At 68.9% G+C, this 55,956-nt stretch carries 52 protein-coding genes and 3 tRNA genes (1 of these 55 only partly in view); 29 read left to right on the top strand and 26 right to left on the bottom strand.

Features of this window, described 5'->3' with window-relative positions; translation table 11 throughout:
- Positions 1 to 4: 4 nt before the first annotated feature.
- From Q0833_RS10160 to Q0833_RS10170, 3 genes are all read right to left on the bottom strand, one after another.
- Positions 5 to 80 (bottom strand) — tRNA-Val (locus Q0833_RS10160).
- Positions 81 to 121: 41 nt separating this feature from the next.
- Positions 122 to 700: a histidine phosphatase family protein gene (locus tag Q0833_RS10165; protein WP_367274947.1), complete on the bottom strand. Its 579-nt coding sequence runs from the start codon at positions 698 to 700 to the stop codon at positions 122 to 124.
- Positions 701 to 726: 26 nt separating this feature from the next.
- A tRNA-Val gene (locus Q0833_RS10170) sits at positions 727 to 801 on the bottom strand.
- A gap of 159 nt (positions 802 to 960) precedes the next feature.
- Here Q0833_RS10170 and Q0833_RS10175 point away from each other — a divergent pair.
- Both Q0833_RS10175 and Q0833_RS10180 read left to right on the top strand, forming a co-directional pair.
- Positions 961 to 3,165, top strand: coding sequence for a fused MFS/spermidine synthase (locus Q0833_RS10175; protein ID WP_298433561.1), 2,205 nt, complete (start codon positions 961 to 963; stop codon positions 3,163 to 3,165).
- A 160-nt stretch (positions 3,166 to 3,325) separates the two neighbouring features.
- Positions 3,326 to 3,505: a hypothetical protein gene (locus Q0833_RS10180; RefSeq protein ID WP_298433564.1), complete on the top strand. Its 180-nt coding sequence runs from the start codon at positions 3,326 to 3,328 to the stop codon at positions 3,503 to 3,505.
- Between the two features lie 91 nt (positions 3,506 to 3,596).
- Here Q0833_RS10180 and lon read toward each other — a convergent pair whose 3' ends face one another.
- From lon to tgt, 3 genes are all read right to left on the bottom strand, one after another.
- Entirely contained in the window at positions 3,597 to 5,993 is a 2,397-nt protein-coding gene (lon, locus tag Q0833_RS10185) for an endopeptidase La (protein ID WP_298433567.1), read from the bottom strand.
- Positions 5,994 to 6,327: 334 nt separating this feature from the next.
- Entirely contained in the window at positions 6,328 to 6,984 is a 657-nt protein-coding gene (locus Q0833_RS10190) for a hypothetical protein (RefSeq protein WP_298433570.1), read from the bottom strand.
- 112 nt (positions 6,985 to 7,096) lie between these two features.
- Positions 7,097 to 8,230 carry a tRNA guanosine(34) transglycosylase Tgt gene (tgt, locus tag Q0833_RS10195; RefSeq protein ID WP_298433573.1) on the bottom strand — a complete coding sequence of 378 codons (1,134 nt, stop codon included), beginning with the start codon at positions 8,228 to 8,230 and terminating at the stop codon, positions 7,097 to 7,099.
- A gap of 203 nt (positions 8,231 to 8,433) precedes the next feature.
- Here tgt and Q0833_RS10200 point away from each other — a divergent pair, with 203 nt between their 5' ends.
- From Q0833_RS10200 to Q0833_RS10210, 3 genes are all read left to right on the top strand, one after another.
- Positions 8,434 to 9,183, top strand: coding sequence for a LuxR family transcriptional regulator (locus tag Q0833_RS10200; protein WP_298433576.1), 750 nt, complete (start codon positions 8,434 to 8,436; stop codon positions 9,181 to 9,183).
- A 201-nt stretch (positions 9,184 to 9,384) separates the two neighbouring features.
- A complete protein-coding gene (locus tag Q0833_RS10205; RefSeq protein ID WP_298433581.1) occupies positions 9,385 to 9,972 on the top strand; it encodes an outer membrane beta-barrel protein in 588 nt (195 codons plus the stop codon).
- Between the two features lie 78 nt (positions 9,973 to 10,050).
- Positions 10,051 to 10,416 (top strand): SUF system Fe-S cluster assembly protein, encoded by a 366-nt coding sequence (locus tag Q0833_RS10210; RefSeq protein ID WP_298433585.1) that lies wholly within the window; start codon positions 10,051 to 10,053, stop codon positions 10,414 to 10,416.
- A gap of 17 nt (positions 10,417 to 10,433) precedes the next feature.
- Here the strand turns inward: Q0833_RS10210 and Q0833_RS10215 are convergent, their stop codons facing one another.
- Positions 10,434 to 10,613 (bottom strand): hypothetical protein, encoded by a 180-nt coding sequence (locus Q0833_RS10215; RefSeq protein WP_298433588.1) that lies wholly within the window; start codon positions 10,611 to 10,613, stop codon positions 10,434 to 10,436.
- An 85-nt stretch (positions 10,614 to 10,698) separates the two neighbouring features.
- Between Q0833_RS10215 and Q0833_RS10220 the strand changes: the two genes are divergently transcribed.
- From Q0833_RS10220 to tpiA, 5 genes are all read left to right on the top strand, one after another.
- On the top strand, positions 10,699 to 11,532 hold the full coding sequence (locus Q0833_RS10220; RefSeq protein ID WP_298433592.1) for a LysR family transcriptional regulator: 834 nt from the start codon (positions 10,699 to 10,701) through the stop codon (positions 11,530 to 11,532).
- A gap of 44 nt (positions 11,533 to 11,576) precedes the next feature.
- Positions 11,577 to 13,247, top strand: coding sequence for a mechanosensitive ion channel domain-containing protein (locus Q0833_RS10225; protein WP_298433596.1), 1,671 nt, complete (start codon positions 11,577 to 11,579; stop codon positions 13,245 to 13,247).
- 111 nt (positions 13,248 to 13,358) lie between these two features.
- Positions 13,359 to 14,576 carry a glycerophosphodiester phosphodiesterase family protein gene (locus Q0833_RS10230; protein WP_298433599.1) on the top strand — a complete coding sequence of 406 codons (1,218 nt, stop codon included), beginning with the start codon at positions 13,359 to 13,361 and terminating at the stop codon, positions 14,574 to 14,576.
- A 152-nt stretch (positions 14,577 to 14,728) separates the two neighbouring features.
- Positions 14,729 to 15,109: an iron-sulfur cluster assembly accessory protein gene (locus Q0833_RS10235; RefSeq protein WP_298433602.1), complete on the top strand. Its 381-nt coding sequence runs from the start codon at positions 14,729 to 14,731 to the stop codon at positions 15,107 to 15,109.
- Positions 15,110 to 15,142: 33 nt separating this feature from the next.
- Entirely contained in the window at positions 15,143 to 15,868 is a 726-nt protein-coding gene (tpiA, locus tag Q0833_RS10240) for a triose-phosphate isomerase (RefSeq protein WP_298433605.1), read from the top strand.
- Between the two features lie 86 nt (positions 15,869 to 15,954).
- Here the strand turns inward: tpiA and Q0833_RS10245 are convergent, their stop codons facing one another.
- From Q0833_RS10245 to Q0833_RS10265, 5 genes are all read right to left on the bottom strand, one after another.
- Positions 15,955 to 17,385: a TRAP transporter large permease gene (locus Q0833_RS10245; protein ID WP_298433608.1), complete on the bottom strand. Its 1,431-nt coding sequence runs from the start codon at positions 17,383 to 17,385 to the stop codon at positions 15,955 to 15,957.
- A gap of 4 nt (positions 17,386 to 17,389) precedes the next feature.
- Positions 17,390 to 18,124, bottom strand: a complete 735-nt coding sequence (locus tag Q0833_RS10250) for a TRAP transporter small permease (protein WP_298433611.1) — start codon at positions 18,122 to 18,124, stop codon at positions 17,390 to 17,392.
- 63 nt (positions 18,125 to 18,187) lie between these two features.
- Positions 18,188 to 19,192, bottom strand: a complete 1,005-nt coding sequence (locus tag Q0833_RS10255) for a DctP family TRAP transporter solute-binding subunit (RefSeq protein WP_298433613.1) — start codon at positions 19,190 to 19,192, stop codon at positions 18,188 to 18,190.
- 216 nt (positions 19,193 to 19,408) lie between these two features.
- Positions 19,409 to 20,617: a sigma-54 dependent transcriptional regulator gene (locus Q0833_RS10260; protein ID WP_298433616.1), complete on the bottom strand. Its 1,209-nt coding sequence runs from the start codon at positions 20,615 to 20,617 to the stop codon at positions 19,409 to 19,411.
- The gene (locus Q0833_RS10265) at positions 20,614 to 22,254 is read right to left on the bottom strand and encodes an ATP-binding protein (protein WP_298433619.1); all 1,641 of its coding nucleotides are present in this window, start codon (positions 22,252 to 22,254) and stop codon (positions 20,614 to 20,616) included. Before Q0833_RS10265 ends, Q0833_RS10260 begins: the two co-directional genes overlap by 4 nt.
- A gap of 76 nt (positions 22,255 to 22,330) precedes the next feature.
- Here Q0833_RS10265 and Q0833_RS10270 point away from each other — a divergent pair, with 76 nt between their 5' ends.
- The 3 genes from Q0833_RS10270 (at position 22,331) to Q0833_RS10280 (ending at position 24,261) form a co-directional block, all read left to right on the top strand.
- Positions 22,331 to 23,488, top strand: coding sequence for a cytochrome P450 (locus Q0833_RS10270; protein WP_298433622.1), 1,158 nt, complete (start codon positions 22,331 to 22,333; stop codon positions 23,486 to 23,488).
- 107 nt (positions 23,489 to 23,595) lie between these two features.
- Complete coding sequence (locus Q0833_RS10275) at positions 23,596 to 23,964, top strand: hypothetical protein (protein WP_298433625.1); 369 nt, start codon at positions 23,596 to 23,598, stop codon at positions 23,962 to 23,964.
- Positions 23,965 to 24,054: 90 nt separating this feature from the next.
- Positions 24,055 to 24,261 (top strand): DUF2892 domain-containing protein, encoded by a 207-nt coding sequence (locus tag Q0833_RS10280; protein ID WP_298433629.1) that lies wholly within the window; start codon positions 24,055 to 24,057, stop codon positions 24,259 to 24,261.
- 21 nt (positions 24,262 to 24,282) lie between these two features.
- On the opposite strand, the gene uvrA is transcribed toward Q0833_RS10280, so the two are convergent.
- Together uvrA and Q0833_RS10290 are read right to left on the bottom strand one after the other, a co-directional pair.
- Complete coding sequence (uvrA, locus tag Q0833_RS10285; protein WP_298433634.1) at positions 24,283 to 27,153, bottom strand: excinuclease ABC subunit UvrA; 2,871 nt, start codon at positions 27,151 to 27,153, stop codon at positions 24,283 to 24,285.
- Between the two features lie 84 nt (positions 27,154 to 27,237).
- Complete coding sequence (locus tag Q0833_RS10290; protein WP_298433637.1) at positions 27,238 to 28,386, bottom strand: MFS transporter; 1,149 nt, start codon at positions 28,384 to 28,386, stop codon at positions 27,238 to 27,240.
- Positions 28,387 to 28,509: 123 nt separating this feature from the next.
- Between Q0833_RS10290 and Q0833_RS10295 the strand changes: the two genes are divergently transcribed.
- On the top strand, positions 28,510 to 29,370 hold the full coding sequence (locus tag Q0833_RS10295; RefSeq protein ID WP_298433640.1) for a sterol desaturase family protein: 861 nt from the start codon (positions 28,510 to 28,512) through the stop codon (positions 29,368 to 29,370).
- 223 nt (positions 29,371 to 29,593) lie between these two features.
- Positions 29,594 to 29,854: a hypothetical protein gene (locus Q0833_RS10300; RefSeq protein ID WP_298433643.1), complete on the top strand. Its 261-nt coding sequence runs from the start codon at positions 29,594 to 29,596 to the stop codon at positions 29,852 to 29,854.
- 42 nt (positions 29,855 to 29,896) lie between these two features.
- Here the strand turns inward: Q0833_RS10300 and lpdA are convergent, their stop codons facing one another.
- The 5 genes from lpdA to Q0833_RS10325 all read right to left on the bottom strand — a co-directional run bounded on the left by lpdA (position 29,897) and on the right by Q0833_RS10325 (position 37,739).
- Positions 29,897 to 31,291 carry a dihydrolipoyl dehydrogenase gene (gene lpdA / locus Q0833_RS10305; RefSeq protein WP_298433646.1) on the bottom strand — a complete coding sequence of 465 codons (1,395 nt, stop codon included), beginning with the start codon at positions 31,289 to 31,291 and terminating at the stop codon, positions 29,897 to 29,899.
- A 115-nt stretch (positions 31,292 to 31,406) separates the two neighbouring features.
- Positions 31,407 to 31,976: a DUF924 family protein gene (locus tag Q0833_RS10310; RefSeq protein ID WP_298433649.1), complete on the bottom strand. Its 570-nt coding sequence runs from the start codon at positions 31,974 to 31,976 to the stop codon at positions 31,407 to 31,409.
- Between the two features lie 50 nt (positions 31,977 to 32,026).
- Complete coding sequence (locus Q0833_RS10315; protein WP_298433653.1) at positions 32,027 to 33,301, bottom strand: MFS transporter; 1,275 nt, start codon at positions 33,299 to 33,301, stop codon at positions 32,027 to 32,029.
- A gap of 100 nt (positions 33,302 to 33,401) precedes the next feature.
- Positions 33,402 to 34,442, bottom strand: a complete 1,041-nt coding sequence (gene queA / locus Q0833_RS10320; RefSeq protein WP_298433656.1) for a tRNA preQ1(34) S-adenosylmethionine ribosyltransferase-isomerase QueA — start codon at positions 34,440 to 34,442, stop codon at positions 33,402 to 33,404.
- 12 nt (positions 34,443 to 34,454) lie between these two features.
- Positions 34,455 to 37,739 (bottom strand): AsmA-like C-terminal region-containing protein, encoded by a 3,285-nt coding sequence (locus Q0833_RS10325; RefSeq protein WP_298433659.1) that lies wholly within the window; start codon positions 37,737 to 37,739, stop codon positions 34,455 to 34,457.
- A 92-nt stretch (positions 37,740 to 37,831) separates the two neighbouring features.
- Here Q0833_RS10325 and bcp point away from each other — a divergent pair, with 92 nt between their 5' ends.
- The 5 genes from bcp (at position 37,832) to Q0833_RS10350 (ending at position 42,575) form a co-directional block, all read left to right on the top strand.
- Positions 37,832 to 38,293, top strand: a complete 462-nt coding sequence (bcp, locus tag Q0833_RS10330) for a thioredoxin-dependent thiol peroxidase (protein ID WP_298433662.1) — start codon at positions 37,832 to 37,834, stop codon at positions 38,291 to 38,293.
- A 28-nt stretch (positions 38,294 to 38,321) separates the two neighbouring features.
- Positions 38,322 to 39,131 (top strand): ferritin-like domain-containing protein, encoded by an 810-nt coding sequence (locus Q0833_RS10335; RefSeq protein ID WP_298433665.1) that lies wholly within the window; start codon positions 38,322 to 38,324, stop codon positions 39,129 to 39,131.
- Positions 39,132 to 39,315: 184 nt separating this feature from the next.
- Complete coding sequence (locus tag Q0833_RS10340; protein ID WP_298433668.1) at positions 39,316 to 40,644, top strand: M23 family metallopeptidase; 1,329 nt, start codon at positions 39,316 to 39,318, stop codon at positions 40,642 to 40,644.
- Complete coding sequence (locus tag Q0833_RS10345) at positions 40,634 to 41,182, top strand: polymer-forming cytoskeletal protein (protein WP_298433671.1); 549 nt, start codon at positions 40,634 to 40,636, stop codon at positions 41,180 to 41,182. The genes Q0833_RS10340 and Q0833_RS10345 overlap by 11 nt, the downstream gene beginning before the upstream one ends.
- 109 nt (positions 41,183 to 41,291) lie before the next feature.
- On the top strand, positions 41,292 to 42,575 hold the full coding sequence (locus tag Q0833_RS10350; protein WP_298433674.1) for a glycosyltransferase: 1,284 nt from the start codon (positions 41,292 to 41,294) through the stop codon (positions 42,573 to 42,575).
- Between the two features lie 3 nt (positions 42,576 to 42,578).
- Here Q0833_RS10350 and prfB read toward each other — a convergent pair whose 3' ends face one another.
- The 4 genes from prfB to Q0833_RS10370 all read right to left on the bottom strand — a co-directional run bounded on the left by prfB (position 42,579) and on the right by Q0833_RS10370 (position 47,467).
- The gene (prfB, locus tag Q0833_RS10355; RefSeq protein WP_298433677.1) at positions 42,579 to 43,697 is read right to left on the bottom strand and encodes a peptide chain release factor 2; all 1,119 of its coding nucleotides are present in this window, start codon (positions 43,695 to 43,697) and stop codon (positions 42,579 to 42,581) included.
- A gap of 97 nt (positions 43,698 to 43,794) precedes the next feature.
- Complete coding sequence (locus Q0833_RS10360) at positions 43,795 to 46,326, bottom strand: penicillin-binding protein 1A (RefSeq protein WP_298435088.1); 2,532 nt, start codon at positions 46,324 to 46,326, stop codon at positions 43,795 to 43,797.
- 197 nt (positions 46,327 to 46,523) lie between these two features.
- The gene (locus tag Q0833_RS10365) at positions 46,524 to 47,015 is read right to left on the bottom strand and encodes a cupin domain-containing protein (RefSeq protein ID WP_298433680.1); all 492 of its coding nucleotides are present in this window, start codon (positions 47,013 to 47,015) and stop codon (positions 46,524 to 46,526) included.
- Positions 47,012 to 47,467 carry an outer membrane protein assembly factor BamE gene (locus Q0833_RS10370; protein ID WP_367274948.1) on the bottom strand — a complete coding sequence of 152 codons (456 nt, stop codon included), beginning with the start codon at positions 47,465 to 47,467 and terminating at the stop codon, positions 47,012 to 47,014. Before Q0833_RS10370 ends, Q0833_RS10365 begins: the two co-directional genes overlap by 4 nt.
- A gap of 108 nt (positions 47,468 to 47,575) precedes the next feature.
- Between Q0833_RS10370 and Q0833_RS10375 the strand changes: the two genes are divergently transcribed.
- On the top strand, positions 47,576 to 48,124 hold the full coding sequence (locus tag Q0833_RS10375) for a DUF177 domain-containing protein (protein ID WP_298433687.1): 549 nt from the start codon (positions 47,576 to 47,578) through the stop codon (positions 48,122 to 48,124).
- Positions 48,125 to 48,128: 4 nt separating this feature from the next.
- Here Q0833_RS10375 and Q0833_RS10380 read toward each other — a convergent pair whose 3' ends face one another.
- Positions 48,129 to 48,275 carry a hypothetical protein gene (locus tag Q0833_RS10380; protein ID WP_298433690.1) on the bottom strand — a complete coding sequence of 49 codons (147 nt, stop codon included), beginning with the start codon at positions 48,273 to 48,275 and terminating at the stop codon, positions 48,129 to 48,131.
- Positions 48,276 to 48,545: 270 nt separating this feature from the next.
- On the opposite strand from Q0833_RS10380, the gene rpmF reads away from it, so the two are divergent.
- The 7 genes from rpmF to Q0833_RS10415 all read left to right on the top strand — a co-directional run bounded on the left by rpmF (position 48,546) and on the right by Q0833_RS10415 (position 53,520).
- Entirely contained in the window at positions 48,546 to 48,749 is a 204-nt protein-coding gene (gene rpmF / locus Q0833_RS10385) for a 50S ribosomal protein L32 (protein ID WP_298433693.1), read from the top strand.
- A 32-nt stretch (positions 48,750 to 48,781) separates the two neighbouring features.
- Positions 48,782 to 49,888, top strand: coding sequence for a phosphate acyltransferase PlsX (gene plsX, locus Q0833_RS10390; protein ID WP_298433696.1), 1,107 nt, complete (start codon positions 48,782 to 48,784; stop codon positions 49,886 to 49,888).
- Positions 49,885 to 50,868, top strand: a complete 984-nt coding sequence (locus Q0833_RS10395) for a beta-ketoacyl-ACP synthase III (RefSeq protein ID WP_298433699.1) — start codon at positions 49,885 to 49,887, stop codon at positions 50,866 to 50,868. The genes plsX and Q0833_RS10395 overlap by 4 nt, the downstream gene beginning before the upstream one ends.
- A 112-nt stretch (positions 50,869 to 50,980) precedes the next feature.
- The gene (gene ihfA / locus Q0833_RS10400; RefSeq protein ID WP_298435091.1) at positions 50,981 to 51,337 is read left to right on the top strand and encodes an integration host factor subunit alpha; all 357 of its coding nucleotides are present in this window, start codon (positions 50,981 to 50,983) and stop codon (positions 51,335 to 51,337) included.
- A 2-nt stretch (positions 51,338 to 51,339) separates the two neighbouring features.
- Positions 51,340 to 52,242 carry a MerR family transcriptional regulator gene (locus Q0833_RS10405; protein WP_298433702.1) on the top strand — a complete coding sequence of 301 codons (903 nt, stop codon included), beginning with the start codon at positions 51,340 to 51,342 and terminating at the stop codon, positions 52,240 to 52,242.
- Positions 52,243 to 52,299: 57 nt separating this feature from the next.
- Positions 52,300 to 52,376: transfer RNA gene (locus Q0833_RS10410), tRNA-Pro, on the top strand.
- Positions 52,377 to 52,449: 73 nt separating this feature from the next.
- Positions 52,450 to 53,520 carry a 2'-deoxycytidine 5'-triphosphate deaminase gene (locus Q0833_RS10415; protein ID WP_298433705.1) on the top strand — a complete coding sequence of 357 codons (1,071 nt, stop codon included), beginning with the start codon at positions 52,450 to 52,452 and terminating at the stop codon, positions 53,518 to 53,520.
- Between the two features lie 45 nt (positions 53,521 to 53,565).
- On the opposite strand, the gene Q0833_RS10420 is transcribed toward Q0833_RS10415, so the two are convergent.
- Positions 53,566 to 54,102, bottom strand: coding sequence for an Lrp/AsnC family transcriptional regulator (locus Q0833_RS10420; RefSeq protein ID WP_298433709.1), 537 nt, complete (start codon positions 54,100 to 54,102; stop codon positions 53,566 to 53,568).
- Between the two features lie 68 nt (positions 54,103 to 54,170).
- Here Q0833_RS10420 and Q0833_RS10425 point away from each other — a divergent pair, with 68 nt between their 5' ends.
- On the top strand, positions 54,171 to 55,298 hold the full coding sequence (locus Q0833_RS10425) for an MFS transporter (protein WP_298433712.1): 1,128 nt from the start codon (positions 54,171 to 54,173) through the stop codon (positions 55,296 to 55,298).
- Here the strand turns inward: Q0833_RS10425 and Q0833_RS10430 are convergent.
- A protein-coding gene (locus Q0833_RS10430) for a DUF3445 domain-containing protein (RefSeq protein WP_298433715.1) crosses the window boundary here: on the bottom strand, positions 55,261 to 55,956 show its 3' portion. It continues 111 nt past the right edge of the window; only the last 696 of its 807 coding nucleotides appear in the window; its start codon lies beyond the right edge, outside the window — the gene reads right to left on this strand; it ends in the stop codon at positions 55,261 to 55,263. The genes Q0833_RS10425 and Q0833_RS10430 overlap by 38 nt on opposite strands.

Here is a 55,956-nt window from a genome sequence, read left to right on the forward strand (position 1 = left end):
ATGATGGTGGGTGGTGAGGGGCTCGAACCCCCGACATTCTCGGTGTAAACGAGACGCTCTACCAACTGAGCTAACCACCCGCAGGCGCGGATCTAGACCGCGGCGCGCGGGCCCGCAAGCGTCAGGTCAACACGGTCTCGCGCCCTTCGGCCACGCGGATGACCACGCCCTGAGGGTCGTCGATCCGGTCCCAGTCGGGAATGCCGCGCCCCGCAAGCCGCGCGCGGAGCGCGATGGCCACGACGCCGTGGGTCACGAGGATCGTCGGCCCCCGCCCCCGCAGATCGTCCAGAAGGCCCGTCACGCGACGCATCAGCGCGTCCGGCGATTCCGCGGCCGGGGCCGCGAATTTCCACAAGACACCCGCGCCGCCGCCGACGTCCCGCGCAAGACGGCCCTGCCACGCGCCCATGTCGATCTCGGCCAGGCGCGCGTCCTCGGACGCATCCAACCCCGCCAGCCGTGCGGTCGCGACGGCCCGCCCGCGCGGGCTGACCCGCGCCACGCTGCCGGACGGTGCCGCACGGCGCAGGATCGCGCCCTGCCGCGCGGCCTGCACGCGACCAAGCGCCGTCAGATCGGAATCGAGTGTGCCCTGCATGCGCCCCGCGACGTTCCACACGGTTTGGCCGTGTCGCAGGATGTAGAGGGGCGGCAGATCGGCCATCGGCACCCCGCGCGGGACGCGGCGGCGTCGCATCCGTCGGGGGGTGACGCGGCCGGGAATGGTGGGTGATGAGGGATTTGAACCCCCGACATCTTCGATGTGAACGAAGCGCTCTACCACTGAGCTAATCACCCGTCCGGCGGCGGTTTAGCCGGGGTTCGGGGGGCCTGCAAGGGTCTTGGGATGCCGAGGCTTTCGGTCGGCATTCCGCCGGATTTCCGCGCTTCGGCCACAAACACGTCCGATTGTTCCTGCAATGGCAACGGTAACCCAGTCCATTCGAGGCCGAACCGATGACCGACGCGACCCAGCCCGCCCCGCTTTCCCGACCCGGCACCCGGCGCGTTCCGATCGCCGCGATCTTCACGCTGACGATCTTCCTCAGCGCCAGCCTCCTGTTTCTCGTCCAGCCGCTCTTCGCCAAGCTCGTCCTGCCGCTTCTCGGCGGCGCGCCGGCGGTCTGGACCACGGCCATGCTGTTCTTCCAGACGGTGCTGATCGGCGGCTATCTCTATGCCCATCTGCTCGTCCGCTACGTGCCGCAGCGCGGTCAGATCGCGATCCATCTTGGGGTCTGGGCACTGGCGCTGACCTTCCTGCCGCTGGCCGTGCCGGCCGGCTGGACGCCCGAGCCGGGCGGGTCGCTGCCGTGGCAGACGCTGATGCTTTTTGCCGCCGGCGTCGGCGTGCCCTTCGCGATGCTCTCGGCCAACGCGCCGCTCATTCAGGCGTGGTACGCGCGCACGGATGGGCCCTCGTCGCAGGACCCGTATTTCCTCTATGCCGCGTCGAACTCCGGCTCGCTCATCTCGCTCCTGGCCTTCCCGCTCCTGGCCGAGCCGTTCCTCGGTGGGTCGGCGACCGGCCTCGTCTGGGCCGTTGGCTTTGTCGCACTCGGCGGCATGGTGCTCGTCTCGGGACTGAGCGCGCGGCGCGGACCCGCCTCCGCCGCCATCGCCGAGGCCGCCGCCCCCGCCGCCCCTATCGACCTTCGGCGGATCGCACTGTGGCTGGGCCTCGCCTTCGTCCCCTCCTCGACCATGCTGGTCGTGACCACAAAGATCAGCATCGACCTCGGGTCGATCCCGCTGGTCTGGGCGGTGCCGCTGTCGCTCTATATCCTGACCTTCGTTCTGACCTTCACAAACCGGCCGCTTATTTCGGACCGGGCCATCGACGCGCTTTTCGTGGTGGGCCTGGCGATCGTGGTGTTCCTGACCAACCGCCTGATGGTCCAGAGCTTCTCGCCCACGGGGGCCGCGATGCTCTGCCTCGGCCTCTTCCTCGTGGCGCTGAAGGGTCACCGCGCGCTTTATCTCGCGCGCCCCGAGGCGGCGCGACTGACTGTGTTCTACGTGGTGATGTCCGTGGGCGGGGCGCTGGGCGGGCTCTTCAATTCGCTGCTGGCACCCGCCGTGTTCGACACGCTGCTGGAGATCCCGCTGACCGTGGTCGCGGCCTCGCTTCTGTTGCTGGGCGTCCCGATCGCGCGCATCCCGCGCGCCGCCGCCTGGGGCCTCGCGGTCGCGACCGTGGCGATCATGCTCGCCACGTCGGGGGCCGATCTGGGGCTGGACGGGCGCCTGCTGGACATCCTGCTCGCCGCGACGGTCTTCGCGGGCCTCTGGATCGGGCGGCGCCTTCCGCTGGCGATTCCGGTCACGGTCGCGGCCCTGGCCGTCGGCACCGCCATCATCGGCAACGGCAGCCCGCCGCTTCTGCAGGATCGCAGCTTCTTCGGGGCCCATGTCGTGCGCGATGCGGGCGGGCTGCGGCTCTATACCAACGGGACGACGATCCACGGGATGCAGTGGACCGGCGACGAAGGCCGCCTGATCCCCCGCTCCTACTACCATCCGCGCAGCCCGATGGCCGAAATGGTCACCGACCCCGCCCTGCCCGCCGATGCGCGGATCGGGGTGGTCGGCCTCGGGATCGGCGCGCTGGCCTGCTACGCGCAGCCGGGCCAGGCCTGGGACTTCTACGAGATCGACGCCGAGGTCATCCGCATCGCGACGGATCGCTCGCTCTTCACCTTCGTACCCGATTGCGCGCCCGACGCACCGATCCATCTGGGCGACGCGCGGCTGGTGCTCGAAGGACAGGACATGGCGTTCGACGTGCTGGTCCTCGACGCCTACAGCTCGGATTCGGTGCCGGTGCACCTGCTGACCGCCGAGGCGATGGCGATCTATCTCGACCGTCTCGCGCCCGACGGCCGTCTCGTGTTCCACATCTCGAACCGCTACTACGACCTGCTGCCGCCGCTCACCCGGCTGGCGCGGGACGCGGGCCTGTCCGTCGCCTACCGATCGGCCAAGGTCGATCCGGCCGTCGATGTCGCCGGGGCGAATGGCAGCCAGGTGGCCGTGATGTCGCGCAGCGCCGCGTCCATCGCCGCGCTGACCGATGACGCGCGCTGGAACGCGATCACGCCTGCCGAGGGCACCGCCTGGACCGACGATCATGCCAACCTGATCGGCGCGATCGCCCGCTGACGGGGGCGATCGGCCGCGCGAAGACACAGGTTTCGGCCGGATCGGGCGAATTCTCCGCAAGGGCTTTTCCGACAATGGGAATTGGGCAATTCTGTGGCAAGAGCGCCGAATCAGCAGAAATTGCCCGCCTGCCCCATCAGAGAAGCCCGGAGATAGCAGCATGAGATCCATTCTGACCGCCGCCGCGATCGCGACGACGCTTGCGACACCCTCCGCTGCAGGCAACCTCGCCCCGGCCCCGGTCGACCCGGTCGTGATCGTCGAGGATACAAGCTCCAGTTCGCAGGCGATCCTGGTGAACGTCCTGACGATCATCCTGTTCGCCGCGATGCTCGACTGAACCGCTGACCGCGCCCGCGCGACGCGGGCGGATGAAAAGGGGCGCGACCTGCCGGTCGCGCCCCTTCGTCGTTCAGGTCAGGCGTGTCGCCTCAATGGGCGGTCGCCCCCGGTCCGGTCTGGGCCGCCCGCGCGGCCAGCGCCGCGGCCTCCTCGGCGGCCTCGTCCCAATCCACCGGCTCCGGCGTCTCGGTCAGCGCGAGCTTGAGCACTTCGGACACGTGGCCCACGGGCACGATCTCGAGCCCGTTCTTCACGCTGTCGGGCAGATCGACCAGGTCCTTCTCGTTCTCCTTGGGGATCAGAACGGTCGTGATCCCGCCGCGGAGCGCCGCGAGGAGCTTCTCCTTGAGGCCGCCGATAGGCATGGCATTGCCGCGCAGCGACACCTCGCCCGTCATGGCGATGTCGCGCCGCACCGGAATCTGCGTCAGCGACGACACGATCGAGGTGACCATGGCCAGACCCGCGCTGGGCCCGTCCTTGGGCGTCGCGCCGTCGGGCACGTGGACGTGGATGTCCATCGTGTCGAACTTCGGCGGCTTCACCCCGATCTCGGGTGCGATCGAACGGACGTAGCTCGACGCCGCGTCGATCGACTCCTTCATCACGTCGCCCAGCTTGCCGGTGGTCTTCATCCGACCCTTGCCCGGCAGGCGCAGCGCCTCGATCTGCAGAAGGTCGCCGCCCACGGACGTATAGGCCAGCCCGGTGACGACACCGATCTGATCTTCGGCCTCGGCCAGCCCGTAGCGGTACTTCTTGACCCCGAGATAGTCGTCGAGATTGTCCGGCGTGATCTTGATCGCCGTCTCGCCCCGGCCGACGATCTTGGTGACCGCCTTCCGCGCCAGCTTGGCGATCTCGCGCTCGAGGTTCCGCACGCCCGCCTCGCGGGTATAGGTGCGCACCATCTCCTGCAGGGCCTCGTCGGTGACCTCGAACTCGCCCTTGCGGAGCCCGTGATTCTTGACCTGCTTGTCCACGAGGTGCCGCTTGGCAATCTCGACCTTCTCTTCCTCGGTGTATCCGGCCAACGGGATGATCTCCATCCGGTCCATCAGCGGGCCCGGCATGTTGTAGGAGTTCGAGGTGGTCAGGAACATCACGTTCGAGAGATCGTATTCCACCTCGAGATAGTGATCGACGAAGGTGCCGTTCTGCTCGGGGTCGAGAACCTCGAGCATGGCCGACGCCGGGTCGCCCCGGAAGTCCTGGCCCATCTTGTCGATCTCATCGAGCAGGATCAGCGGGTTCGTGGTCTTGGCCTTCTTCAGCGCCTGGATGATCTTGCCCGGCATCGAGCCGATATAGGTCCGGCGGTGGCCACGGATCTCGGATTCGTCGCGCACGCCGCCCAGCGAGATGCGGATGAACTCGCGCCCCGTGGCCTTGGCGACCGACTTGCCCAGCGACGTCTTGCCCACGCCCGGCGGGCCGACGAGGCACAGGATCGGGCCGCGCAGCTTGGTCGAACGGGCCTGGACGGCGAGATACTCGACGATCCGCTCCTTGACCTTCTCGAGACCATAGTGATCGCGGTCGAGCACGTCCTGCGCCTTGACGATGTCCTTCTTGACGCGGGACTTCTTGCCCCACGGGATCGACAGCATCCAATCGAGGTAGTTGCGCACGACGGTCGCCTCGGCGCTCATCGGGCTCATGTTGCGGAGCTTCTTCAGCTCGCCCTCGGCCTTCTCGCGCGCTTCCTTCGACAGCTTCGTCGCGGCAATCCGCTCCTCCAGCTCTGCGACCTCGTTCTGGCCGTCCTCGCCGTCGCCCAGCTCCTTCTGGATCGCCTTCATCTGTTCGTTGAGGTAGTATTCGCGCTGCGTCCGCTCCATCTGGGACTTCACGCGGGACTTGATGCGCTTCTCGACCTGCAGGACGGACATTTCGCCCTGCATCATGCCGTAGACCTTCTCCAGCCGCTCGCTGACGGTCAGCATCTCCAGAAGCTCCTGCTTCTGGGCGACCTCGATCCCGAGATGGCCGGACACGAGATCCACGAGTTTGGCGGCATCCTGGCTTTCGGCCACGGCGCCCATCGCCTCCTCGGGGATGTTCTTCTTGACCTTGGCGTAGCGCTCGAACTCCTCGCCGACGGAGCGCATCAGCGCGTCGATCGTGGCGCTGTCACCCATCTCCTCGGTCAGGCCCTGGGCCTCGGCCTCGAAGAACTCGTCATTGGCGATGAATTTGGTGATCTTCACGCGGCGGCGGCCTTCGACCAGCACCTTCACGGTGCCGTCGGGCAGCTTGAGCAGCTGCAACACGTTGGCCAGCACGCCGACGCGGTAGATGCCGTCGGCATCGGGTTCGTCGGTGGCGGGGTCGATCTGGCTGGACAGCAGGATCTGCTTGTCGTCGGCCATCACCTGTTCGAGGGCGCGCACACTCTTGTCGCGGCCCACGAAGAGCGGGACGATCATGTGCGGAAACACGACGATGTCGCGCAATGGCAGGACCGGATGGGTCGAGAGGGTCATGTCTGTTCTATCCTTTCGCAAAGGTCCCCGGCCCCGGATCGGCAGCCATGGAGACCTTCCGTCTTCGGGTCCAAACGTGGGGACGCCTGGTCTTCGCGTCAATGTCGCGGGTGTTCCCGTCTTGTTTCCCTCACTCTGACCGTGGCCCCGCGAAGGCGCAAGGGGGCGTGGGCGTCAGGGGCACTGACGCGGCGTGAGCGCTGCAGGGCTGCATGCCCGGCGATCCGGGGGCATTCGACGGGGCTTGGCCCGTCGAGGGCGGCATCGGGGCCGTCGCGTCAGTGTTTCGCCGGAGCGATGGGTCGGGGGCGCAGGTCCGCCCCCGTGCGCGGTTTCAGCGCTTCTCGAAGGTCACGAACCGGAGGATGGAGATCGGCTGGCCATTGGCCTGGATCAGCTCCATCTGGTGCGCGCCATAGGCTTCCTCGGTGCTCAGCACATAGAGCCAGAGGTCGAATTCACCCACGCCCTCGGGCAGGTTGATCGGGCCCTTGGCCTGCAGGCGCGGCAGATCGCCCGCCTCGCAGTCGAGCGGCATGGTGTTGAGCGGGGCGACCAGCACGTCGCCCGCCGCGAAGGTCACGCTGCCGTCGGCGTTGAAAGGCCAGGATTCGCCCTTGTGGAACTGGAGCGGGACGACTTCCGGCAGCGGCGCGCCGTTGATGACGATGCCCTGCCCGGTCTGACGCGATACCACGATCTCGGTGACGATCTCGTCGGTGAGGTCGGTCTGGACCGCGCCCACGGTCGAGATGCCGTAGCCGTTGGTCATGTCCCAGTCGCCCGTCAGGAGGTCACCCAGCGTGTCGTCCCAATCGCTCTTGGCGACGTCGCAGAGGTCGAGCCCCTTGGGCGGCAGGCGGTTGTCGAGCGTGTCCTCGATGGCGGTGATCGTGGCGAGGTCGAGATTGGTGAGCTGGGCCGCGGCCGGTTGGGTGGCAACGGCGGCGCCAGCGGCGACGAGGAAGGTCAAGGCACGGAACGGCAGCACGGGCAGGTCCTTTCTGGACGGACTACGAATCAGGTCTGGGACCGACCGTAGGACCGTGCCAGGGCTCGAATGTGGCCAAGCGTGGCCCATTTCGGGTCGGCCGCCGGGAACGTCAGAGGAGCGGGATGTCGCCTTCAGCCCGGTCCGCGTGGAACCGCGCCTGCCAGGACGCGAAGGTGCCGCCCGCGATCGCGTCGCGCATCCCCGTCATCAGGTCCTGATAATAGTGCAGATTGTGCCAGGTCATCAGCATCGAGCCGATGATCTCCTTGGCGCGGCTGACATGATGCAGGTAGGCCCGGCTGTAGCCCCGGCAGGCCGGACAGCCGCATTGTTCGTCCAGCGGGCGCGGATCGTCGGCATGGCGCGCGTTGCGGATGTTGACGACGCCGGTGCGCGTGAAGGCCTGCCCCGTGCGCCCCGACCGAGATGGCAGCACGCAGTCCATCATGTCGACGCCCCGCGCGACCGCGCCGACGATGTCGTCCGGCTTACCGACCCCCATCAGGTAGCGGGGCCGGTCCTCGGGCAATTGATCGGGCGCGTAGTCGAGGCAGGCGAACATCGCCTCCTGCCCCTCGCCCACCGCGAGGCCGCCGATAGCGTAGCCGTCGAAGCCGATATCCCGCAGGGCGGCGGCACTCTCCTCGCGCAGGTCCGGCTCCAGCCCGCCTTGCTGGATCCCGAAGAGCGCATGGCCCGGCCGGTCGCCGAACGCGTCGCGCGAACGCTGAGCCCAGTCCATCGAAAGCCGCATCGAGGCCGCGATGCGGTCGCGGTCGGCGGGGAGCGCGGGGCATTCGTCGAAGGCCATCACGATGTCCGAACCCAGGAGCGCCTGTATCTCCATCGAGCGGGCGGGCGTCAGACGGTGCTTCGAGCCGTCGATATGGCTGCGGAAGGTCACGCCGTCGGGGTCGAGCTTGCGGAGCGCGCCGAGGCTCATGACCTGGAACCCGCCGCTATCCGTCAGGATCGGACGATCCCAGTTCATGAAGCGGTGGAGCCCGCCCAGCGCCGCGATGCGCTCGGCCGTCGGGCGCAGCATCAGGTGATAGGTATTGCCCAGAAGGATATCCGCCCCTGTCTCGCGCACCGAGCCGGGCAGCATCGCCTTTACCGTCGCCGCCGTCCCCACGGGCATGAAGGCGGGCGTGCGGATGTCGCCCCGAGGCGTGCGAATCGTGCCGAGGCGGGCGCGGCCGTCCGTGGCATGCAGATCGAAGGTCAGATGGGTCCGGGTCATCGGCGGCGCCTAGCACGCACCCTGGAGGCCGAAAAGCGGTCCCTCAAACGCGAAACGGCACCGACGGTCTGACGTCGATGCCGTTCGCGGGGGCAAAGGCCCTCGAATAATCAGGAACTTGTAACGAACCGCTGCGTGTCTATCTTGAAGGACTGGAATGGTCAGTCCCCCCGAACGAAGGGGGCGACCCCGGGGAGACTGGAATGCTGATCGACGACGCGCGCCGGATCGAGGCGCTCGATACGCCGCGCGCCGTGTGGGATGCGACCGTGGAGACGCTGGCGACCGAAGGCGTCGGGACCGTCCTTTACCTCATCTCCGACAAGGAGCGCCGTGACGTCCGCGTCATGACGACCGCGCCCGAGATCCATGCCGACGATCAGCCCGAGAAGGATCCGTTCCTCGACCACTGCTGCGACAGCTACGCGATCACCCGCACCGGGGCCGCCTTCATCGACGAGCACGAATATCTCTGCGCGACGGACCGCGCCTTCATCCTGCGCGCGCAGGACCACGGGTTCGTCAGCGGGTTGGGCATACCGACGCGCCTGCAGGGGTCGCTGCATTACGGCGGTTTCAACCTCGGCACCCCGCTGGACCGCGCCGCCTTCGAAGAGGAGATTGCGCCCCGTCAGGAGGAGTTCCGCCTCTTCTGCCTTCTGGTGCATCGCCGGTTCGAGGAGCTGGGCATCCTGACCGCCCCCTGTGGCGTGCTGCCCGCGCCCCTGCCGCCCCGCGCCCGGATGGTGGCCCCCGAAACCGAACGGCTCGCCGCGCTGTCGCCGCGCGAACGCGAGGTGATCTGGCTTCAGTCGCAGGGCCTCCCCCGCAAGGAGGTGGCGCGGCTCTGCGGCATCTCTCCCAACACGGTCGCGGAATACGCCTCCAAGGCCTATCGCAAGCTCGGCGTGCGCAATCGCACGGAAGCGGCCCGTATGGTGTTCGAGGCCTGAACGTTCCGCCTCGCCTCACGAAATTCGCGGCGAGCGCCTGGCATCTGTAACCTCGACCGGCAGACTTGCGCCGATCCCCGGCCATGCGCCGCCATCGCTCGCACGCTGCCGTGATCCATCTTTTGCCCAGCGCGCGGCGGCCTACATGAAGGATCGACGGACCCGCACGGTTCGCCGATTCCGACAACCCGAGAGGCACCCATGCAGACCAAACTCATCCTCCCCGCCCTGGCCCTCGCCTTCGGCGTCCCGGTCGCCGCGACCGCGGGCAACCTCGAGCCCGTGGCCCCGATCGCCACGCCCGTCCCGGCCACCGTGGTGGCGACGCCGGTCTATGACTGGTCGGGCTTCTATATCGGTGGCGCCGCCACCTATGCCGATGTCGATACCAGCGTGGCCGGTATCGGCGGCGATGGCGCGCTGGCCGGTCTCCGGTTGGGCTTCGACTACGATTTCGGCTCCTACGTTCTGGGTGCCCGCCTCGACTACGACGGCGGCAGCATCGACCTGGGCGGCGGTAACGAGATCGAAAGCATCACCCGCCTCGGCGTTCGGGCGGGTCTCGATAGCGGTCGGAACCTCTATTACGGCATTCTCGGCTATGCCGACGCCGACACTAACCTCCTCGGCTCCGGCGACGGTGCCTTCGGCGGTCTGGGTTACGAGGTCTTCGTGACCGACGCGATCACGATCGGCACCGAGGTGCTCTATCACGATCTCGACGGGTTCACCGGCGGCGCCGATGCCGACGCGACCACGGCGTCCCTTTCGGTCAACTGGCGGTTCTGACGACCGCGGACCGGGCGGCCTTTACCCCGCCCGGTCCAATCCCTATTGTTTCGGTCGACAACTCGCTCCGGAGCAGACATGACCGCCGAGACGCCCGAACGCCTGGAAGGCGCGCCCCTGATCGCGCCCTCGACCACGGACCATCCGCTGCACGAGGCGGTGGTCGATGCGTGCCGCTCGGTCTTCGATCCCGAGATCCCGGTGAACATCTTCGATCTCGGGCTGGTCTACACCATCGACATCAACGCCGAGAACGAGACGAAGGTCATCATGACCCTCACCGCGCCTGGTTGCCCCGTGGCGGGCGAGATGCCCGGCTGGGTCGCCGATGCCGTCTCCTCGGTGCCGGGGGTCAAGACGGTCGATGTCGACCTGACCTGGGAGCCGCCTTGGGGCATGGAGATGATGTCCGACGAAGCCCGGCTGGAGCTCGGCTTCATGTGATTGCCATGCGCCCGGTGTCACACCAGGCGCAGCGCCCGCCCGACCGCGAACCAACGCCGCAGCCGCTTGCGCCGCTGCAGCCGCATTTTCATTTCCGAGAATAGCGCCTGTTCCGCCGCATAGCCCGTCGCGGGCTGGCGTACGGCGCCGCGCATCACGTCCGTGCTGTGTATGGTGTATCCGTTGAGTTCCTGCATGGTCGATCCTCCGTCTGGATGGTCCGGATCTAGACGATGCGGCGGGACTTGTTCAGCCGCCAGGACCGAGCCTAGACTTCCATCCATGAAAGACGCCGCCGCAGACTGGTCCGATCTCGCCCTCTTCTCCGCCGTGGCGCGGGCCGGTGCGCTGGCGCCCGCCGCGCGGACCACGGGCGTCTCCGTCCCGACGCTCTCGCGGCGCATGAAGGCGCTGGAGGCGCGGATGGGTCGCCGCCTGTTCCTGCACGGCGCGCAAGGCTACGCGCCCACGACCGAGGGGCGCGACCTGCTGGAGCGAACCGCGCGGATGGAAGCCGCCGCCGCCGACATCGCCGCATGGCAGGCCGCCGGGCGTGGCCCCGCGCGCATCCGCGTCACGGCCGGCACCTGGACCGCGCGCCACCTCGCCGCGAACCTGCCCGCCTTCTGGACGCCGGACGCGCCTTGGCTGCCGGAATTCGTACATTGCAACATCGACATGGATATCGCCCGCCGCGAGGTCGATATCGGCATCCGCAATCGCCGTCCGTCCCAGCCCTGGCTGGCCGGACGCCGCACCGGAACGACGACCCATGCGGCCTATGCAACCGAGGCGGGCGTCACCGCGTGGATCGGGGCCAGCCACGAGACACGCGCCCTGCCCTCCGAGACCTGGGTCGCCGAGACTCATGGCGACAGGATCGTGACGACCGCCAACGACCCCGCGCTGCGCCTGATCCTGGCGCAGGCGGGGATCGGACGCGTCGTGCTGCCGACCTTCGTGGGCGACACCGCCCCCGGCCTTGTCCGCGTGTCGGACATCATCGCCGAGCTGACACGCGAGGTCTGGCTGGTCTGCCATCACGAGGCGCGCCACGACGCCCCCATACGTGCCGCGCTCGACGCGATCGGCGGGTTTCTCGATCGAGACGGCTGAGCGACAGGTTGGAACATCCCCGCGCATCGAGGCGTTCGAAATCCATGCACCGCCTCCACCGGCTGTTCGCGCCGTTTCTCATCCTCGTCGTCCTGTTGGCGACTCCTGCCCGCGCCGAAGATCCGTGGTATATGGTGGACACGTTGAATCCGGGCCTCGGGACGGTTCCCGCTGATGTCGACCGGCGCACACCGCGCGCCGCGATATCGACCTTTCTCGTAGCCGCGGAAGAAGGTGATTGGGCCCGCGCGGCCCATGTGCTCGACCTGTCCGACCTGCCCGAAGCCGAACAGCGCGCGCAATCCGAGATCCTCGCGCGGCAGCTTCATTCCGTGCTCGACCGGAAAGCCGTGTTCGACTGGTCTGCGATCAACGACCGGCCCGACGCGCTCCAGACCGTCGGTGGACAGTCGCAGGCGCAGGCGGGCGAGCCGCGGCGCTCGCTCCTCATCCGCGAACTCGCCCTCGACCCGGTGCCCGCCACGATCCGGCTCGAACGGGTCAAGGCGGGAGAGGACGCCGCGCCCGTCTGGGTCTTCTCGCGCGAAACGACCGCCGACCTCCCCGCGCTTTATGCCGCGTACGGCCCCTCGCCGCTGGAGGCGCGGTTGCCGGACGATCTCAGGGACGACGCGTTCTGGGGCCTGATGTGGTGGGAGTTGATCGGCCTGCCGCTGCTTCTGGGCGCGGCGATTCTGCTCGGCCGCATCGTGCATGCCGGTCTGACGCTCGCCGCGCGTTATGCCGATGGCGACCTCGGCCAGCGGGTGTTCAAGGCGATATCGACGCCGCTCATCATCGCTTCGGTCACGACGCTGGTCTGGTGGGTCACCGACACCGTCTTCGTCTTCTCGGGCGCCATCGACATCTGGCTGGCCCCGCTGATCGCCGCGGGGTTCGTGACGGCGACGCTCCTCCTGATCGTCAATGTCATCGAGGCGATTCTCGAACACCTGATCGCTCCGGGTGACGACATCGACCTGACCTCGGCCCATCGCGACAAGGCGCGCGAGATGGCAACGAAGCTGAACGCGGCGAAGCGCATCCTCGTGATCGTCGTCACCCTGGTGGGCGTGGGCATCGTCCTCTCGACGGCGGACGCCTTCCGTTCCCTCGGGCTGTCGCTCCTGGCCTCGGCGGGGGCGTTGACGCTGATCCTCGGGTTCGCGGCGCGCAACGTGCTGGGCAATATCATGGCCTCGCTCCAGATCGCGATGAACCAGTCCGCGCGCGTCGGCGACCGCATCGTCTTCAAGGGCGAGCTTTGCCATGTCGAACGCATCCACATGACCTTCGTGCAGCTCAAGGACTGGGACGGCACGCGCGTCGTGGTGCCGGTCGAGGAATTCGTTTCGGAGACCTTCTCGAATTGGACGCTGGGCGAGCCGGACATGCTGCGCATCCTGAAGTTGAAGCTGGCGCATACCGCTGATGTCCAGGCCGTGCGCGAGGCGTTTCTCGACGTCCTTCAAGCCGTGAAGGACGACACCGACCTGACCGACGATCTGGGCGAGATCGACGAGGCGGGCGTCAACGTCGCCGGTCAGGACGTGTTCGGCATGGATGTCTGGTTCAGCGTGCCCTGCACCGATCCCAATACCTCGTGGGAAGTGGCCTGCACCGTCCGCGAACGCCTCCTGGCCGCGATTACCGAGATGCAGCGGAACGGCGATGAGCAGCTCTTCCCCGAGGCGCAGGCCGCCGAGGCCGCCTGACGACAATCCGCCGATCGGCCCCCCGATGTCGCGCAACCTTCGTTCCAGCGTCGCATCCCTGTCATTCTGTGCGTGTCCGCTAACCCGCGGAGACTGACAGGAGAGACCACCATGATCCCCCGCCCCCTCACAATCGCGGCGCTGATGGCCGCGACCGCGGCCCCCGCGATGGCCCAGACCGCCGACGCCGTGACCTATGGCCCGCGCCCGGCCTATCTGATCGACGCGATGGACGCCTCGCCGCTGAAGGACCGGCTGGCGGCCTGCGCGGGCCAGACGCCCGCACGCTCGAAGTTCTCGATCGGGCATCGCGGCGCGCCGCTGATGTTCCCCGAGCATACGGTCGAATCAAACGTCGCGGCCGCGCGGATGGGTGCGGGCATCCTCGAATGCGACGTGACCTTCACCGCCGATCACGAGCTCGTCTGCCGCCACGCACAAAACGACCTGCATACGACGACCGACATCCTGACCACGGATCTCGCATCGACCTGCACGACGCCGTTCACCCCGGCTGAGGGCGACACGAACGCCACCGCCGAGTGCCGCACCTCCGAGATCACGCTGGCCGAGTTCCGGACGCTGACGCCCAAGATGGACGCCTCGGACGGTTCGGCGACGACGCCCGAAGACTACCAGGGCGGCATCGCCTCCTACCGCACCGACCTCTTCACGGCCGGGGCCAACACCATGACCCATGCCGAGAGCATCGCGCTCTTCGACAGCCTCGGCGCGGATTTCACCCCCGAGCTCAAGAGCCCGTCGGTCGAGATGCCCCATGAAGGCTTCAGCCAGGAGGATTATGCCCAGAAGCTGATCGACGAGTACAAGGCCGCCGGGATCGACCCGTCGCGGGTCTGGGCGCAATCGTTCAACCTCGACGACGTGCTCTACTGGATCGAGAACGAGCCCGAATTCGGCGCGCAGGCCGTCTACCTGATGGACGAGTACGATATCGAGGGCTACTCGCCGATGGATCCGGCGACCTGGCCCAACACCATGGCCGAGCTCAAGGGCATGGGCGTCAACTGGATCGCACCGCCGACCTGGATGCTGGTCACGGTCGAGGGTGGCGAGATCGTGCCGTCCGCGCTGGCCGTCGCGGCCAAGGAGGCCGATCTCGGGATCATCACGTGGACCCTCGAACGCTCCGGTCCGCTGGGCGGCGGTGGCGGCTGGTACTACCAGTCGATCGAAGAGGTCACCGACAATGACGGCGTGACCTACGAGCTTCTGGACGTGCTGGCGCAGGATGTCGGCGTGGCGGGCGTTTTCGCCGACTGGCCCGCGACGGTGACCTACTACGCCAACTGCGTCGGTCTGGACTGAGGCCCGAGGGATCGGACCGCATGCGCGGTCCGATCCGGCGGGGGGCGTTGCCCCTCGCACCCCCCAGCATATTTGCGGAACATCGATGGGACGGGCGCGCGTCTTGAGCCTTCGATCCCGCGCGCCTATCTTGACGGGGAAGGAGCCCGCCCATGTTCGCCATTCCCGGCCAATCCCCCGTGACCGTCACCGCCGCCGCCGCGGCGCAGATCGCGCGGCTGATGGCCAAGCAGGAGGCCGCCGGTCTGCGGATCGGCGTGAAGAAGGGCGGCTGTGCGGGCATGGAATACACAATGGACTACGTGGCCGAGGTCGAGCCCCATGACGAGGTGGTCGAGGTCGCGGCCCCCGACGGCACCGACGCGCGCGTGATGATCGCGCCGATGGCGCAGATGTTCCTCTTCGGGACCGAGATCGACTACGAGACGTCGCTGCTGGAGTCGGGATTCAAGTTCCGCAACCCGAACGTCACCGAGGCCTGCGGCTGCGGTGAGAGCATCAAGTTCGACGCCGCACTGGGCACGCCCGGCTGACGTGCTATCCCTTCCCGCAACAGGGAGGGCCTCATGCCGCAGAAGATCGCCGCCGGAAACTGGAAGATGAACGGGCTGCGCGCCGCGCGCGCCGAGGCCGAGGCCATCGCCGCGGGCGCGCCCGAGGACGTGGTCACGCTGATCTGCCCGCCCGCGACGCTGCTGGGCGCGATGCCCGCGGGGCTGGCACTCGGCGGACAGGCCTGTCACCCGGCCGAGGCGGGCGCGCATACCGGGGATCTCTCGGCGGCGATGCTGGCCGATGCGGGCGCCACATGGTGCCTGGCGGGCCATTCCGAGCGCCGGACGGACCATGGCGAGACGGACGCGGATGTCGCGGCGCAGGTCTCGGCCATCTGGACGGCGGGCATGGTCGCGATCCTCTGCATCGGCGAAACGCTGGAGGAGCGCGAGGCGGACCGGACGCTGGACGTCCTGTTCGCGCAGCTCGACGGCTCGCTGCCCGAGGGTGCCACGGCGGCAAACACCGTCGTCGCCTACGAGCCGGTCTGGGCCATCGGCACGGGCAAGGTGGCCACGCCGGAGCAGGTCGACGCTGTGCATGACGCGCTGCGCGGACGGCTGGAGGACCGGCTGGCCGATGGCGGGCAGGTCCCGCTGCTCTACGGCGGATCGGTGAAGGCGGCAAACGCCGCGGAGCTCTTTGCGCTGGATCACGTCAACGGCGCGCTGGTGGGCGGCGCGAGCCTCAGGGCCGACGATTTCCTTCCTATCGCGCGGGCGCTCGCCGCCTCCTGACATGCGCCCCGGATGACGCGAAGGGCCGCGCCGGATCCGTCCGGCGCGGCCCTTTGTCGTCGCGGATGGGTGCAGCACCCCCCCGGCTAGCGTATGATGAGCTCCGGCCCCATCACCATCGTCGGCAGCCAGAGCGAGATAGCCGGGATGTAGGTCACCATGATGAGGAAGATGAACAGGACGCCGAGGAACGGCAGCGCCGCGCGGACGACCTCCATCATGCCCATGCCCGCCACGCCCGAGGTCACGAAGAGGTTCAGGCCCACAGGCGGCGTGATCATCCCGATCTCCATGTTCACGACCATGATGATCCCCAGATGGATCGGGTCGATTCCCAGCTCGATCGCGATGGGGAACACCAGCGGTGCCACGATGAGCAGCAGGCCGGACGGTTCCATGAACTGGCCGCCGATCAGCAGGATGACATTCACCATGATGAGGAACGTGACCGGCCCCAGGCCCGTGCCCAGCATCGCGTCCGCGATATGCTGCGGGATCTGTTCGTCGGTGAGGACATGCTTGAGGATCAGCGCGTTGGCGATGATGAACATTAGCGTGACCGTCAGCTTGCCCGCTTCGAGCAGGGTCCTGCGCGTGTCGGGGTGCCAGAAGGCCGTGAGGATCGCCCAAGGCGCCTGCATGAGCGACTTCGGCGTCCCCGTGACCGGCCCCGCGACCGCCGCCGAGAGGCTCTGGGCCTCGCGGGGGGCGAGCGGACCGATATCGCGGTAGACGAACATCGCCACGAAGAAGGCGTACATCGACGCCACCGCCGCCGCCTCGGTCGGCGTGAAGATCGCCGAAGTGAGACCCGGCACGCCGTAGATCCCGACCATGATGATGACGATCAGCATCAGGCCCCAGAACGCGTCCTTGAACGAATCCCAGATTTCGCCCCAACCCGCGAACGCGCCCTTGGGCATGTTGCGGATCCGCGCGAAGACGTAGATCGCGATCATCAGCATGCCGCCGGCCATGATGCCCGGAATGACCCCCGCGAGGAACATCCGGCCGACCGAGACGTCGGTGGCCGAGGCATAGACGACCATGACGATCGAGGGCGGGATCAGGATGCCCAGCGTGCCCGCGTTGCAGATCACGCCGGCGGCGAATTCCTTGGTATAGCCCGCCTGCTTCATCGCCGCGATGACGATCGTGCCGATGGCGACCACGGTGGCCGGGGACGAGCCCGAGAGGGCCGCGAACATCATGCAGGCGAAGACGCCCGCGATGGCAAGACCGCCGCGCAGGTGCCCCACGCACGCGATGGAGAAGCGGATGATCCGCCGCGCGACGCCGCCCGTCGACATGAAGCTGGACGCAAGGATGAAGAACGGGATCGCCAGAAGCGTGTAATGCCCCGCCATCGCCTGGTAGAAGCTCTGCGCAATCGAGGCGAGCGACGTGTCGGAGAAGGCCAGCAGGAAGAAGATCGAGCTGAACCCGAGCGCCACCGCGATCGGCACGCCGATCAGCAAAAGCCCGACGATCATCGAGAAGAGAAGGACGACGTCCATGCGCTCAGGCCCTCCCGGCCGGGGGCGTGACGCCCGTGTAGATCTCGGCGGCCTCGTCGCCCGCGCGGTGCTTGGCGGCCACCTCTTCGACGGCCTCCTCGGCCTCGTGGCTGACGATGAGGCTCTTGCGGGTGCCGCGGACGATGGCGATCACCGCCTGCACGACGCGAAACAGGATAAGCGCGCAGCCGAAGGGCAGGATCGCGTAGGGGATGACGCGGGGCAGCTTCTCGTATTCCTCGCCCTGGTTGATCAGCGGCTCGAGCCAGCCGAAGAGCCAGCGCATCGGCGGCACCTGGTCGGTGACGAACCACGCCTGGTCACGCGTCTCCTCGAAGCCGGTCGGGAACCACGCGCCGGATGTCCGCTGGAGGGCCGCGAAAGGCGCCCAGTAGTCCCAGGCTCCCTTGAGCAGCAGAAGCGCGTAGATGATCGTCACCAGCCCCGCGAGCAGCGCGCAGATGCGCCTGGCCGGCGTGGGCAGGATGTTGGTCAGGGCATCGACGCCCAGATGGGCCGTGATCTTGAAGCCGTAGCTCACGCCGAAGATCACCAGCCACGCAAAGAGGATCAGGATGACCTCCAGCGACCAGATGAGCTGCGAGTTGAAGACGTATCGCAGCACGACCGCGATGAAGGTCAGGAGCGTCATCAATCCCAGAAGGATCGCGATTGCGGTTTCTTCGAGCGAATGAATGGCGCGCCCGAAGCGCCCTGTGGGTTCATAGCGCGCGGCCATGGTGCCCCTCCCCTCCCGTTGGATGCCCCGGCCCGCGCGATTGCGGGCCGGGGCGGGTCTCGATCAGCTGTCGCCGGAATTGTAGCTGACGGCTGCGTCGATGTTCTCCTGACCGATCGAGTCGGCGAACTGGTCCCAGACCGGGCGCATGGCGTCGACCCATGCGGTGCGCTGCTCGGGCGTCAGCTGGCGCACGACGCCGCCGGCGGCGATGATCGCCTCCTTGGCTTCTTCGTTGACGCGGGTCGATTCGGCGTTCCGGGCCTCGGTCACTTCGGCGAGGATCGTCTCGAACTGCTCACGGACGGCCGGGTCGAGGCTGTCGAGCCAGTCGACCGAGGACACCACGAGATAGTCGATGATGCCGTGGTTCGTCTCGGTCGTGCCGTCCTGCACTTCGAAGAACTTCTGGCCGTAGATGTTGGACCAGGTGTTCTCCTGCCCGTCGACGACGCCGGTCTGCAGCGCGCCGTAGACTTCCGAGAAGGCCATCGGCTGCGGCGACACGCCGATCGCTTCCATCTGGGCCACGATCACGTCCGAGGGCTGGACGCGGAACTTGAGGCCCGCGGCATCGGTCGGCATCTCGAGCGGCTTGTTGGCCGACATCTGCTTCATGCCGTTGTGCCAGAAGGCCATGCCCTGCAGACCGCGGCGCTGCATCGAGTTGAGCATCGCCTGCCCGTCATCGGAGAGCTGGAAGCGGTCGACGGCGTTGATGTCCTCGAACACGAAGGGCAGGTCGAACACCTGGAAGACCTTCGTGAAGGCCTCGAACTTGGACAGCGACGGGGCGGCCAGCTGGACGTCGCCCTGCAGCATCGCCTCGAGCACCTGATCGTCGTTGTAGAGCGTGGAGTTCGGGAAGACCTCCATGCACATCGTGCCGTTCATCTCCTCGTTCACGCGCTCCTGCAGCAGCGAGGCGGCGATGCCCTTGGGGTGGCGGTCGGTGTTAGTGACGTGGGCGAACTTGGCGACGATCTCGCCTTCATCGCAGTTGGCAAAGGCGGCGGGCGCGATGACGGTCAGCGCCAGCGCGGTCGCGGCGGTTGTGAGGTATTTCATGTGCTTGTCTCCCTGTCGCACCCCCCCTCGGGATGCGTCCGCAGGCACGGTAACGCAATCGCAAGGTCGGTAAAGCGGCAACTTACCCGAAGACGTTCCTGTTTATTTCCAACCATTTACATTGCGACGTTGAACCCGACCGCCCGTCCTGTGCGACTTTTCGCACGGCCTGTGAGCGGTACCAGTGCGGGAACCCGCACACCCCACATCGGCGCCTCAGGGCGCACGGTAATCCTCGGCCCTGAGGCCGTGGCGGGCGAGTTTGTCGTAGAAGGTCTTGCGCGGCAGATCGAGATCGCGGGCAGCGACGCTCGCCTGCCCCCCGTGATGGGTCAGCGCCTCGATCAGGATGGCCCGCTCGACCGCGCGCATCCGGTCGGCCAAGCCCGCGCGGGCGTCGCCCGTCCGGTCCTCCAGCCCCATCGCGAAGCGCATCGCGTGGTTCATCAACGCACGCGAATTGCCCCGCCAGTCCCGCGCCATCAACCGCGCCTGCATCTCGGGCGGGACGCGGGGCACAGGGATATCGGCCTGTTCGCAGGCCAGCGTCAGGTAATGGGCAAAGAGCACCGGAATATCGAGCGGGCGGTCGCGCAGCGGCCGGATCGGCACGCGCAGCCCTTCAAGCCGGTAGAAGAGGTCCGGCTCCAACCGGGTCATCAGGTCGTGCGGATCGCTGTTGGTCGCGGCCAAGAGGCGCGTGCCCCCCTCTTCGGGGAGAAGGTGCTGGAGATCGCGCGGCATGCTCTCGATATGATCGAGGAAGAGACTGCCGCCATCGGCCAGCCGCAGTGCCTCCTCCAGCCCCGCGCGGTCGAGCGCGGGGGCGGCGCGCTTGACGAAAGGCCCCGCGCCGCGCGCGGACAGAAGGTGGATCACTTCGGCGACCTTGCTCGTGCCGCTGCCCGTTTCGCCGTGGATCAGGACGGGGCCGGTCGCGCGCGCGACCGTCCGCACCATCTCGCGGAGGGCGTGGGCCTGCGGCGACACCCCGCGGAGCGCCCGCGCGGCCACGTCGCCCCCTTCCAGCAGACCCTGGTCCCGTCGCGCGGCCAACGTCGCGCGCCGCACGTCCAGCGCGCGGCGCACATGCCCCACGAGGTCGCCCAGATCGCAGGGTTTTTCAAGGAACGCGAAGGCCCCTTCGGACATGCCGCGCACCGCCGTCGGCACATCGCCCTCGCCCGTGAGCAGGATCACCGGCAGGTCGGGATCGAGCTGCCGCACCACGCCCAACAGGTGAAAGCCGTCGCGCCCCGGCATCCGCACATCGCTGACGACGACGCCGGCCATGTCGCGGGTCAGGCGGGGCTGGGCCGCGACGAAACTGCCCGCCTGCGTGACGGTCAGGTCCTCCAACTCCAGCGTCTGGGCCAGTGCCTCGCGGACATGGGCGTCGTCCTCGACCAGCAGGACATCGGTCATGCGGCGACCTCGGCGGCGGGGGCGGGCGGCAGGGCCACCTCGAATTCCGCGCCCGTATCGGTGTTGCGGCCCCGGATCGTGCCGCCGAAGCCAGACACGATGCCGTAGCTGATCGAGAGACCAAGTCCCAGACCCTCGCCCACCTCCTTGGTGGTGTAGAACGGATCGAAGATATGCTCGGGGCTCTCAAGGCCCGGTCCCGTGTCGCGCACAACGATGCGGGGCGGCGCCGTCGCCAGCTCCACGGTCATGACGGCGCCGTCCCGCCCCGCCATCGCGTCGACCGCGTTGGAGATCAGGTTGACCACGACCTGCCCCAGCCGCACTTCGCCCCCCATCGCCAGAACAGGGCCGGGGGCCAGATCCAGCCGCGTCTCGATCCCGGCCTCGCGGCGGCGCGTCTCGGTGATGTCGAGCGCGGCCTCGATCACGGCGCTGAGGTCGGTGACCACCGCCGGTTCCGGCTCGGCGCGGGCAAAGGCGCGCAGGTTACGGATGATGCGGCCCGCGCGGTGGGCCAGTTGGCCGATCTTCTCGAGATTGGCCGAAGCGGCGTCGACCTTGCCCCGCGCGAGGAACGTCGCACCGTTCTGGGCAAAGCTGCGGATCGCCATCAGGGGCTGGTTCAACTCGTGGCTGATGCCCGCGGACATCTGCCCCAGCGCCGAGAGCTTGCCCGCCTGCACGAGATCGGCCTGCGCGCGGTTGAGCGCGGCTTCGGCCTCGCGGCGCTCTCCGATCTCGGCGGTCAGGCGACGGTTGGCCTCGCGGAGTTCGCTCGTCCGGGCATCGACCCGCGCCTCGAGCAGCGCGTTGGCGCGGGCGAGGACGCGCCGCCGCTCCCACAGGGCGCCGAGGATGGCCCCGAGGACCAGCACCGCCGCCGCCGCCGCGACCGCGCGCGCCTGCGCCAGCGCGCGGGCCGGCGCGATGTCGAGCAGAAGCTCGCCCGTGAGGTCCAGCACCGGCAGCGGCAGCTCCAGGTGCAGCGCCTGTTCGGGCACGTAGCGCCCGGCCGAGACGCGGCGCACGTCGAAGCCCTGCACCGGCGTCAGGTCCTGGCGGACCGACCCGGCCAGAAGCTCCTCGCGGTTGGTCAGGACGATGCCGCCGGTCGCATCGGTGAAATAGATCGCCTGCGGTTCGGCCCGCCAGCCACGCTCCAACACCGTCAGGTCGCGCAGCACGCCGACCACGCCCACGACGCGCCCGCCCCGGAAGATGGGCGCGGCATGGACGAAGCTGCCGCCATCGGGCGTCGTCCCGATCCCCAGCGCGCCCTGCATCGCGCGCCGGAACCAGCGGCGGTCGCCCCGCTGGCTCTCGGCCCCCGAGGCGGACACCACGACCCGCCCCGACCGGTCCAGCAGAAGCACGTCGGACGCGCCCGCCCGGTCGGCGAAGCGTTGCAGGGTCAGCGCCTCGGCGGCGTCAAGGCGGGGGTCGTCGGAGAGGAGCACCGAAAGATCGCGCGTGCGCTGCAGCTCCAGCCGCAGGCGGTCAGCGGCGAGGCTGAGGTCGGCGCGGCCCTTGGCCTCGAGCGTGGCCAGCGTCGTGCCCAACGTCATCCACCAGACCAGCCCGGCGACCAGCGCCGCCGAAGCGGCCGTGACAAGGATGAGGACGAGGCGCGACATGGGGCCGAGCGTAGGCCATACGCCCCCCCTTTCGGAAGCCTTGACCGTCCGGCCCCGCGCGGGCACCCCGGCCCCCATGCAACGCTTCGACCAATCGCCCGTCGACCCTGCCTTCGTGCAGGACCCCTATCCGTTCTACGACCGGCTCCGCGTGGCGGGGCCGCTGGCGATCTGGTCCGACTACGGCATGCCCGTGGCGGCGTCGCGCGCGGTGGTCGACGCGCTCCTGCGCGACCGCCGGTTCGGACGCGAGGACCCGTATCCGCCCGCGCGCCCGGACCATCAGGCGGCGTTCTGGGCTGTCGAGGCGCATTCGATGCTGGAGCTTGAGCCGCCGCGCCACACCCGGCTCCGGTCGCAGGTGCTGCGCGCCTTCACTTCGCGGCGCATCGCGGCACTCGGGCCCGAGATTGCCGCGCTGGCCGCCACCCTGATCGACGCCTTCCCGGCGGGCGAATTCGACCTGCTCGAGGCCTTCGCGCGCCCGCTGCCCGTCCTCGTGATCGCGCGCCTTCTCGGCGTGCCCGAGGACGATGCGCCGAACCTGCTGCGCTGGTCGAACGCGATGGTCGGCATGTATCAGGCGGGGCGCAGCCATGCCGACGAGGTGGCCGCCGCGACTGCAGCCGCCGAATTCACGGCCTATCTGCGAGACGTGTTCCGGCGCCCGGTTCCGGACAGCCTGATCGCCCGGCTGCTCGAGGTGGCGGCCGAGGGCAAGCTGGCCCCCGAGGAGGTCGAGGCGACCTGCATCCTTCTGTTGAACGCCGGTCACGAGGCGACCGTGCACACCATCGGGAACGGCGTCGTGGGGCTGATCTCGGCGGGGGTCTGGGATCGTGGCGTCGGTGCCGCTGCCGTCGAAGAGGTGCTGCGCCACGACCCGCCCCTCCACATGTTCACCCGCTACGCGATGGAGGATGTCGAGGTCTTCGGCCATCGATTCGCGCGCGGCGATCAAGTGGGGCTGTTGCTCGGGTCGGCGAACCGCGACCCGTCGGCCTATGCGGATCCGGCGCGGTTCGATCCGGACCGCTACCCGGACGCGCCACCCCCCGTCAGCTTCGGCGCGGGGCTGCATTTCTGCATCGGCGCCCCGCTCGCGCGGCTCGAACTGGTCGAAGGTCTGGGCGCGCTCGCGACCCGCTGCCCGGGGCTCCGGGTGGTCGAGCCGCCGCGCTACGCCGATATCTACCACTTCCACGGGCTTGACCGGCTGATGGTCCGCACCTGACCCGTCGGCGACGCTTGGCCGATGGCCGCGTCCGCGCAGCCTGCCGATATTGAATATCCTGCGGGCCCGGATCAGGTCCGGCGAAAGATCACGCCGAAGGACCCCCGATGACCCGTCTCACCGCCGCCGCCCTGATCTTGACGCTCGTGCCGGCCTTGGCCGCGGCGCATCACAAGCCCGGCCATGCCGGGGGCCCGGACCGCGCGGACCGCGTCGTCGAGACTCCCGCCACCGGCCATTGCCCGCCGGGCCTTGCCAAGAAGGACCCGCCCTGCGTGCCACCCGGCCTCGCCAAGCGCGGCGACTACGCAGTGGGCGACCGCTATGACGGCGACTGGCGCGAATTCGACCGCGACCGCTTCGACCTGCCGCCGCTGGCCGAGGGGGAGGCGTATGTGCGCGTCGGCGACCGCATCCTGCGCCTCGACCGCGAGGAGCGGATCATCCTTTCCATCGTGGAGCTGGTCCTGAACTGATCGGCACCGCCGATTGATCCATGTCATCGCGGGCATCCCGTCGGGCGTGCAGTCTCCGGCAGGTATCCAACCTGACGGAAAGGACGTGACATGCTGAGCAAGAATATGGGTGGGACCGACCGCCTCCTGCGCGCGGTGATCGGCGCGGGGCTTCTGATCCTTGCCTTCGTAGCCCTCGTCGGCACGTGGGCGTGGGTCGCCGGTATCGTCGGCCTCGTGTTGCTGGCGACGGCGGCGATCGGGTATTGCCCGCTCTACGCGCCGTTCGGGATCAAGACCTGCCGGACCGGCACCTGACGCGGCGCCCGCCGCCGCCGGTCACTCGGCGGCGATGGTGCGACCCGCCAGCATCGGCTTGAGATAGCGGCCCGTGTGGCTGGCCTCGATCTCGGCGATCTCCTCGGGGGTGCCGGTGGCGACGATCTCGCCGCCGCCGTCGCCGCCCTCGGGGCCGATGTCGATGACGTGGTCGGCGGTCTTCACGACGTCGAGGTTGTGCTCGATCACGACGACCGAATTGCCTTGGTCGACAAGCTCGTGCAACACCTCCAGAAGCTTGCGCACATCTTCGAAATGGAGGCCCGTCGTCGGCTCGTCGAGGATATAGAGCGTGCGTCCGGTCGAGCGCTTCGACAGCTCCTTCGACAGCTTCACGCGCTGCGCCTCGCCACCCGACAGCGTCGTCGCCTGCTGGCCAACCTTGATGTAGCCGAGGCCCACCCGCATCAGCGCATCCATTTTCTCGCGGATCGACGGCACGGCCTTGAAGAAGGTCTGGGCGTCCTCGACCGTCATATCCAGGACGTCGGCAATGCTCTTGCCCTTGAAGAGGATCTCCAGCGTCTCGCGGTTGTAGCGCTTGCCCTTGCAGGTCTCGCACTCGACGTAGACGTCGGGCAGGAAGTGCATCTCGATCTTGATGACGCCGTCGCCCTGGCACGCCTCGCAGCGCCCGCCCTTGACGTTGAAGCTGAACCGGCCGGGCTTGTAGCCCCGCGCCTTGGCCTCGGGCAGCCCGGCGAACCAGTCGCGGATCGGGGTGAAGGCGCCCACGTAAGTCGCGGGGTTCGACCGGGGCGTGCGCCCGATGGGCCGCTGGTCGATGTCGATGACCTTGTCGAGATGCTCCAGGCCCTTGACCGTTTCGCAGGGCGCGGGCGTCTGACGTGCCCCGTTGAGCTTCATCGACGCCGTCTTGAACAGCGTCTCGATGGTCAGAGTGGACTTACCGCCACCCGACACGCCCGTCACGGCGACGAACTTGCCTAGCGGGTAGTCGACCGTGACGCCCTTGAGATTATTGCCCGTCGCCTTCACGACGGTCAGCTTCTTGCGGTTGCCCTTTCGACGCTTCGACCCGACCTCGATCATGCGCCGCCCGGCGAGATAGTCGCCGGTCACGCTGGCCGGATTCGCCTCAAGCTCGGGCGGCGTGCCCTGTGCGACGACCGTGCCGCCGTGAACACCTGCGCCGGGGCCGATATCGAAGACGTAATCAGCCTCGCGGATGGCCTCCTCGTCATGCTCGACGACGATGACCGTGTTGCCCTGATCGCGCAGGTTCTTGAGCGTGGTAAGCAAACGGTCGTTGTCGCGCTGGTGGAGGCCGATGCTCGGCTCGTCGAGGACGTAGAGCACGCCGGTCAGTCCGCTGCCGATCTGGGAGGCGAGGCGGATGCGCTGGCTCTCGCCGCCCGAGAGCGTGCCCGCGTTCCGGCTGAGCGTCAGGTATTGCAGGCCGACATTGTTGAGGAACCCCAGCCGTTCGCGGATTTCCTTGAGGATCGCGGCGGCGACCTGGTTGTTCTGCTTGGACAGTGCGTCCGGCACGTCGTCCACCCAGGCCAGCGCCTCGGCGATGGACATCTGGACGACCTGTCCGACATGCAGCCGCGCCTTGGGCGGGCCGATCTTCACGGCAAGCGCCTCGGGCCGCAGGCGGTACCCCTCGCAGACGCCACAGGGGCGGTTGTTCTGGTAGCGCTCGAACTCCTCGCGCACCCATGCGCTATCCGTCTCGCGGTAGCGGCGCTCCATGTTCGGGATCACGCCCTCGAAGACGCGCGTCACCTCGTAGATGCGCCCACCCTCGTCATAGCGGAACTTGATCTTCTCCTTGCCCGACCCGCGCAGGAACACCTCCTGCACCGTCTCGGGCAGGTCCTTCCACGGCGTCTTGGCGTCGAACTTGTAATGCTTGGCGATGGCCTGGATCGTCTGGGTGAAATAGGGGGACTTCCCCTTGTTCCACGGTGCAAGCGCGCCCTTCTCCAGCGTCAGCGTGACATCCGGCACCACCAGCCGCTCGTCGAAGAACAGCTCGGCCCCGAGGCCGTCGCAGGTCGGGCAGGCACCGAAGGGCGCGTTGAACGAAAACAGCCGCGGCTCGATCTCGGGGATGGTGAAGCCACTGACGGGACAGGCGAATTTTTCGCTGAACGTATGCCGCTCGGGCTCGCCCTCCTTTGGCGCCGTCTCGAGGATCGCGATCCCGTCGGCGAGGTCCAGAGCCGTGCGGAAGCTGTCGGCCAGTCGCGTCTCCAGCCCCTCGCGGACGACGATCCGGTCCACGACCACGTCGATGTCGTGGCGGAACTTCTTGTCGAGCTCGGGCGGGGTGTCGAGGTCGTGGAATTCGCCATCGACCTTGACCCGCTGGAAGCCCTGCTTGCGAAGCTCCAGCATTTCCTTGCGGTACTCGCCCTTCCGGTCGCGCACGATGGGCGCCAGCAGGTAGCCGCGCGTCCCCTCCTGCATCGCCATGACGCGGTCGACCATGTCCTGCACCTGCTGGGCCGTGATCGGCTCGCCGGTGGCGGGACTGTAGGGCGTGCCCGCGCGCGCGAAGAGGAGGCGCATGTAATCGTAGATCTCGGTCACGGTCCCGACGGTCGAGCGGGGATTCTTCGACGTCGTCTTCTGCTCGATCGAGATCGCGGGGCTGAGGCCGGAGATGTGATCGACATCCGGTTTCTGCATCATGTCGAGGAACTGCCGCGCATAGGCCGAGAGCGATTCGACGTAGCGGCGCTGCCCTTCGGCATAGATCGTATCGAAGGCCAGCGAAGACTTGCCCGAGCCCGACAGGCCTGTGATCACCACCAACCGGTCGCGCGGAATGTCGACGTCCACACCCTTGAGGTTATGCTCGCGCGCGCCGCGCACTTCGATGAACTTCTGCTCGGCCATGGACTACCCTCGAACGGTCAAGGCCACGACCTAGGGACGCATCGCCGCGAGACAATGGCGGCGTCCCGAAACGCCGCGGAACATTTACGGAACGTCTACCGTATCGCGCGCCGGTGTGCCAGAGGCCGCATGCCCCGACCAGAGCACCAGCGCGAGGCCCAGTGCGGCGACCGCCACCGTGATCCCGATCACGCCCGCCAGCCCCCACCCCAGAAGGAGTGCGACGACCGGCGTCCCCGTCACCGTCCCGAGATTGCCCAGCTGCGCGATGGCGCCCGTCGCCCGCGTGCGGTCGCGCGGATCGGGATTGAGATGCGGAATGGCCGCGAAGGACGCGCCCGGCACGACGCCCAGCGCCGCGAAGGCCAGATGCGCGGCACCCGGCACGCCCGCCGCGAGGCCCAGCATCCCGAGGATGGTCCCGGCATAGCCGACGGCGGCGACATCGTGGGGCGCGAACCGTCGGCAGAGCGCGCCGCCGAGCAGCGTCGTCAACAGCGTGACGAGCGGCAGTGTCGTGGCGAGGATCGGCGCGTCGAGCAGCCCCGGCAGGAACGTCAGCATCGCGATGAAAAGGAAGGTATAGGGCACGAAGCCCAAACCCGGTGCGACTGTCCGCAGACGGCCGTAGATCGCGCGGTGCATCGCCACGGGGTCGATGGACGGGCGCGTCACGGGAATGCGCGGCACGCGTCGCCAGAGTGCAGCCGCCGTCGCCAGCATCAGAACGCCATGCGCCGCGAAGAGAAGCGGCAGGCCGCCCGCCCCCGTCACCAGCGGGAAGAGCCGGGCCGCGATCGCGAAGGCCAGCCCGAAGAACACCGCCCAGAGGCCCATCGCCAGCGGTCTGTCCCGGTCGCTCGCCGCAGCGGCCATCAGGGGCGGGCCGCCCACGACGAGGGCCAGATGCGCGAAGCCTTCCAGCACGCGGAGCGCCGCGAAGCCGCCATAGCCGGGCATCGCCGCCTGCATCAGCGAGAGCGCACCGCCGAAGACCAGCCCGCCGAGGAAGGTCCGCCCCGGCCCGAGTGCCGCGGCGATGCCGCCCGCCATCGCGCCGAAGATCAGGCCGACCAGCCCCACCATCGACACGAGCACGGCCACCGCCGCGAGGTCGCGCCCGAAGGCCTCCGCCAGCAGCGGCAGGGTCAGCGAGACCTTGGCGAACTGCACCGCCGCCATCAGCCCGCCGAAGAAGACGAGGGCCACCAGCCCCCAGCGCGTCCTGTCCATGGCGTCTCCCTGTCAGGTCGGCCCGACGAAGGCCATGCCGGATCGCCGTGAATGCCACAGTCTTGCCGTGCCGCCATGCTCGACTGGTGCGAACCAGATGAATCAAATCGCCCGAGGCCCCCAATGGACCCCGTCACGCGCGCCGCCGCCTTCTACAAGTCCAGCGTCCTGATCGAGGTCGTGCTGGTGCCCGCGCTCCTCTGCCTGATCCTCGCGCTGGTCTTCCGCCGCCGCACCGAGCTGTCGTGGCACGCGATCCAGAACACCGCCGCGACGCTGCTGGTGGTCTTCGTGAATTACGGCTTCGCGCTCTGGTTCTTCCGTGACATCGCCGCCGCCATCCAGGCGGGCTACGATCTTCTGCGCATCCCGCAGCTCGACGCCGCGATCTGGAACGGCTGGCCGATCTGGCTGCTCGCCGTACTGGGCCTCGCGGCGAAGGACCTCGTGGATTACTGGAACCACCGGCTGATGCATACGCGGCTGGGCTGGCCGACCCATGCGGCGCATCATTCCGACACCCATGTGAATGCCTTTACCGCCTTCCGCATCCACGCCATCGAGATGGTGATGATGACGGCCGGGCACATCATGATGCTGACCTGGCTCCAGATGCCGCATGTCATTCCCGCCGCGCTGATCCTCTCGGGGCTGCACACGATGTATGTCCATATGGACCTGCCGTGGCGGCACGGTCCGCTGAAGCTGCTGATCGCATCGCCGAGCTTTCATCGCTGGCACCATGCCGACGTGCCCGCGGCCTATGGCAAGAACCTCGCCAACCACGTCCCGCTCTGGGACAAGCTCTTCGGGACGTATTACGACCCCGGACCCTGCCGCGACGTGCCGATGGGCGCGACCTCGAGCGGGGTGGAGGACAAGGATCCCGTCGCGATCCTCACCTACCCGGTGCGCGAATGGGCGCGGATGTGGTCCGGGCGCCGGTCGGCCAAACCCGCCCGCACGAAGCCTTCGCACGTCTGAGCGGGCCGACCCCGCGCGGGACTGAAACATCCGCGCTCATGGCGCCTGTCGCGAAATCAGCGGCTTGGCCCTGTCGCGCCGATTCGCCGTGATCGGACCGGCCGCCCGGCTCAGGGCGAGGCGCCGTCCGTGCTATGCTGGGCGCACCGACCGGTCGCGTCGATGCGACGGGCGGTCCATCGATTGGGGGAAATCCATGTTTGCACGAGTGACACCATTCAAGATGAAGGCCGGCAGCCGCGACGCCGCGATCCGGGATATGCAGGCCATGAAGGAGGACATCATGGCCCTGCCGGGGATGCAGCGCTTCGTGAACGTCATGGCCGAGGACGGGTCGGGATACGTGATCTCGCTGGTCGAGAGCGAGGAGGTCTCGAACGCCAATGCCGACAAGGTCGCGGCGCTCTGGGGCCGGATGAGGGACCACCTCGAGTCGGCGCCTGAAAGCGCGGGCTTCAACGTCGAGGCCGACTGGGCGATGTAGCCTGGCCAGGGGGGGGCGCCCCGCAGGGCGCGCCCCCGTTTTTCAGAAATGGATCGCGCGCCCGTCCGCATCGAGCACGCTCTCGTGCATCATTTCCGACAGGGTCGGATGCGGGAAGACGGTATGCGCCAGATCCTCCTCGGTGGTCTCCAGTTGGCGGCCGACCACGTAGCCCTGGATCAGCTCGGTCACCTCGGCGCCGATCATGTGCGCGCCCAGCAGCTCGCCTGTGGTCTTGTCGAAGATGGTCTTCACCATGCCCTCGGGCTCACCCAGCGCGATGGCCTTGCCGTTGCCGATGAAGGGGAAGTGCCCGACCTTGATGTCGTGCCCCGCCTCCTTGGCCTTGGCCTCGGTCATGCCGACGCTGGCGACCTGCGGATGGCAATAGGTGCAGCCCGCGATGCTCTCGGGGCGGACCGGATGCACGTCGTTCTTGCCCGCGATCAGCTCGGCCACCATGACGCCCTCGTGGGACGCCTTGTGCGCCAGCCACGGCGCGCCCGCGATGTCGCCGATGGCGTAGACGCCCTCGACCCCGGTGCGGCAGAACTCGTCGGTGACGACATGGCTGCGGTCGATCTTCACGCCCGCCTCTTCCAGCCCCAGATCCTCGACATTGCCGACGATGCCCACGGCGGAAATCACGGTGTCGAACTCGTGCGTCTCGGCCTTGCCGCCGCTTTCGATGGTCGCGATCACCTTGGTCTTCTGGCGATCCAGCGACTTGACCACGGCCTTCTGCAGGATCTTCATTCCCTGCTTCTCGAACTGCTTCTTGGCGAACTTGGAGATTTCCTCGTCCTCCACCGGAAGGATGCGGTCCATCACCTCGACGACCGTCGTCTCGGCGCCCAGCGTGTTGTAGAAGCTGGCGAATTCGATGCCGATGGCACCCGACCCGATGACCAGCAGCTTCTTCGGCATATGCGGCGGCTGGAGCGCGTGCTTGTAGTTCCAGACCCGCTCGCCATCGGCTTCCAGCCCCGGAAGGTTCCGCGCCCGCGCTCCGGTGGCGATGACGATGTTCTTGGCCGTCAGCTCTTCGGTGCCCTTGTCGGTCGTGACGCTGACCTTGCCCTTCCCGGCCAGCTTTGCCGCGCCCATGATCGTGGTGACCTTGTTCTTCTTGAAGAGGTGCCCGATCCCGCCCGAGAGCTGCTTGGCCACGCCGCGCGACCGCTTGACCACCGCGTCGAGGTCGTAGTCGATCCCCTCGGCCTTCAGTCCGAACTCCTTGGCGCGGTGCATCAGGTGGAACACCTCCGACGAGCGCAGCATCGCCTTGGTCGGGATGCAGCCCCAGTTGAGGCAGATGCCGCCGAGATGCTCGCGCTCGATGCAGGCGACGTTCATGCCAAGCTGGGCCGCGCGGATGGCGGCGACATAGCCGCCGGGGCCTGCGCCGATGACGATCAGGTCGAATTGCTTGGCCATCTGCGGCGCCTCCGTAAAAATCGTTCAGCGTTAAACTATGCCGACGATCCCCCAAGGGAAACCCCGCCGCCCCGGCGGTTGCGTCAAAGCCGCCATGCGACGGGCGGCGCGGCGGTCAGTCCTGCAATTCGCGCAGGATCGCGCCGTAGGCACCTTCGTCGAGGAACGCCTGCTCGCGCGGCGAGGTCGTCCGGCCCAGCGCATCGTTGCGGAACGGAAATCGGCCGAAGCGGCGGATGATCTCGCGATGGGCGCGGGCGTGAAGCAGGGTCTCTGGCGCGTTCATTCGCGTCATGATGAGGCGCACCGCCCGCTCCTGGTCGGCGAGGTTCTCGGAATGCTCCAGCGGCAAGTAAAAGAACTGCCGCTCGGGCTCGGGGATGGCGCGGTCGTGGCCCCGGTCGATCGCCCCCTTGGCCACGCTGCGCGCCAGCGGATCGGTCTCGAACGCCCGCCCGGAGCCGCGATGCATGTTGCGCGAGAATTGATCCGTCAGGATCAACAGGGCCAGCGCACCCCGCGCCGAGGTCGCCCAATGGTTCAGCTGCCCCGCCGCAGCCGCGTCCCACGCGTCCCGGAACCGTTCGCTTATGGTGGCGTCCAGCTTATCGCCGCCCTTGTACCAGTCCTCCGGCCCGCATTCCTCGAGCCAGAATGTCAGCACGTCCTCGGGGTCGTGTTCCATAGGTCCCTCCCTCTCTCCTGCGACGCCAACCCCCGTTGGCACCGGTCGGTTCACTTCGCCACGGCCACGGCCCCGTCGGCGGATGTCTCGTCCCACTCCCATTCGTCGACCACGTTGCCGATCGTCACCGGCGTGGCGGCCATCGCGGGCACGGGCACGTATTGCGCGGCATCGTCCGAGGACTCGATCGCGGGCCGCTGCGTCATCCGCCAGACCGCATAGGCCGCCAGCCCGGCCATCAGCACGGCGATGAAGACGAAGAACCCGCGCGGGCCGATCAGATCCATCAGGGCACCGGTCACGATCGGACCCCCGATGGCGCCCAGCCCGTTGATAAACAGAAGCCGGGCCGACGCCGCCGCCATGTCCTCGTAATCGAGATGGTCGTTCGTATAGGCCAGAAGGACCGAATAGAGCGGGTTCGCCATGCCCCCGATCACGAAGGCCGCCACCAGAAGTCCCGTGAACCCGGCCAGCCCCGTCGCGCCCAGCACACAGCCCAGACAGCCGATCAGCGCGGTGATGACGATCAGGCGGCGCCGGTCCAGCCGGTCCGACAGCCAGCCGATCGGGTATTGCACCAGCATCCCGCCGACGAAGATCATCGAGATGAAGAGCGCGATCTCGCCGCTCGTCAGGCCGGACTGCGCGCCGAACACGCCGCTCATCCCGAAGAGCGCCGAGAACATGCCCCCCATCAGGAAGATGCCGATGCAGCCCAGCGGCGAGACGGCGTAGATTTCGCGGAAGGTCATGGCCTTGGTGGTCTCGAAGGGCGGAACCGGCGTGGCCGATAGCAGGATCGGCGCGAAGCTGAGCGACACGAGCACCGAGACGAGGATGAAGAGCGAGTAGCCCGCCGCGTCCCCGATCGCGAAGAGACCCTGCGCCGTCACGATCCCCAGCATCTGTGCAATCATGTAGAGCGACAGCGCCCGCCCCCGCGTCTCGTTCGTGGTCGTGTTGTTGAGCCAGCTCTCGGCGACGATGTAGACGCCGCAGAAACAGAACCCCAGAAGGAAGCGGAGGCCCGTCCAGCTGACCTCCTGCACGAGGGCCGGATAGAGGATCAGGCCGGCGGAGGCGAAGCTGCCGAGGGCGGCGAAGACGCGCACATGGCCGACGCGGCGGATCATCTCGGGCACCACCTGCGAGCCCAGAAGGAAGCCCGCGAAGTAGGCCGAGACCACGACCGACATCCACGCGGTCGAAAACCCTTCGAGTTCGCCGCGCACGCCGATCAGCGTGCCCTGCATCCCGTTGCCGATCATCAGGAGCATGATCCCGAGCAGCAGCGCCCACGAGTTGCGGATGACGGTGAACATGGGCGACCTCCGGGCACGCGACTTTTCCGGCGCCTACGCCCCGTGCGGCGCGCCGTCCATTCCGAAAGCGAAGCGCCCTGTCGGGAACGCGCATCGCGCCTCAGGGCAGGAGAAGCGAGGCGTCCCCGTAGCTGAAGAAGCGGTAGTCCTCCGCGACTGCATGGGCATAGGCGGCCAGCATGCGTTCGCGCCCCATGAGCGCCGAGACCAGCATCAGGAGTGTCGATTGCGGCAGGTGAAAATTGGTCATAAGCCCGTCCGCCGCGCGGAATTCGAAGCCGGGATAGATGAAGATGTCCGTGTCGCCCCGGAACGGCGCGATCGGCCCGCCCCGCGCCGCCGTCTCGATCAGGCGCAGCGCGGTCGTGCCCACCGGGATCAAACGGCCGCCATTCGCCTTCGTCTGCGCCATCGCGGCGGCCGCCTCGGGGGTGACTTCGCCCCACTCGGCATGCATCCGGTGGGTCGTGACGTCCTCGACCGTGACCGGCAGGAAGGTGCCCGCGCCGACATGGAGCGTGACTTCCGTGAAGGCGACGCCCCGCGCGCGCAGCGCCTCGAGCAGTGGGCGGTCGAAATGGAGGCTCGCCGTGGGTGCTGCAACCGCACCCGCATGTCGCGCCCAGACCGTCTGGTAGTCGTCGCGGTCCGCCGCGTCGGGCGCACGCTTCGCCGCGATATATGGCGGTAGCGGCATGGTCCCCGCGCGCGCGATGGCCGCGTCCAGCGCGTCGCCCGTCGCGTCGAACCGCACGACGACCCGTTCGCCCAAACCTTCCACCACGCCGGTCAGTCCGTCGAATTCCAGCCGGTCGCCCACGCGCATCTTGCGCTGCGGCTTGCCCAGCGCCGCCCACGCGCCGTCGGGGCGCGCTTCGGTCAGCGTCAGCTCGACCCGCGCACGGCCCGAGCCGTCCCGCGTCTCGCGCACCCGTTCGCCCACCAGCCGCGCCGGGATCACCTTGGTGTCGTTCAGAACCAGCCGGTCGCCCGGGCGCAGCAGGTCCACGAGGTCGGTCACCACGCGGTCCGCGATGCCGCCCGCGTCCATGACCATCAGACGGGCCGACGACCGGGGGCGCGCGGGCCGCGTCGCGATCAGCCGCTCGGGCAGGTCGAAGTCGAAATCGCTCAGGTTCATGCCGCGCCCCTATCAGGAGGGCGGCGGCCGACGGAAGATCTCGCGGAAGATGCCGGGCGTCAGGATCGACAGGGGATCGACCGAGACCTGCGGGTTCGCCGCCGCCCCGCGCAGCTGATAGGTGAACCCGAACAGCCCCTCGTCGCGCCGCGAGAAGAGCGCCCCGAACAGCCCGTTGACGAGGTAGATCGGCGAAATCACACCCTGCAGGTCCATCCGCTTGGTGCCCAGATCGAAGGTGCCGTCGGCCGTAATCGACATGGACGGCCCGACCGCGCTGGCGCGCTGAATGACGATATCGCCAGGGCGGAGCGCGAAATCGCTTTCGACGGTCAGGAAGACGAGGCCCTCGCCGCCGAGCTGTTCGAGGATGCCGACCACCGACAGCGTCTGCAGAAGCGAGGCCAGCGCCGGCGCGTTGCGCACCCGGATGTCGCTGCCGCGCAGGGTGCCGCCATAGACGCCCTCGCGCGCCGTCGGGCGCAGCGTCAGCGTCAGCACGCCGCCGCGCGCATCCTGGAACAGCCCCGCCGACCGCAGGACGCCGCCGCCGTCACCGGTGCGGATCTGGACGGCGGCGCCCCCGGCCTGCGGCGCCAGCACGCCTTCGATCGGGCTGCCGCCGTTGACCCGCGCGGTGAACTGGCCCGTGGCCCCCCGCAGCTCGGCGCGCAGATCGGTCAGGGCGATCCCCTCGGTCACGGTCAGCCGGTCGAGCGCGATGGCCAGCGGCGCCGGGTTCCCGCCCCCGCCGCCGCTATCCTGGGCGAGCAGCGCGCGACGGAGATCCGCCTGTCCGCCCCTAATCGCGATGGCGGGCGCGGCCCCCTGCCCCCGCCCGGTCAGCGTCAGCGGCCCGGTGAAGAACGCCGTCTCGACCCGGTCGAACCGCGCCACCCCGAGGCCGCCGCCGTCCCGTAGCGTGACCGTGCCGTCTGCCGAAAGACCCGGCGCGTCGAGCGCCAGCCGCGTCACCTCGGGCGTGGCGCCCAACACCACGTCGAGTGCCAGCGATGCCGCCCGGTCGCGCCCTTTCGACCAGCCGATCGCGGGCAGCGCCAGCGCGGCACCGCGCAGATCGGACGTCAGCGACAGCCGGGGCGGCGCGCCCGCGGGCAGCGTGATCGCGACCTCGGCGGGGGTCTCTCCCGACAGGGTGACGGCCCCAAGCGCTATCCCCAGCCGGTCCAAGCCCTCGGGCGTGAGGCGGACCGTGCCACTGACCCGCCCCGGCTCGGGCAAGGGGCGTGGCGGCGGGGGCGTCGCGTCGGGGTCGATCGGCACCTCGGATGGCGGCGGAAGAACCTGGCGCCATCGTCCCGAGAACGGGATGCCCTCGAAGGCCGCGTCGCCCGCGATCTCGACCAGCCCCGGCAGGGCCCGCAACTCCAGCCGGTCGGCCGCGATGCGGCGCCCCGGCACGATCTCCTCGGAGACGACGTCGCGCAGGGTCGCGGCCACGTCGTAGGTGATATCGGCGGGCGCATTGCCCTTCCGCAGCGGCAGCGTGACCGCGACCCGCGCCTCGGCCCGACCGGAGGCGAGCGTCCGATCCTTGCGAAGCCGTTCCAGCAGGCGGAACGGCCGGTTGTCCATCAGCGCGAGCAGGTCGCCGACCTCGCCCCGCGCCAGGAGGTCGAGCTCGCCCCTCGCGGGCCGCTCGGTGGCGTCGAGGATCACGAAGCGCGACCCGGCGAGGTCGATGCGCCCGGCCTCCGCCGCGTCGCCGCCGGGTCCGATCCCCGGCACCGTGCCCCCGTCGAGCCGGATCGAGAAGCGACGATCGTCGAGCTGCGCCGCCCCCGCCGCACCCTCGGCCAGCGGCATGTGGCGCATGTAGCGGAAGCGTCCCCCCGAAAAGGCGAAGGACCCGAGCACCTCGGGCACCGCGCCCGGTCGCAGCCGGATCGCGGCATTGGCTTCGGTCGCAACACCCCCGCGCAGGTTCGACGCGTACCAGTTGCGCGCCTGCGGTGCGACGTCCGGGGGCCAGAGCGCGGTCAGGTCGTCCACCGCCATTTCGGGCACGGTCAGCCGGAGCGAACCGTCGAGCCCGCCCGCCACGAAGCCGATCCGTCCCGTCGCGCGCGCCGTGCCCGACGGCCCCGTCACCATCGCCTGCCCGATGCGCAGCGCCAGGGGCGCCTGCGTCACCCGCGCCTCGACCAACCCGCTGTCGAAGGCGACCGAGCGGTCGAACATGCCATCGGGATCGAAGAGCGTCCGCCCGAGACGGAGTTGTATTTGCGCGGGGCCGGTTATGCCGTCCTCGAGCAGGATCTGCCCGCCCGCCTCGACCGACAGGGCGTCGGAGCTGGCGGCGATATCCTCGAGCGCGATGCGGTCCGATCCCGGCACCCAGGCGAACCCAAGCGTCGCACGGTCGAGCGTGTAGCCCGGCCGGTCGACCATCCGCCCGTCCCGAAGCGCGACCGTCCCGCGCAGCGGACCAGGCACGCCGTCCTCGGCCAGCGTCACGCCCGCGCTGGCCGAAAGGTCGCCCATCGCCAGCGACAGGGCGGGCACGCGCGGCAGCGCCTCGGCCAGTGCCGCCACCGGCAGATCGGTCAGCGCAAGCCGGGCCAGCGCGCCCTCGCCCGCCGCCAGCCGCTGCATCGTCGCGGCCAGCCGTGCGGTCCGCCCGCCCGGCAACGGGATGTCCGTCCCGAGGTCGAGCGTCACGGCATCGTCCCCGCGGGTCAGCGTTACCGTGCCGTTCTCGATCCGCTGCGACAGACCCGTGACCGCATCCGAGAGCCGCAGGCGCACCCCGTCGATCCGCACGACGTCGAGATCGACGAGAACCGGCACCGCGAGCGCGGCGTCGAGCGCGGCGAGCCCCTCGGCCCAGTTCGATGGAAGGGCGCCGCCGCCCCCGCCGAACGCGAGGTTGAAGCGGCCATCCGCGTCACGTGCGATGTCGAGCGAAAGGTCCTCCACCGTCACCTGTCGTGGCCTGAGCCGTCCCCGCATCAGGGCCGCCCCGTCCAGCGCGACCTGCGCGTCCGGCAGCGCCAGAAGGTCGGCGCCGTCATCCGAAAGACCCGCGTCGCGCAGCCGCAGCCGCAGCGCCTGCGCGTCCAGATCGTAGCCCAGCGCCACCGATCCCAGCCGCACGCTCCGCCCGCCCAGATCCCGCGACAGCCGCGCCTCCAGCCGCGACACCGCCCAGTCCGGCAGGGCCACCGGCCCCTCGGTCAGGCGCCACGCGCTGCCCGCCAGAAGGGCCGCGACCACCAGCAGCACGACGCCCAGCGCCCGGAGCGGGCGGCGGCGGCGGGCGGGGGTGTCGGACATGGGCGCAGGCTCCGCATCGGGGACCCCGACCTTGACCCGACCCCGTCCGGGTTCCAAGTCCCGACGCAGCGCACCCCCAATGGAGAGACCCCATGACCATCGAACCCGGACAGGACGCCCCCGCCTTCGCGATGCCCACGGGCGGCGGCGGCGAGGTGTCGCTCGCCGACCTCAAGGGCAAGCAGGTCGTGCTGTATTTCTACCCCAAGGACGACACGCCCGGCTGCACCAAGGAGGCCATCGCCTTCACCGAGGCCGCCGCCGAGTTCGAGGCGGCGGGCGCGGTGATTGTCGGCGTGTCGAAGGACAGCGTCTCCAAGCATGAAAAGTTCGCCGCCAAGCACGATCTCGGCGTGATCCTCGCGTCGGACGAGGAAGGCACGACCTGCGAGGATTACGGCGTCTGGGTCGAGAAGAACATGTACGGCAAGACCTACATGGGCATCGAGCGGGCGACGTTCCTGATCGACGAAGGCGGCGTCGTGAAGCAGGTCTGGCGCAAGGTAAAGGTGCCGGGCCATGCAGACGCGGTGCTGGAGGCCGTGCGCGCATGATGGCCGCGGCCGGACGGGGCCGCGCCACGTGATCCCGCTCGCGCAGATGGCGGTCGAGGTGCTGGGCACCGCCGACCCCCGCGCCAAGACCGATCTCTCGCGCGCCCATGCGGCGACCTGGATGGACGCCCGCGCCGACGGGGCCCTGCCCGAGATCGGCATTGCCGCGCCGCCCGACCGGCCCGCGCGCCCCGACCGGCCCGAACTTCTGCACCCGCGCGACGTGCCGCGCCGCAAGCCCGGCACGCCCGAGGGACGGATCGCACTCCTGCATGCCGTCGCGCATATCGAGCTGAACGCGGTCGACCTCCACTGGGACGTCATCGCGCGGTTCTCCAACGTCCCCCTGCCGCCGGGCTTCTTCGACGACTGGGTGCGCGCGGCGGATGACGAGTCGAAGCATTGGGGCCTGATGTCCGACTGCCTTCGGGCCGCGGGGTCGCATTACGGCGCCCTGCCCGCCCATGCCGGCATGTGGCGTGCCGCCGAGGAGACGGCGGGCGACCTGATGGCCCGGCTCGCGGTCGTGCCGATGGTGCTGGAAGCGCGGGGGCTCGACGTCACGCCGGGCATGATCGACGTCTTCCGACGGGCGGGCGAGGACGGCGCCGTGGCCGCGCTCGAGACGATCTACGCCGAGGAGGTGGCCCATGTCGCCTACGGCTCCAAATGGTTCAACTTCCTCTGCGGGCGGGACAACCTCGATCCGCGCCCGACCTTCCACGACCTCGTGCGGACGCATTTCCACGGGCTCCTGAAGCCGCCCTTCAACGAGGAGAAGCGCGCCGATGCGGGGCTGCCGCCCGACTTCTACTGGCCCCTGACCGAAGAGGCGTGACCCGCAACCGGCGGGATTTTGCTCACAGGGGGGGCCACAGGCCGGGCGCGAAGGCCCTCCGGTTGCGAGAAGGGTCACATCTGACTAGAACGCGACGACTTGTGCCGCTTGGATCGGCGCCTGGGGAACGGAACGCGCGAACGCCCATCAGAGGTGGCGCACCACAGACGAGGGGAGACGGGGTTTGAAGCAACGCCTGTCCGATAGACTGAACGCGCGCCTTGAGCGCTACCTTCCCGAGCAACGCCTCTTTCTCAAATCCGATGATGGAACCCGGTTCATCCGGATGCGTCCGCTGACGCAGGCCACGATCCTGTCCGGCGGCGCGCTGGTGCTGGGCTGGATGGTCGTAGTGACCTCGTTCTTCCTGATTGGCGCGATCACCTCCGGCTCCAGCCGCGATCAGATCGCCCGTGCCCAGCTCGCCTACGAGACGCGCCTCCAGGCCCTGTCGGACGAGCGCGACGCTCGCGCCCGCGAGGCCGAACAGGCGCTTGGGCGCTTCTACATCGCCCTCGACGAGGTCTCGAAGATGCAGGGCACGCTGCTCGCCTCCGAGCAGCGGGTCCGCGAACTGGAAACCGGCATCGAGGTCATCCAGCGCACCCTCCGCCGCACGGTTGCCGAGCGCGACACCGCCCGCGACGAGGCCGAGACGATCCTCGCCCGGATCGAGGACGCCCCCGAGGCCGCCGCCACGGCCGAGCGCCGCGCCGCCGATGCCTCGGCGACTGCCGCCGCACTGGCCGAAGTGCTCGACGCCACCGCGCTCCAGCGGGACGAGGCCGTTGTCGTGGCCGAGGGCGCCGATGCCGAGATCGACCGGATGGAGGCGATGGCCGCCCTCATGGCCGATCGCAACGACCGCATCTTCGGCCGGCTGGAAGAGGCCGTGCAGGTCTCGCTCAGCCCGCTGGAAAAGGTCTTTGCCCGCTCCGGCATCTCGACCGACGCGATTCTCGACCAGGTTCGCCGCGGCTATTCCGGCCAGGGTGGCCCGCTCGAGCCGCTGGTCCTTTCGACCCGCGGCAACCCGAGCGAGCTCGACCTCGACACCCAGCGCGCCAACCGCCTGTTGAACCGCCTCGAAGAGGTGGAGCTCTACCGCATCGCCGCCGAGAGCCTGCCGCTTGCCCATCCCGTGCCGGGCCCGCATCGCCGCACGTCGGGCTTCGGCCCGCGCTGGGGCCGGATGCATTCGGGCATGGATTTCGCCGGGCCGCGCGGCTCGACGATCCTCGCCACCGCCGAGGGCACCGTCACCCATGCCGGCTGGCAGTCGGGCTATGGCAAGCTGGTGAAGATCCAGCACCCGCTGGGCTTCGAGACGCGCTATGCGCATCTTAACTCCATCAACGTGCGGCAGGGCCAAAGGGTCTCGCGCGGGCAGAATATCGGTGGTATGGGGACCACCGGACGTTCGACCGGGGTGCATCTTCACTACGAAATTCGCCGCGGCGGGCAAGCCCTGAACCCAGTCACTTTCATAAACGCAGGTCAGGATGTTTTCTAAATCCAAGCTGAACCAGCCCGGCGGCGACGCCGACAAGCCCAACACGCCCAGCTCGGGCTCGCCCGCGCCGTCGTCCCCGCCGTCCAAGCCCGCCGGGCTTGAACTCGGCGCAGGCGCGCAGGCGATGAAGCCCAAGGTCGCGCCGTCGACCCTGTCGGGTGACCTGCTCATCAAGGGCGACCTGAAGACCTCCGGCGATATCCAGATCGAGGGTGAGGTCGAGGGCAACATCCAGGCCCACCTGCTGACCGTTGGCGAAGGGGCCGTGGTCCGCGGTGAGGTGATCGCCGACGATATCGTCGTCAACGGGCGCGTCATCGGGCGTGTGCGGGGCCTCAAGGTCCGGCTCACTTCCACCGCGCGGGTCGAGGGCGACATCATCCACAAGACCATCGCCATCGAATCCGGCGCGCATTTCGAAGGCGCCGTCCAGCGGCAGGACGACCCGCTCGGCCAGTCCGGGTCCTCCAAGCCGTCGGCGGCTGCAAAGCCCGCGGCCACCGGTGGATCGTCCAAGCCCGAGGGCGCCGGCTCCTGAGTTCCGCCCACCCGTGACGAACGACACGACGACCCCGCCCCGACCCCGGAGCGGGGTTTCGCGTCTTCCGGGCCTCGAAGGCCGCATCCCGCGCCCGCGCCGCACCGCCGTGGTCCTTTCGACGATGGGCTCGTTGGGCGACCTCTATCCCGTCCTCTCGATCGCGCGTCATCTCGACCAATCAGGCATCGAAGTGCGCCTCGCGCTGAGCCCCGACGATTGCGACATGGCGCGTCGCTGGGGGCTGCTCGCGACACCCGTGGGCCCCTCCGAGGCCGAGATCTGCGAGCGGCTGGGGGTCACCCGCGACCAGATCGCGCGCGAGGTGCTGCGCGACCCCGGCCCCCTGATCCGCGACGTGCTGATCCCGATGCTGCCCGCCCTGACCGAGGAGCTGGCTCCGCTGACCTACGGCGCCGCGGTAGTCGCCGCCACCGCCTTCGCGCTCCACGCGCCCTTGGCGGCCGAGCGGGCGGGCCTGCCGTATGTGCCGCTGATCCTGCAACCGATGATGCTCTTCTCTGCGCTGGACCCGCCTCGAAGCCGCCGCTTCGGCGCGACGGTCCCATCCCCGGCGAACCCGCTGACACGCGCATGGAACCGCGCATGGATCGGCGCGGCACGCGCGGTGCTGCGCGCCCGCCATGCCGCCGACCTGACCCGCGTGCGCGCCGGCTTCGGCCTGCCGCCGCAGCCCGGCACGCCTCTTCTGGATCACGGGGCGACGGTGCCCCTGCGCCTCGGGCTCTGGTCGGACCGCTTCGCGCCCGCCCCCGCCGACCGGCCCGACGATTTCGAGGTGGTGGGCTTTCCCGCCGCCCCCGACGGCGACCTGCCCCAGCCCGTGATCGACTGGCTCGACGCGGGCCCCGCACCGCTTGTGGTGACGCTGGGCAGCGTGGCGCAGCGCCTGGGCGGCGAACGCTTCTGGGCCGAGGCCGTCGCACTGGCGCGACGCATGGGGCTTCGCGCCGTGCTTTTGCGGGGCGAGGCCGAGGTGCCCGAGGGCCCCGACATCCTGTCGCTGCACTACGCGCCCCATGCGCCGCTGTTCCCGCGCGCGGCGGCGGTCCTGCACCACGGTGGGATCGGCAGTACGGCCGAGGCGCTTCGCGCCGGTCGCCCGCAGCTCGTCGTGCCGGTGGGCGGGGATCAGCCCGACAATGCCGCGCGTCTCGAACGGATGGGCGTCGCCGTATCGATCGACGCCAAGCGCTTTCGCGCGGCCCGCGCCGCCGCACGATTGACGGACCTGCTGGGGCGGTTCGACTACGGCGCGGCGGCGACTCTGGGCGAGGCGATCGCGGGGCGCAACGGGGCCAGCATCGCCGCCTTGCACCTCGCGCGGCTGGCGCTCCAGTCGCGGCCGCGCCCGCTCGCCGTCGTGTCCTGACGCTCAGCCGGCGGCGTCGGCCCGACTCTTGCCGCTGGCATTCGAGGCCAGGACGCTCGCCATCACGCCGTCCAGCGACCCGTCCAGCACGCCCGACGTGTCCGACGTCTCGTAGCCCGTCCTGAGGTCCTTCACCATCTGGTAGGGCTGCAGCACGTAGGACCGGATCTGGTTGCCCCAGCCCGCATCGCCCTTGGCCTCGTGGGCGGCGTTGATCTCGGCGTTCCGGCGATCAAGCTCCATCTGGTAGAGCCGGGACTTCAGTGCCTTCATCGCGATGTCGCGGTTCTGGTGCTGCGATTTTTCGGACGAAGTCACGACGATATTCGTCGGGATGTGGGTGATCCGCACCGCCGAGTCGGTGGTGTTGACGTGCTGCCCGCCCGCACCCGACGACCGGTAGGTGTCGATGCGGATGTCCGACGGGTTCACCTCGATGTCGATGTTGTCGTCGACCACCGGATAGACCCAGACGGAGGCGAAGGACGTCTCGCGCGTGCCCTTGCCGAAGGGCGAGATGCGCACCAGCCGGTGGACCCCGCTCTCGGATTTCAGCCACCCGTAGGCGTTCTTGCCGCTGATCTTGTAGGCGACGGATTTGATGCCCGCCTCGGACCCGGCCTCCTGGCTTTGCAGCTCGACGTCGAAGCCGCGCTTGCCCGCCCAGCGGACATACATCCGCTGCAACATCTCGGCCCAGTCGCAGGCTTCCGTGCCGCCCGCGCCCGCGTTGATCTCGAGGAAGGTATCGTTGCCATCCGCCTCGCCGTCGAGCAGCGCCTCGAGCTCCTTCTCGGCGGCGATGGCAACCAGCTTCGCGATGGCGGCCTCGGCCTCGGATACGATCTCGGCGTCATCCTCCATCTCGCCCAGCTCGATCATCTCGACGTTGTCGGAGGTGTCGCGCTCCAGCGACTCGATGGCCTCGATCGCGTCGATCAGGCCCTGACGCTCGCGCATGAGGCTCTGGGCACGCGCGGGGTCGTCCCAGAGCGTCGGATCCTCGATCATCGCATTCGCCTCCTCGAGGCGATGCGGCGCCGTCTCCCAGTCCAGCCGCCGCTTCAGGAGCGCGACGGACTTGGCGATGGCGTCGACGTTGTTCTGGACTTCTGCGCGCATGGGGCCTCCGGGGATGCGACGCCTCACCTAAAGCGCGCGCGCATCCGCGACAAGGCGGCGCGGGATCGCGCAGGCCGCATCGACGGCCCGCCGCGTGTCAGTAGAGACCGCCCGACGAGAGCTGCCCGAAGGTCGCGCGCTTGGGGACGACCACCTGTCGTCCGGTCGAGGTCCGGACCTGGCTGGGCGCGGACTGGTCCTCGCCCTCGCCGCGCCCGAAGAGCGGCAGGTCGCCCGCCATCGCGAAGCCGCCGTCGATCACGAGACCGCCCCCGAGGCCGACGAACGGATCGGCACCCTCGCGGAAGTATTCGGCCACGACATGCTCGCCCGTTGCCGAATCCGGCAGGCGCGCGCCGGTGTAGCGGTCGATCTTCACGAAATACCCGCCCTCGGGCACCTCGAAGGGACCGCCGCCATATTCCTTGATGGCCTCGCGCATGAACTCGGTGAAGACCGGGCCGCACATGCCGCCGCCCGACGCGCCGCTGCCCAGAGACCGCGGACGGTCATGGCCGATATAGCAGCCCGCGACGATGCGCGACGAGAAGCCCACGAACCATACGTCCTTGGCGTCGTTGGTCGTGCCGGTCTTGCCCGCGATCGGCACGGGCAGGTTGACGGTGCGCGCAGCGGTGCCCCGCTCGACCACACCGGTCATCATCGAGGTCAACTGGTAGGCCGTGATCGGGTCCATCACCCGCTCGCGGTTGGACACGATCCGGGGGCCATAGCCCTCGGACAGCGCGGCGAATTCCTCGCAATCGACGCAGCGCCGCTGGTCGTGCTTGTAGACCGTGCGCCCGTAGCGGTCCTGGATGCGGTCCACCAGCGTCGGCTCGACCCGCTCGCCGCCATTGGCGAACATCGCGTAGGCCGAGACCATCTTGTAGAGCGTCGTCTCCTGGCTGCCGAGCGAATTTGCCAGAAGCTCGTCCATGCGATCGTAGACGCCGAAGCGTTCCGCATAGCTCGCGACCGTGCCCATGCCGACATCCTGCGCCAGCCGCACGGTCATCAGGTTGCGCGACCGCTCGATCCCGGTGCGCAGCGGCGCCGGCCCGTAAAATCGGTTCGACGCGTTCTTCGGTCGCCAGACTTCGCCGTTGCCCTGGTCGATCTCGATCGGGGCGTCGACGACGATCGTATTCGGCGCGTAGCCGGAATCGAGGGCGGCGGCATAAACGAACGGCTTGAAGCTGGAGCCCGGCTGCCGCGTCGCCTGCGTGGCACGGTTGAAGACCGAATGCTGGTAGCTGAAGCCCCCCTGCATCGCGATCACGCGGCCGGTGTTGACGTCCATCGCCATGAAGCCGCCCTGCACCTCGGGGACCTGGCGCAGCGACCAGCGGATCAGGTTGCCGCTGTCGTCCTCGGTCATGCGGCGGACATGGACGACCTGTCCCGGCTCGAAATTGTCGACGAAGCTGCCGCGCATCCAGGCGATGTCGTCGCGGGGCACGTCGACCGTGCCCTCCACGTCCTCGACCCCGAGCGTGAGCGTCTGATCGCCGACGCCGGTCACCACGGCGGCATGCCACCGGTTGCCGAGGTCGATGTCGCGCGCGACATCCGCCTCGGCCAGCGCCGCGCGCCACGCGGTCTCGTCCGAGAGCGTCTCGACCGGGATCGTCTTGCCCGTGCCGCGCCAGACGCCCGCGTTGCGGTCGAACTGTTCGAGCGCGCGGCGCAGCGCGCGGGCCGCGACCTCCTGCATCTCGGCGTCGATGGTGGCACGGACGCTGAAGCCCTGGGTGAAGAACGCCTCCTCGCCGAAATCCTGCGTCAGTTGGCGCCGGATCTCGTCGGTGAAGTAGTCGCGCGGCGGCAGGGCTGCGCGGAACGGCGCAAAATGGCCCGACTGCACCGTCAGGAGGGGCGAAAGCTGCGCCTCCTGCATCTCGGAGCGTGTCAGGTAGCCATTCTCGAACATCTCGCGCAGCACGAAGTTGCGCCGGTCGATGGCCCGCTCGGCCTGACGGACGGGGTGATAATCCGACGGGGCCTTGGGCAGGATCGCGAGATAGGCCGCCTCCTCGACGGACAGATCGGCGAGCGGCTTGTTGAAATAGGTCTGGGCCGCAGCGGCGACGCCGTAGCTGTTCTGGCCGAGGAAGATCTCGTTGAGATAAAGCTCGAGGATGTCTTCCTTGGACAGCGTCTCCTCGATCCGGGAGGCGAGGATGATCTCCTTCACCTTGCGCTCGGCGCTCCGGTCCGAGGACAGAAGGAAGTTCTTCATCACCTGCTGGGTGATCGTGGAGGCCCCGCGCAGCCGCCCGCCCCGCGCCGCGTCGACGGCGGCGGCGACCATCCCCATCGGGTCATAGCCGGCATGGAGGTAGAAATTCTTGTCCTCGGCCGAGATGAAGGCCTGCTTGACGAGGTCCGGGATCTCGTCGGCGGGGGCGAAGAGACGCCGTTCCTGCGCGAACTCGTCCATCAGGCGCCCCTGGCCCGAATAGATCCGGCTGATCGTCGGCGGCGTATACTGCGCGAGCTGTTCGTGGTTGGGCAGGTCGCGTCCGTACATCCACAGGATCGCGCCCACCGTCAGTGCCCCGGCGATGACTCCGAGCGTGATCGCCGAGAAGAGCCCGCCGACCACCGACAGGACGAACATCACCACGCCCTGCGCACCGCTCCACGCGAGGCCGCCGGTGGCTTTCATCACCTTCGTCACCATGTCGTTCGTTCCCTGCCCGTTCGGGGTCCGATATACGGATCGCCCCGGACCGCGTCAAAGCGACGATGCGTCCCGTGCGCGGGTCGCCGCCCAGTTTCTGCAATGAAAACCGTCAACATCCCGTGAACGGCGCGCTGCGGTCAGTCTTCGGTCTTCTTGCCGGCCTGCACCGTCTCCAGCGCGTCGTGAGCCACCAGCGTCCAAGGCAGGCCCTCGTTGCGAAAGATGCGCTTGGACTTGCGGGGATAGTCGGCCACGTCATGCGGCAGCCGCTGGCCGATCACGAGGACCCGCAGGGGCTCGGTCCCCGTCGCCTCCAGCGAATGCGCCACACCGCCTGCGCGGTAGCCCAGGAAGTCGCCCGGCCCGACCGGCTCCACCGCGTCGCCGATATGCGCATCGGCCGTCCCCGAGAGGATGTAGCAGGCCTCGTCTTCGTGGTGATGCACATGATGTTCGGTCGTCACGTCGCCCGGCTGCACCTCGATCAGGTGGATGCCCAACCCCTCCAGCCCCGTTGCATCCCCGAGCGAGCGGTTCACGCGCCGCGCGCGGGTATTGAGGAAATGCGTCTTCGCCAGCCCCGCCATCGCCGCGATCTCGGCGGCGCGCAGCAGGACGCGGTCCGTCAATTGTCGCCGGCCAGCGTTTCGCCGACATTGATGCGGCCGAAGTTGCGGATGAGCTGCTGGATGAAGCCGAAATCGCGGATCGACGTCTCGGTGATGCGACGCGACAGGGTGACGACCCGGCCCCGCTCCAGCCCGAAGCGCTCGATATTCTCGACCGTGCCGCCCTCGGTGAAGCTGATCGCGACCAGTTCACGTTCGATCGTCTGGGGCGCGCGCCAGGCGAAGTTCTTCCGGCGGCTCTGGACGTAATACCACGCATCATCGCGCAGCACGCCGTTCGCCGTGGGCCGACCGACCGTCGTGGCCACCGTCTCGCGCGTATCGACGCCGACGGTGAGCAAGGCGAGGTCCTCGTCGTTGGGGACGTAGCCATGATTGCGGTACGTCGCGGAACACGCGCCGACCGCGATCAGAAGGAGGGCCGCGAGCGTGCCCCGGATGATGGCGGTCATAGTCATTCCCCGTCCCGTCCGTCTTGGGGCCGTTGCGGGCCCTCGCGGTTTCCGCCTATGGCTTAACCGCCCCGCCGCGCTGCATCAAGTCCGCCCCGGAGACCCGCTATGAGACCCGTCCTGTCCCATCCCCTCCGCCTCGCGGACCTGCCCCAGCGAAAGCCCACCGCGATCCGGCTCGTGCCCGACGCCGGAGAGCTCGAGTCCCTGGCCGACCGCCTGGGCGTCGACGCGTTCCGCAAGGTCCGGTTCGAGGCCGTGCTGGCGCCCGACGGGGGACGCGACTGGCTTCTGAAAGGGCATCTGGGGGCGACGGTCGTCCAGCCCTGCCGGGTGACGACCGATCCGGTCACGACCCGGATCGAAGAGGATGTCGTCCGCCGCTACACGCCTGACGTGGCCGAGGTGACGGAGGAAGAAGTCGAGATGACCGAGGACGAGAACGTGGAGCCGCTGCCCGCCGTTCTCGATGCGGGCGATCTTCTGGAGGAGGTGCTGGCGCTGGCGGTCCCCGACTTTCCGCGCGCCGAGGGGGCCGAGGATATCGACCTGTCCGCCGCCCCTCCGGGCGCCGAGCCGCTGACCGAGGAAAGCGTCAAGCCCTTCGCGGGGCTTGCGGCACTCCGCGACAAGCTGGGCGGCGCCAAGGACGAATGACGGATTACTGCGCCATCATCTGCTGAAGTTCGGCCAGACGGTCGGGATGCAGGTGGCTGTTGGGCGTGGTCTGCGCAGTCACGGCGGCGGTGGTGCCTCCGGCGATGATGGCGACGGCGAGGACGGTGGCGAGGGCCTTGATGCGGGTCATGTCGTTTCCTTTCGATCCGGTCGCATGCACAACTAGCCATTGCTCAGCGAAGTTCCTGTGAGCTTGCGCACAGTCAGGTGATCGTTCGTGAAGGCCCGTGTGCCCGGCTTGCATCCCGGTCGAATCTCGCTATGAGGCGCCTTCCGCCCACACGGGCCGCGAAATGGCTGGACCCCTGCCCCCGAAGGGACTAGGGACCGCCCGAAGATTTATTGACACCTGCGGGACGCGGCGACGCGCGCGGCCCCAAACACGATCCGAGGTTGAGACATGGCCGTTCCGCAGAACAAGGTCACCCCTTCCCGCCGCAACAATCGCCGCTCCCACGACAGCCTGACGCCGGGCAACCCGGCCGAATGCCCGAACTGTGGCGAACTGAAGCGTCCGCATCACGTGTGCGGCGCCTGCGGCCATTACGCGGACCGCGAAGTCATCGCGGCCGACGCGGTCGAACTGGACGACGACGTCGCCTGAGCGGCGAGCGTATCGCATGAGGGAGGCGCATCATGTCGGATGAGACCGGCGGCGCCTCCGTTTCCAAGCCCTCCGTGGCCGATGCCGGGTCGACGCCCGGCGGCGTGCTGTCGATCGACGCGATGGGCGGCGATCTCGGACCCGAGGCGGTCGTCGCGGGCATGGCCCGCGCCGTCAAGCTCAACCCCGCCATCCGCTTCGTCGTCCACGGCGACAAGCCGGTCCTCGACGCGCTGATCGCCAAGCGGCGCGGCCTGTCCGATCACTGCACCACCCGCCACGCCGAGGGCGTCGTCACGATGGACGACAAGCCCGCGCAGGTCATGCGCAACGGCAAGGACACCTCGATGTGGTCCGCGATCGAGTCGGTCCGCTCGGGCGAGGCGACGGTCTGCGTCTCCTGCGGCAACACCGGGGCGCTGATGGCCGTGGCGATGATCCGGCTGCGCAAGCTGCCCGGCGTCAATCGGCCCGCCATCGCGATCTTCTGGCCGTCGCGCAATCCCAAGGGCTTCAACGTGATGCTCGACATGGGCGCCGATATCCGCGCCGATGCCGACGATCTTCTGCAATACGCGCTGATGGGCACCTCCTACGCCCGCAATGCGCTGGGCCTCGACCGGCCGCGGGTCGGCCTCCTGAATGTCGGCACCGAGGAGCACAAGGGCCGCTCGGAGCTGCGCGAGGCGCATGACCTGATCGAGGCGCTGGCCGATGCCAACCGCTTCGAGTTCGTCGGCTTCGTCGAGGGCGGGGACATCCCGTCGGACCGCGTCGACGTGATCGTCACCGACGGCTTCACCGGCAATGTGGCCCTCAAGACCGGCGAGGGTACGGCCAAGTTCGTGCGCGACATGCTGTCCGAGGCCTTCCGCGCCACGCCCCTTTCGAAGATCGCGGCCCTTCTTGCGATGACGTCGCTCAAGCGGCTCGCCGCCCGGATCGACCCGCGCCGCGTCAACGGTGGCGTGTTCCTCGGGCTCAACGGCACGGTCGTCAAATCCCACGGTTCGGCGGACGAGACCGGCGTCGCCTCGGCCATCGCGCTGGCCTGGGACCTGTCGACCTCGGGGTTCAGCGAGAAGCTCAAGGCCCGGCTCGACACCGCCACCGGACTTCAGGACGAGGATCAGGCATGACCGCAAGCGTGACCCGAGCGGTGATCCGCGGTGTCGGCCATTACCTCCCCGAGCGGGTCGTCGAGAACGACTGGTTCACCACCTTCCTCGACACCTCCGACGAGTGGATCAAGTCCCGCTCCGGCATCGAGCGCCGCCACTTCGCCGCCGAGGGGCAGACGACCTCGGACCTCGCCACCCGCGCGGCCGAGGCCGCCCTCGCCGACGCCGGTATGCAGCCGAACGATATAGACACGATCATTCTCGCGACCTCGACCCCCGACCTGACATTTCCGGCTACCGCGACCATCGTGCAGGAGCGGCTGGGCATGACCCGCGGCTTCGCCTTCGACGTCCAGGCCGTCTGCGCGGGCTTCGTCTACGCGCTGTCGAACGCCAACGCCCTGATCCTGTCGGGTCAGGCCAAACGCGTGCTGGTGATCGGCGCCGAAACCTTCAGCCGGATCATGAACTGGGAGGATCGCACGACCTGCGTGCTCTTCGGCGATGGCGCTGGCGCGGTGATCCTGGAGGCGACCGAGGGCACGGGCTCCGCGTCCGATCGCGGCATCCTCGCCACCGATCTGCACAGCGACGGGCGACACCGCGACATCCTCAAGGTGTCGGGCGGCGTCTCCGCGTCGCAATCCACCGGCCATCTGATGATGGCCGGCAAGGAGGTGTTCCGCCACGCCGTCGAAAAGCTCGCGCGCTCGACCATCGACGTGCTCGACATGGCGGGCGTGACCGTGGACGACGTGGATTGCGTGATTCCGCACCAGGCCAATATCCGCATCATCAGCCGCACCGCCCAGAAGCTCGACCTGCCGATGGAAAAGGTCGTCGTCACCGTTCAGGACCACGGCAACACCTCGGCCGCATCGATTCCCCTCGCCATGTCCGTGGCCAAGGCCAGCGGGCAGGTCTCCGAGGGCGATCTGGTCGTGACCGAGGCGATCGGCGGCGGTCTGGCCTGGGGTGCCGTCGCGCTGCGCTGGTAGCCTAAGCCCAGACCCCGCAACGGCGTTCCATGTTCGTTCCTGCGCGGTTCGCCGCAGATGAACTTTGCGGCGCAAGCCCTTGTCATTGACACTATTTCCGGCGCGCTCCAATCTGCCCTCGGACGACCAATCCAAAAGACGAACCGGAGCAAACATGACCGGAAAGACCCTGACCCGAATGGACCTGAGCGAGGCCGTCTTTCGGGACGTCGGCCTGTCGCGCAACGAGAGCGCGAACCTCGTCTCGTCAGTCCTGCAACACATGTCGGATGCCCTCGTGGGCGGCGAGCAGGTCAAGATCTCGGGCTTCGGCACCTTCTCGTGCCGCGACAAGGCCGCCCGTGTCGGCCGTAATCCCAAGACCGGCGAAGAGGCCCCGATCCCGCCCCGCCGCGTGCTCACCTTTCGGCCGTCGCACCTGATGAAGGACCGTGTCGCGGCCGGCAACGCCGAGCTCGAGCAGGCCTGAACTTGGCCAAACCTCCCGAGAAGGCGGATGGAGCCTTTCGCACCATCCGCGAGGTCGCCGACTGGCTGACCGTCCCGACGCATGTGCTGCGCTTCTGGGAGTCGAAGTTCGAACAGATCGCACCCGTGAAAGGTGCCGGCGGGCGTCGCTACTACCGCCCGGAGGACATGCGTCTTCTGGGCGGCATCAAGGTCCTGTTGCACGATCGCGGCCTGACGATCCGCGGCGTCGGACAGAAGATCGACGATGACGGGGTCGAGCCGGTGATGGCGCTCTCGCCCGAGCTGGAGATGCCCGAGCAGCCCCTGCAGCGCACCCGCAAGGTCATCCGCAATGGTGATGCCGAGGGCACCGCGCCCCGCGTCGTGCCCTTTGACCGCAAGACCAAGAGCCCCGCCGCTCCCGATACGCCCGTCGATGCGACCCAGGCCGACCGACCCGATGCCGACCCGGTCGAGGCACCGGGCACCGACACCGCGCGCCCGCAGCCCGTGGACCGCATCACGCCGCCCGCCGAACCGGATCAGCCCGCCCCCCCGACTCCCGAGGACATTGCCGCCCCCGGCGACGCAGTCGAACCCGCCTCGCCGGACGAGGATGCCGAACCCATCGCGCCCGACGGCGTCGGCCCGGTCCCCGACGGCCCCTCGCCAGACATGCCCGAGGTCGACCTGCCCGACGTGGCCGAAGCCGCACCGCAACCCGACCGCCCCGAGCCCGACGCGGCACCGCCCGCGATGGAGATCCCGATGATCGACGCCGCCGCGCCGCCGCCGACGCTCGCCGCCTTGCGGCTGGCGCGCGCAGCGACCGGGATTGACGCCTCGAACGCGCGCCAGATGCGCCGCGTGATCCGCAAGCTGCGCGGTCTCGTCGAGGAGATCGAGGACGAGCTGGACGCCTGAGATGACCGGATTTTGTCGCTTGCGCCCCCGTGCGAGTTCCGTATGTAGGGCGCCAGTCGGGCTATGGCGCAGCCTGGTAGCGCGTCCGTCTGGGGGACGGAAGGTCGCAGGTTCGAGTCCTGCTAGCCCGACCAAGCGCACCTTTCGGGGTGCTTGCAGAACGCTCCGTCCCGCGACGGGGCGTTTCGCATATCAGGGGGACCGCATATGACCGACGCGCCCGGCGTCCTCGCCAGTCAGCAGATCGAGGCGATGCTCGCCCGCGGCGCGATCACGGCCCCGCCGCTGGTCGACGGTCAGGTTCAGCCCGCCTCCCTCGACCTTCGTCTCGGCGACGTCGCCTACCGCGTCCGCGCCTCCTTCCTGCCGGGTGCCGGACGCCGCCTCGCCGACCGCCTCCCCGAATTCGAGATGCATCGCATCGACCTCAGCGACGGCGCCGTTCTGGAAAAGGGTGCGGTCTATCTCGTTCCCTTGCAGGAATCGCTGACGCTGCCCCCCGATCTTTCAGCCGTGGCCAACGCCAAGTCCTCGACAGGCCGCCTGGACCTGCTGACCCGCACCGTCACCGATGGCGGGACCGAGTTCGACCGCATCCCGCCCGCCTATGATGGCCCGCTCTATGCCGAGATCTGCCCGCGCAGCTTCTCGGCCCTCGTGCGCCCCGGCATGCGCCTCAACCAGATCCGCTTCCGATCAGGCGAGGCGGCGCTCGACGACGACGCGCTGCGCGCGCTCCATGCGCGCGTGCCGCTGACCGATGGGACGCCCGTGATCGACGACGGCCTCGGATTCTCCGTCGATCTCACCCCCGGCGATGGCGATCTCGTCGGCTGGCGCGCCAAACCGCATACCGGCGTGATCGACCTCGACCGGCTGGGCCACTACGCGCCCCGCGACTACTGGGAGGCGATCCGCACCACCGATCGCCGCATCATCCTCGACCCCGGCGCGTTCTACATCCTCGTCAGCCGCGAGGCGGTCACGATCCCGCCGACCCATGCCGCCGAGATGGCGCCCTACCTCGCCATGGTGGGCGAGTTTCGCGTGCATTATGCGGGCTTCTTCGATCCGGGTTTCGGTCACGGCACGCCCGCGCGCGGTGTCCTCGAAGTCCGCTGCCACGAGGCGCCCTTCGTGCTGGAAGACGGCCAGATCGTCGGCCGCCTGATCTACGAGGGGATGTCCGAGGTGCCCGCACAGCTCTACGGGCAAGGGATCGCGTCGAATTACCAGGGCCAGGGGCTGAAGCTCTCGAAGCATTTCGCGGCACCCTGACCGCTACCTCCGCACCGGTGCCCACATGTATCGTGGGTCACCCCCTCAGTCGCGGATATGGTCCTCGGCGGCGAGCGCCTCGGTGACGCCCGCCTGCACGCCCCGCTCCAGATAGGTCGAGAGCGCGAGGAATGTCCGCGTCCTCTGCACGCCCTGCAGGTCGTAGACCCGCGACAGGAACCCCTCGAGCGCGTCCGAGGACGCCACCCGGACCTTCAGGATGATGCAGGCATCGCCCGTGGCGGAGTGGATCTCCTCCAGCTCCGGCAAATCCGCCAGTTCGGTCAACGCGCGCGTCTTGCCCCAGCCCGTCGTCTCGACATGGACGAAGGCCAGCATCGGCTTGCCCATCGCCGCCCCGTCGAGATCGGCCGTCGTGCTCCGGATCGCGCCCGAGGCCCTGAGCCGCCGCACCCGCTCGTGGATCGCGGCCGCCGACAGGCCGACCCGCTCGGATAGGGTGGCGTAGGACAGCGTCGCATCCCCGGCCAAAGCGCCGGATATCTTTCGGTCGATCGCGTCCAGACCCCGGCCCGCCGGACGCATGGACCGAACCTCCTCCGTTTCTTCGCCATCGGCCATATCGCAGTCTTCCCGTATGTCATCCGTCCCGCTAGCCCCGGAACCGGACCAGGATCGAGGAGATGGCGATGAACCGCAACCTGAACCTTCTGATGACTGCCGTCGGCGTGGTCGGCGCGAATTCCCTCGTGCTGGGGCCGGTCTCGGCATCCGTGGGCGCGGCGCTCGGGCGACCGGCGGCGGATGTCATGCTCGCGGCGGCGGGGTTCGGCGCGGTCACGGCGCTCTCGGCGCTGGTCCTCGCGCCGTGGATCGACCGGATCGGCGCGGCCCGCGCGATCCGGCTTGCCTTCTCGGCGCTGACAATGGGCCTTCTGCTCTGCGGCGCGGCACCGGGCTTCGGATGGCTGATCGCGGGGCAGGCCATCGCCGGACTGGCGTCGGGCGTGGCGCTGCCTGCCGCCTACGCGCTCGCCGCCGAACTGGCACCGCCGGGCCGGGCCGCCGAGGCGCTGGGCCGGGTGCTGACGGGATGGACGCTGGCGATGGTCTTCGGCGTCACGCTCTCGGCGGTGCTGGCCGATCTCGTGCACTGGCGGGCGGTCTTCGCGCTGGCGGCCATGGGTGCGGGCGGTCTGGCGCTCTTGCGGCTGCCCAACCGGCCGGGCGGCCCCGTCACGCCGCCCTGGAGCGCCCTGCCCCGGCCCGGCGTGGCCCGCGGACTTCTGGCGCAGGCGGCGATGATGACCGCCTTCTACGGCACCTATTCCTTCCTCGGCGCTCATTTCGAGCAGATCGGCGTGCCGACGCTCTGGGGCGCGCTTCCGGTGCTGGCCTACGGCATCGGCTTCGGCCTCGCGGGGCGGTTCGATCCCTGGCTCGACCGGCACGGCTATGGCGGCGCGGGGCCTTGGGTCTTCGGCGCGGTGGCGCTGGCGCTTCTCGCGCTGGCTGCGGGGGCCGGGTCGCTCTGGACGCTGGTCCCGGCCTTCTTCGCCTGGGGGCTGGCCAACCATCTGGGCCTCGGGCTTCTGGTCGGGCGGATGACATGGGCGGGCGGCGCACAGAAGGGCGCCGTGCTGGGCCTCAACACAGCCGTCACCTACCTGGCCGTGGTCGCCGGGGCCGCGGGCTTCCGGCCCGTCTTCCAGGCCGGGGGCTTTGCGCTCTGTGCCGGGGTCGGGGCGGGTCTGGCCGCCCTCCTCGCCGTCGAGGCAATCAGCCAACGGGGCAGCCGGCCCGCTGCGCCGGTGTGAGCCGGTCCAGCGGCACGATCCAGGTGTGCACCGCGAAGAGCACGGCGCCCGTCCGGGGCAGGCGCAGCACCGTCTGGCGCTCGGACCGGACGTAGCGCGCCGTCTCTGGCCTCTCGGGCGCCGCCGCCTCGGCGCGCGGCCGGTGGAGCACGGCCTCGGCATGGGGCAGGACATTGGCGCGCCACATCGGGCGGCCGGAGACTGCACGGTCGAACAGGCGCTGCACCCGCCGGGCCAGGTCGGCATCGTATTCCGGCACCGGCGCGTGGATGCGAACGAGCGGACGGCCGATTTTTTCGGCGAGGGTCCAATGGGCCGGGAAACACAGAAGCCCGGCGATCAGCACATGCTCCGCCCCTCGCCGATCGAGCAGCAAAAGATCCTCCTGTATCAGCCGCGAGGCCACTTCGAGCGGCGGGCCGTCGAGTGACACGCGAAACCCGTCCGGGCGACGCACCACCCTCCCCTCGCGCGCGAAGCCCGGCGGCAGGTCGGCGAGCACGGTCTCGAGACAGTCCGCCTGCGCCGCCTCCGAGCCCGGCTCGGCCATAAGAACGTGGTCCCGCCGTTCGGCCAGAAGGCGGGCCTTCTCGGCCAACTGCGCGCCGTAGACCTCGTCGACGATGATCCACGAGCCCTCGGTCACCGGCCGCATGCC

It is taken from the genome of uncultured Jannaschia sp., assembly GCF_947503795.1.
Taxonomy (GTDB): domain Bacteria; phylum Pseudomonadota; class Alphaproteobacteria; order Rhodobacterales; family Rhodobacteraceae; genus Jannaschia.

Coding starts and splice junctions, on each gene's coding strand:
- Q0833_RS10165 (WP_367274947.1), bottom strand. CDS start 700: ATGCGACGCCGCCGCGTCCCGCGCGGGGTGCCGATGGCCGATCTGCCG.
- Q0833_RS10175 (WP_298433561.1), top strand. CDS start 961: ATGACCGACGCGACCCAGCCCGCCCCGCTTTCCCGACCCGGCACCCGG.
- Q0833_RS10180 (WP_298433564.1), top strand. CDS start 3,326: ATGAGATCCATTCTGACCGCCGCCGCGATCGCGACGACGCTTGCGACA.
- lon (WP_298433567.1), bottom strand. CDS start 5,993: ATGACCCTCTCGACCCATCCGGTCCTGCCATTGCGCGACATCGTCGTG.
- tgt (WP_298433573.1), bottom strand. CDS start 8,230: ATGACCCGGACCCATCTGACCTTCGATCTGCATGCCACGGACGGCCGC.
- Q0833_RS10200 (WP_298433576.1), top strand. CDS start 8,434: ATGCTGATCGACGACGCGCGCCGGATCGAGGCGCTCGATACGCCGCGC.
- Q0833_RS10205 (WP_298433581.1), top strand. CDS start 9,385: ATGCAGACCAAACTCATCCTCCCCGCCCTGGCCCTCGCCTTCGGCGTC.
- Q0833_RS10210 (WP_298433585.1), top strand. CDS start 10,051: ATGACCGCCGAGACGCCCGAACGCCTGGAAGGCGCGCCCCTGATCGCG.
- Q0833_RS10215 (WP_298433588.1), bottom strand. CDS start 10,613: ATGCAGGAACTCAACGGATACACCATACACAGCACGGACGTGATGCGC.
- Q0833_RS10220 (WP_298433592.1), top strand. CDS start 10,699: ATGAAAGACGCCGCCGCAGACTGGTCCGATCTCGCCCTCTTCTCCGCC.
- Q0833_RS10225 (WP_298433596.1), top strand. CDS start 11,577: ATGCACCGCCTCCACCGGCTGTTCGCGCCGTTTCTCATCCTCGTCGTC.
- Q0833_RS10230 (WP_298433599.1), top strand. CDS start 13,359: ATGATCCCCCGCCCCCTCACAATCGCGGCGCTGATGGCCGCGACCGCG.
- Q0833_RS10235 (WP_298433602.1), top strand. CDS start 14,729: ATGTTCGCCATTCCCGGCCAATCCCCCGTGACCGTCACCGCCGCCGCC.
- tpiA (WP_298433605.1), top strand. CDS start 15,143: ATGCCGCAGAAGATCGCCGCCGGAAACTGGAAGATGAACGGGCTGCGC.
- Q0833_RS10245 (WP_298433608.1), bottom strand. CDS start 17,385: ATGGACGTCGTCCTTCTCTTCTCGATGATCGTCGGGCTTTTGCTGATC.
- Q0833_RS10250 (WP_298433611.1), bottom strand. CDS start 18,124: ATGGCCGCGCGCTATGAACCCACAGGGCGCTTCGGGCGCGCCATTCAT.
- Q0833_RS10255 (WP_298433613.1), bottom strand. CDS start 19,192: ATGAAATACCTCACAACCGCCGCGACCGCGCTGGCGCTGACCGTCATC.
- Q0833_RS10260 (WP_298433616.1), bottom strand. CDS start 20,617: ATGACCGATGTCCTGCTGGTCGAGGACGACGCCCATGTCCGCGAGGCA.
- Q0833_RS10265 (WP_298433619.1), bottom strand. CDS start 22,254: ATGTCGCGCCTCGTCCTCATCCTTGTCACGGCCGCTTCGGCGGCGCTG.
- Q0833_RS10270 (WP_298433622.1), top strand. CDS start 22,331: ATGCAACGCTTCGACCAATCGCCCGTCGACCCTGCCTTCGTGCAGGAC.
- Q0833_RS10275 (WP_298433625.1), top strand. CDS start 23,596: ATGACCCGTCTCACCGCCGCCGCCCTGATCTTGACGCTCGTGCCGGCC.
- Q0833_RS10280 (WP_298433629.1), top strand. CDS start 24,055: ATGCTGAGCAAGAATATGGGTGGGACCGACCGCCTCCTGCGCGCGGTG.
- uvrA (WP_298433634.1), bottom strand. CDS start 27,153: ATGGCCGAGCAGAAGTTCATCGAAGTGCGCGGCGCGCGCGAGCATAAC.
- Q0833_RS10290 (WP_298433637.1), bottom strand. CDS start 28,386: ATGGACAGGACGCGCTGGGGGCTGGTGGCCCTCGTCTTCTTCGGCGGG.
- Q0833_RS10295 (WP_298433640.1), top strand. CDS start 28,510: ATGGACCCCGTCACGCGCGCCGCCGCCTTCTACAAGTCCAGCGTCCTG.
- Q0833_RS10300 (WP_298433643.1), top strand. CDS start 29,594: ATGAAGGCCGGCAGCCGCGACGCCGCGATCCGGGATATGCAGGCCATG.
- lpdA (WP_298433646.1), bottom strand. CDS start 31,291: ATGGCCAAGCAATTCGACCTGATCGTCATCGGCGCAGGCCCCGGCGGC.
- Q0833_RS10310 (WP_298433649.1), bottom strand. CDS start 31,976: ATGGAACACGACCCCGAGGACGTGCTGACATTCTGGCTCGAGGAATGC.
- Q0833_RS10315 (WP_298433653.1), bottom strand. CDS start 33,301: ATGTTCACCGTCATCCGCAACTCGTGGGCGCTGCTGCTCGGGATCATG.
- queA (WP_298433656.1), bottom strand. CDS start 34,442: ATGAACCTGAGCGATTTCGACTTCGACCTGCCCGAGCGGCTGATCGCG.
- Q0833_RS10325 (WP_298433659.1), bottom strand. CDS start 37,739: ATGTCCGACACCCCCGCCCGCCGCCGCCGCCCGCTCCGGGCGCTGGGC.
- bcp (WP_298433662.1), top strand. CDS start 37,832: ATGACCATCGAACCCGGACAGGACGCCCCCGCCTTCGCGATGCCCACG.
- Q0833_RS10345 (WP_298433671.1), top strand. CDS start 40,634: ATGTTTTCTAAATCCAAGCTGAACCAGCCCGGCGGCGACGCCGACAAG.
- prfB (WP_298433677.1), bottom strand. CDS start 43,697: ATGCGCGCAGAAGTCCAGAACAACGTCGACGCCATCGCCAAGTCCGTC.
- Q0833_RS10370 (WP_367274948.1), bottom strand. CDS start 47,467: ATGACCGCCATCATCCGGGGCACGCTCGCGGCCCTCCTTCTGATCGCG.
- Q0833_RS10375 (WP_298433687.1), top strand. CDS start 47,576: ATGAGACCCGTCCTGTCCCATCCCCTCCGCCTCGCGGACCTGCCCCAG.
- Q0833_RS10380 (WP_298433690.1), bottom strand. CDS start 48,275: ATGACCCGCATCAAGGCCCTCGCCACCGTCCTCGCCGTCGCCATCATC.
- rpmF (WP_298433693.1), top strand. CDS start 48,546: ATGGCCGTTCCGCAGAACAAGGTCACCCCTTCCCGCCGCAACAATCGC.
- plsX (WP_298433696.1), top strand. CDS start 48,782: ATGTCGGATGAGACCGGCGGCGCCTCCGTTTCCAAGCCCTCCGTGGCC.
- Q0833_RS10395 (WP_298433699.1), top strand. CDS start 49,885: ATGACCGCAAGCGTGACCCGAGCGGTGATCCGCGGTGTCGGCCATTAC.
- Q0833_RS10415 (WP_298433705.1), top strand. CDS start 52,450: ATGACCGACGCGCCCGGCGTCCTCGCCAGTCAGCAGATCGAGGCGATG.
- Q0833_RS10420 (WP_298433709.1), bottom strand. CDS start 54,102: ATGGCCGATGGCGAAGAAACGGAGGAGGTTCGGTCCATGCGTCCGGCG.
- Q0833_RS10425 (WP_298433712.1), top strand. CDS start 54,171: ATGAACCGCAACCTGAACCTTCTGATGACTGCCGTCGGCGTGGTCGGC.